This is a genomic window from Antrihabitans cavernicola (assembly GCF_008297975.1).
GTDB lineage: Bacteria > Actinomycetota > Actinomycetes > Mycobacteriales > Mycobacteriaceae > Antrihabitans > Antrihabitans cavernicola.
The window spans coordinates 457,558-514,753 of record NZ_VLNY01000003.1; the positions used below are offsets into that span (position 1 = coordinate 457,558).

The window sequence follows — 57,196 nt, forward strand, 5'->3', positions numbered from 1 at the left end:
GGTGACGCCCGGATGTATCAGCCAGGCGACGACGTTCGCCAGATGGACTGGTCGGTCACCGCTCGCACCACCCATCCGCACGTGCGGCAGACCGTCGCCGACCGCGAGCTGGAAACCTGGGTGGTCGCCGACCTGTCGTCGAGCCTGGATTTCGGCACCACGGGGTGTGAGAAGCGTGATCTGGTAGTTGCCGCCACGGCGGCGATCGCCCATCTGACCAGCGGCGGCGGCAACCGGATCGGTGCTGTCGTCGCGACCGGCGCGGACACGGTGCGCATCCCGGCCCGTAGCGGTCGCACGCATGCCCAAACGATGCTTCGCGAGATCGCGACCACGCCGCGAGCACCCGACGGCGTACGCGGTGATCTGAAGGGTGGCATCGAGTCGTTGCGGCGGCCGCAGCGCAAGCGCGGTCTCGCGGTCATCATCAGCGACTTCCTCGGCCCGATCGATTGGCAGCGTTCGTTGCGTGCGATCTCCGCGCGCCACGACCTACTTGCCGTCGAGGTGCTCGATCCGCGCGATCTGGAATTGCCGGATGTGGGAGACGTTGTTCTGCACGACCCCGAGACCGGACGTACCCGCGAGTTCTCCGTGAGCCCGGAGCTTCGGGCCGATTTCGCGGCCGCGGCGCAGCAGCATCGTGATCAGGTGGAACAAACTCTGCGCGGATGCGGTGCACCGGTGCTTACGTTGCGCACCGACCGCGACTGGATCACCGACGTCGTCCGTTTCGTGTCCACCCGGCGCCACAGCTTCGGCGCCCCGGTGAAGGTGCCCCGCCAGTGACTGTTCTTGTCGACTCGATGCTCCGCTCCGCTGATATGCGCGGGGAGGGCCCCATCTCATGAGTCTTTCGCAATTTTCCGCACCGATTTGGCTGATCTTCCTGGTCGTCGTTGCGGCGCTCCTCGTCGCGTATCTGATCGCCCAGCGGTCCAAGCACAAGCACATGATGCGGTTCGCGAACATGGAACTGCTGGAGCGGGTCGCCCCCGCGCGGCCCGGTCGATGGCGTCACGCGCCAATCGCGTTGCTGCTGGTCGGCCTACTGCTGTTCACCGTCGCTCTTGCCGGCCCCACCAAGGACAAGCGGATACCGCGCAACCGCGCGACCGTCATGCTGGTCATCGACGTCTCGCTGTCGATGGAATCCACCGACGTGAAACCGAGCCGACTGGTGGCCGCACAGACAGCCGCAAAGTCGTTCGTCCAGGGGCTGACGCCGGGGATCAATCTCGGCTTGGTCGCCTTCGCGGGTACCGCATCGGTGTTGGTGTCACCGACCGCGAATCGTGACGAAACCAAGGCCGCGATCGATCAGCTCAAGCTCAGCGAACGGACCGCCACCGGCGAGGGCATCTTCACGGCGCTGCAGTCCATCGAAACGCTCGGTGCTGTGCTCGGCGGCGCGGACGAACCGCCGCCGGCGCGAATCGTGATGATGTCCGACGGCAAACAGACCGTGCCGGAAAGTCCCGATGATCCACGCGGCGGCTACACGGCAGCGCGCGAGGCTAAGGCCAAAGGCGTTCCCGTGTCGACGATTTCGTTCGGCACCAAGTACGGAACCGTCGACATCCCGAACGAGGGCGGCGGCACCGATCGTGTCGACGTTCCGGTGGACGACCCGTCGTTGCGGGAGATCGCCAATCTGTCGGGCGGTAGTTTCTTCACCGCGACGAGCCTCGAGGAACTCAACAAGGTCTTCGACACCCTCGAAGAGCAGATCGGCTACGAGACGACCCGCGGCGACGCAAGTCGGCCGTGGCTGATTCTCGGCGTCCTGGTGACCGCGGCCGGTCTGGTGACCGCACTGGTACTGCGCCAGCGCCTGCCCTGAAATCGAACGACGAGCTGGACCCCTTCCCGTTGTCGGATAGCTAACAGTTAGGTTTGAGAGCATGTCGAACCCCAACACAGCCGAGAAGCCGTCACGTTCCGTGCTGGTCACAGGCGGTAACCGAGGCATCGGCCTCGCTGTCGCGAAGCGACTGAAAGCAGACGGCCACAAGGTAGCCGTCACCCATCGCGGCTCCGGTGTTCCGGACGGACTCTTCGGAGTGCAGTGCGATGTCACCGATACCGATTCCGTGGATCGTGCGTTCAAAGAGGTCGAGGAGCACCAGGGTTCGGTCGAGGTAGTGGTGGCCAACGCGGGCATCACCGACGACACCCTCCTGATGCGGATGACCGAGGAGCAGTTCACCAAGGTCATCGACGCCAACCTCACCGGCGCCTTCCGGGTTGCCAAGCGCGCCAACCGCAACATGCTGCGCGCCCGCTGGGGACGACTGATCTTCCTCGGCTCGGTCGTCGGGCTCGCGGGTGGCCCAGGGCAGATCAACTACGCGTCGTCCAAGGCAGGCGTGATCGGCCTGGCCCGCTCGGTGACCCGCGAATTGGGCTCGCGTTCGATCACCGCCAACGTGGTGGCACCCGGATTCATCGAGACCGACATGACGGCCGAACTGCCCGACGATCTGCGAGCGAAGGCCAAGGAATTCATCCCGCTGCAGCGGCTCGGCAAGCCCGAGGACGTCGCCGCGGTCGTCAGCTTCCTCGCGTCCGAGGATTCCGCATACGTCTCCGGTGCGATCATCCCGGTCGACGGCGGCATGGGCATGGGCCACTAGCACTTTCGTCTATTCGATTCCATCGTTGTTCGACACTGGAGAAGAGTCACTTATGAGCGGACTGCTCGAAGGAAAGACCGTCCTCATCACCGGCATCATCACCGATGCCTCCATCGCATTCCACGCCGCGGCCATGGCTCAGAACGAGGGCGCGCGGGTGATCATCACCGGCTTCGATCGGTTGCGACTGATCGACCGTATCGCCCAGCGGCTGCCCAAGGAGGTTCCGCCTGCCATCGAGCTCGACGCCACCAACGAGGAGCACCTGAGCACGCTCGCTGATCGCCTTCGTGAGATCGCACCGGAAGGTATCGACGGCGTCCTGCACTCCATCGCCTTCGCGCCGCGGACCCTGATGGGGCCCGGTTCGCTGCCGTTCCTCGACGGCCCCGGCCCCGACGCGGCGAAGGCATTCGAGATCTCGGCGTGGAGCTACGCGTCGCTTGCCCGCGCCGTGCTGCCGGTGATGAACGAGGGCGGCTCGATCGTCGGTATGGATTTCGATCCGCGTACCGCGATGCCGTTCTACAACTGGATGGGTGTCGCCAAGGCGGCTCTCGAGTCGGTCAACCGCTACGTGGCGCGCGAGGTGGGCGAGGCCAAGAAGGTTCGTTCCAACCTCATTGCGGCAGGACCGATCAAGACGCTTGCAGCCAAGGCCATCGCGGGCACCGCGACCGGTGATGCGGCAAAGATGAACCAGCTCAACACCTATTGGGACGGCGCGAGCCCGATAGGCTGGGACACCGACGACCCGACGGTGGTCGCGAAATCGATCGTGTGTCTGCTCTCGGATTGGTTGCCCGCCACCACGGGTTCGATCATCTACGTAGACGGTGGGGCGAGCCACAACACGTGGTTCCCGGAGGACATGGCCTGACGTGCGACCTGATGCGCTCCTGCTGCTGTCCTTCGGCGGACCGGAGCAACCCAGTGACGTGATGCCGTTCCTGGAGAACGTCACTCGGGGCCGGGGAGTGCCTCGCGATCGGCTGGAAGCGGTTGCGGAGCACTACATGCATTTCGGTGGCGTATCGCCGATCAACGCGCTCAATCGGGACATCATCGCTGCGATCGAGAGCGAGCTGGCGCGTACTGGTATCGACCTGCCCGTGTACTTCGGCAACCGCAACTGGCACCCGATGGTCGAGGACACGGTTGCGACGATGCGCGACGACGGTATTCGTTCGGCGCTGGTTTTCCCGACGTCGGCCTGGGGCGGCTATTCGGGCTGCAGGCAGTATCACGAAGACATCGTTCGCGCTCGAAACGCTGTCGGATCGGACGCGCCGACGCTGGTGAAACTTCGACAGTACTACGACCATCCGCTCCTGATCGCATCGTTCGCCGACGCGATCGGCGCCGCGGTTGCGCAGCTGCCCGCCGATCGACGCGAGACCGCTCGGTTGGTCTTCACGGCGCACTCGATTCCGGTGGCTGCGGACGCGTCGGCAGGCCCGCCGTCCGACGGCGGTAACCTCTACAGCCGCCAGGTTGCCGAGGCGGCTCGATTGTGCGCTGCCGCAGCTGGTTTCGCCGATCACGACCTCGTCTGGCAGTCGCGCTCCGGTCCGCCGCAGGTGCCCTGGCTGGAGCCCGACATCTGCGATCACCTGGAGGCGCTGTCGGCCGACGGCGTGGACGCAGTGGTGATCTGCCCGGTGGGATTTGTCTCCGATCACCTCGAGGTGGTCTGGGATCTCGACACCGAGGCGCAGGAGAAGGCAGCAGAGCTGGGAATGTCGATCGCCCGCGCCGCAACCCCCGGTACCGACTCGCGATTCGCCCAACTCGCCCTCGAACTGATCGGCGAGCAGACCGCGGGATCGCCGCCGCAGCGGCTGGGGGTGGAACCGGCGTATGGTTCGACGCCCGATGGCGCGCCGTGCAACCCGGGCTGTTGTGCAATGGCTACGCGCACCGCACGCCAGAAATAGGGGTCGATCTCCGGGTGTTCCCGGATGTGGACCGGACCTCGATCTCGATACGTTGGCGCGATGCGACTGTTGCGAATCATGCCGATTCTGGTTGTTCTGCTTGGTGTTTCGGTGGCGGGCTGCGCGGACGAATCGTCGCCGCCCGCGACCGACGTCCAGCGGGACCTCGACACCCTCGTCGGTGCGGCCCGGGCAGGCGGGGCTGCTCTCGTCGTCAAGGGCGCAGGGCCCGAGCTTCGCGTGACCAGCGGAGTGGCCGACAAGTCCACCGGCGCGCCGATGCGTTCGGATCAGCAGGTGCGGATCGGGAGCGTGACCAAGTCGTTCACCGCTGCGCTGGTGCTGTCGTTGGTTCGCGACGGGCGGGTCGACCTCGATGCTCCGGCGGAACGCTATGTGCCCGAACTCGTTTCGGCCGGCAGCGAACCGGCGCCGACTGTGCGGCAGGTGCTCCAACACACCAGTGGATTGCCGGAATGCACCACCAGCCGCGCCATCATGCAATCCGGATCCGGTGGTACGGAACAGTTCACGCCGGAGCGGATTCTTCAGATCGCGATGCAATCACCGCGGCAGTTTCGACCGGGCGAACAGATGAAGTACACCAACACCAACTACATCGTGGCTGGGCTCATCGCGTCGCGGGTGTCCGGTGTGCCGGTGTCGCGGTTGCTGCAGCAGCGCATCGCGGAACCGCTGGGATTGCGCAACACGTATCTACCGGAGCCCGGCGAGCGAATGATCCGCGGTCCGCATCCGACCGGCTACTGGATCGGGCCGGACGGTGTCGACACAGCGTTGTCGGACACCGAAACGTCGGCGATGGGAGCGGCCGGAGGCATCGTCTCGACGCCGGACGACCTCATCGCCTTCTTCGATGCTCTTCGCGACGGCACCGTGCTGGACGCGGCAACCTCGGCGCAGTTGCACAGCGCAGTCCCGATGGGAGGCCGTCCTGGACTGACCTACGGTCTGGGGCTGATGCACGCCACGTTCGGGTGTGGCGTGCAGTTCTGGGGCCATGCGGGCGACGTCCCCGGATATACGGCATTGGCGGGTTCGACGTCCGATGGGCGAGGGGTGGCGTTGACGATCACCGGAGCCGTGGATCACGACTCGGACATGTTGAGCGTGGTCGACCGCGCGGTGTGCGCGCAGAAAGCCAGTTGACGATCAGGTCGACGCGTATGCGGCAAGGCGTGCCGACCGTACAGCTGACCACAAGGGTCGCAGCAAGTCTTCGGAAGCCGCAGCGCCGCTTGCCGATACCGATGCGGTGGCAGGCTCGCGTTCCGCGACGGTGAGAATCGCTGCCACCCGGTCGGCACTGTCGAGAACCCGCTGCGCCCGTGCGCTCAATTCGGGTGGATAGCGGTGGCGGGCGAGGTCGGCGAGTTCGCTCTCGATCGACCGGCGCGCGTCGCCGCCGCCTCCGACCGACACCCGCTGCAGTACGCCCAGTGTTTCGGCGGCGTCACGAACGGCCTCGCGCATCGCGTACTCGGCTTCGCCGAGACCCTGCCGTTCGCCGGTGTCGGGGGAGAGTTCGACGCCGTGGACCGTCCACAGCATCGCCGCGCCGGTCAGATGCGGAACAAGGCCGCTGCCGTTGTGTCCGGGTGTACCGATGATCACACCTTCGCCTGCCTCGATCGCAGCGCCCGCGAAGTCGGTGCCGATGGGTAGTCCGCGGACGTCGCCGGGCGCGGGGAGTACCAAACGGATCGTGCTGTCCGGCGGAGTGGCAGCATCTCGGATCGCCTTGAGCAGCGTTGTGGCTCCGGCACTTTCGGGCTCGGGCCAGGAAAGACCGGTGCGTCCGGCGATGGCGGGGTCGGCGGCGCGGACGACGTGGATCGGCGCCCATTCGTGCAGGGCGTCGATGACGTCGTCGGGCGAGCTGTCACCGGTGAGCCAGGACCTGACCCACACGGCGAGAGTGGCACTGGGCGAACACATAATCGTCGAGCATATGTCGGCGTGGCGAGACGCGCGCACCGGTCCGTCTCGCCTAGCGTGATCGCCCGTGTACGAGCGAGACATTCTTTCCGGCCATCCCCGCACCCGTCGCACGCCCGCGCCTACCGTTTCCGCGGACCGCGACCTGGTTGTCGAGGACGCGGCGACCGGATTCTGCGGCGCCGTGGTGGGTTTCGAGAGGACCTACGACGGTGATTTCGTTCGACTCGAAGACGGGCAACGCCGAACTCGGCTGTTCGCGATGCGGGAGGCGTCCTTCCTGATCGACGGTAAGGCGGTGACGCTGACGCGTCCGGCCGCGAAACCGGCAACGGCCGCTGCGACTCGTTCCGCATCCGGATCCACCAAGGTCCAGGGCGTGCGAGCGCGTGTTGCGCTACCGAGCCGTATCTGGGTCGAAGGTGTGCACGATGCCGCGCTCGTGGAGCGGGTGTGGGGTCACGACCTGCGGGTCGAGGGCGTCGTCGTCGAGCACCTCGAAGGACTCGACAACTTGGGCGAGCGGCTCGTCGAGTTTCGGCCCGGCCCCGGCAGGCGGGTGGGAGTCCTTGTCGACCACTTGGTGACCGGCTCCAAGGAAACGCAGCTCACTACGGGTCTCGGCGAACACGTGCTGGTGACGGGGCATCCCTACATCGACGTGTGGGAGGCGGTTCGCCCGAAAGCCGTCGGCATCGACGCCTGGCCGAAGGTCCCGCGCGGCGAGGACTGGAAGACCGGCATCTGCACCCGGCTGGGCTGGGGGACACCGCAAGAGGGTTGGCGTCGCGTCTACTCGGCCGTCGACTCCTACAAGGATCTCGAGGCACCGCTGATCGGTGCCGTCGAGCGACTGGTGGACTTCGTTACCGAAGCCTGATCTGCACAGTCGACGAGCGCCACCACCTCGGCATCGCATCTCGCTAGAGTGGTGTTGTGGCCGCATTGATTTGGTTGGTAGCCGGGGTGCTGCTGGCCGCTGCCGAGGCCCTGACCGGGGATCTTTTTCTGCTCATGCTGGCAGGCGGCGCGCTCGGCACCGCCGGTATCGCCTCGCTGACAGATTTCCCGATCTGGCTGGACGCCATCGTGTTCGGTGTTCTGTCGATCGCGTTGCTGGTCGGCGTCCGGCCCATGCTGCTGCGACGATTCGCGGCACCGCCACCGACGGCCACCAATGTCGCTGCGCTGACCGGCAAGCACGCGCTGGTCCTCGAGGAAGTCGGCGAGCATGCGGGACAGGTGAAGTTGGACGGCGACGTGTGGACTGCGCGTCCGTTGGACGCCACCGAGAGTTATCCGGCCGGGACTACCGTGACGGTGATGAAGATCGACGGCGCCACCGCCGTTGTGTGGAAAGGGCTCTGAATGGCAGCACTCATCGTTTTGGCGGTCATCGTCGTGCTCGTGGCGATCGTGGTGTTCAAATCCGTTGCGCTGATACCGCAGGCAGAGGCCGCGGTCATCGAGCGACTCGGCAGGTACTCCAAGACCGTCTCCGGCCAGTTGACGTTCCTGATCCCGTTCGTCGACCGGATTCGAGCGAAGGTCGATCTTCGCGAGCGCGTGGTGTCCTTTCCGCCGCAGCCGGTCATCACCCAAGACAACCTGACGTTGCACATCGACACGGTCGTCTATTTTCAGGTGACCAGTCCGCAAGCCGCGGTGTACGAGATCAGCAACTACATCGCCGCTGTCGAGCAGTTGACGGTGACGACGCTGCGTAACGTGGTCGGCGGCATGACGCTGGAAGAGACTCTCACATCACGTGATTCGATCAACGGTCAGCTGCGCGGCGTGCTCGACGAAGCCACCGGTCGCTGGGGTCTGCGGGTTGCCCGCGTCGAATTGAAGAGCATCGATCCGCCTCCGTCGATTCAGGAATCGATGGAGAAGCAGATGAAGGCGGACCGCGAGAAGCGCGCCATGATCCTCAATTCCGAAGGTATTCGGGAATCGTCGATCAAGACCGCCGAGGGTGCCAAGCAAAGCCAGATTCTTGCGGCAGAGGGTTCCAAACAGGCCGCCATTCTGTCCGCCGAGGGTGAGCGGCAGTCGCGGATTCTGCGTGCACAGGGCCAGCGCGCTGCCAAGTATCTCGAGGCGCAGGGCCAGGCGAAAGCCATCGAAAAGGTTTTCGCCGCAATCAAAGCCGGCAAACCGACTCCGGAACTCCTTGCCTACCAATACCTTCAGACGTTGCCGCAGATGGCGCAGGGCGATGCCAACAAGGTGTGGCTGGTGCCGAGCGACTTCGGCGACGCGCTCAAGGGATTCGCGTCGACGCTCGGCAACAAGGGCGACGACGGCGTCTTCCGGTTCGAGCCGAGCAAGAGCGACGAGAACCTGCCGAAGCCCGAGGACGACACCGACGAGGTCGCGGACTGGTTCGACATGAAGACCGATCCGGCGATCGAACAGGCCGTTCGAGCGGCCGAGGCCGTCGCGCGAACCCCGGTCGAATCCGCCTACGACGAACTGCCGCGCCATGAGCGTCGCCCGTTGTCCGGTCAGTGGAGTGATCCGGGGCAGCTCGCTGCGCCTCGTCCTCCGGAGCCGCCGTCAGGTGAATAAGCCGGTCAGGTAAACAGGCCCCGGCCGATTCCGCCGACGGCAATCGCCCACAGCACGCTCGCAAAGGTGCCGATGATGAATTGCTCCGACGCGTGGGGTTCGCGGAGTTCGGGGTAACGCGCGAGGCCTTTCACCGCCAGCACGATCGCCATGCCCTCAGGCCACCCTGCAACGATGGCGCCTGCCACCGCGGCCCGCTCGAGGATGCCGATGATGCGGCCGCCCTGCAGCGGCCCGGTGGCTGCGACCTGTTCGCCCGCGTCCGATTGCCGTCGGGCGATGCGAAACGCTGCGGGGGCAAGCGGAATGCCGCCGAACGCGGCCGCGGCGATGGTGAGTACGGCGGTGGCGCCCAGTTCGAAGCCGGTCACCTTGTGGCTCGCTGCGGCGGTGATGGCGGCAACGCCGACCGCGATGATCGCGACGATCGGTGCAATCCACTGCGGGACCCGGCGCAGACTCAGGGGGAGTGGTGCCAGTGCCGCGATCCCCAGGAAGATCAGGGCTGTGATGCTCATCGGTTGTCCGCCTCGTTCAGGAGTCGTTCGGCAAGAGACCGTGCAGGTCCCTCGGCTTGCCATCCGGCCGTCGACAGCCGCTGTGACACGGCTTGCTTGCTGATGCCGAGCGTATCGGCGGCCTCCGACTGACTCAGTCCGCGACGCATCTGATCGACGGCGGCGTGCCCCTCGGCCGATCTTCGGCCGACCAGCATGGCGAGGAGCGTGAGGATTGCCTCTGCGTCTGCTGCCGCCTGCGTGTTCGTCCCTGCGACGGCAAGCCCGGCTGGCGCGTTCTTGGCGCGCGTCACAGCATCGCGGGCTTCTTCGAACGCTGGTCCGCGGCCCGCGCGGGTCTGGCGGGGCAGCGGCTGCTCGACGGCACCGATTCCGATTCCGATGCTCCAGTGTCCGCTCACGACCAGCCGTAATGCGATGTCGACGACAACACGCGGATCGTCGGCGACGGCCTGGACTTCGTCGCCTGCTGTGCGTTCGAACGGCCGGACCAGCGGCTCATCGGCGAGGTCGGCGAGCAGTTGCGCCACGCGGTCCACGTCTCGGCGACTGCGACGCTGGTCGATCGTCATTACGAGCATCGGTCAAGGATAAATCCTGGACTTACCAATATCAAGCCATATGACTTGACTTTAAATAATCAAGCTTCAGAACTTGTTGGTTTCGATTCGGCATCAGGTGCGTCCACCGAGAGTCGAGCGTCGACGATCAACCCGGCGACGCCGATCGCGATGCAGACTCCGGACAGCACCAGCAAGGCCGGATCGGTTCGCCCGGTCAGGGCGTCGCCGAGTACCACGATGCCGATCGTGCCGGGTATCACGCCGACGATAGTTGCCAACAGATACGGCGCCATCCGGATCGACGACACACCGCAGCAATAGTTGACCAACGAGAAGGGGACAGGGGCGATCAACCGCAACGAGCCGACAGCAAGCCACCCGCGTCGTGCGAGCCGCGTATCGATCGCCCGCACTGCGGGATGCGTGAGTCGCGATGCGAAAGCGTCTCTGCCGATAGCTCGCACGAGCAGCAACGCAAGCACCGCGCTGACGGCCGTGGCGGAGACCGCAACGATGATTCCGGTCACAGCGCCGAACAGCACGCCCGCGCTCAATGTGAACACCGTGCGCGGAAATGGAGCAACGGTGATCAGTGCGTGAGCGACGAAGAACAGTAACGGAAAGGTGGGGCCCACCGAGTCTGCCCAGCTGCGAATCTGATCCACGGAGGGATGCGGAACCAGCGCAGCCGCGACGAACAGTGCAATGCACGCGACGACGACTGCAATAAGTCTGGGGTCCCGAAGTCGCTTGCGCACAGCCGCTCAGGTTACTCGCCGGTACAGCTGGGCAGCATCTGGCCAGCCCAAACGCCCGGCTAGCATCAGGAGAACAGTGGCCGACGGAATTAGCGCTGCGTCCGAGCGAAAGTGAGACACCACCAGTGTCCGATGGTTCGAATCCCGAGGTTGCGAGCATGCCGAACGGCTACGCCGATTGGCAGCGAAGTGTGGCCGGCGTGCTCGCCAAGGCACGCAAGGTCGACGTCAGCGAACTGCCTGCCGATCCCGAGAAGTTACTCGCCGTTCGCACCTACGACGGCGCTACCGTCTCGCCGCTCTACACGGCAGGCAACGAACTCCCTGAACCCGGTCTGCCCGGTACCTTCCCTTATGTTCGTGGACGCGACGCCCATCGCGACGTCAACAGTGGCTGGTCGGTCGGCGGTCGATTCACCGATCCCGATCCGGCAACCACCAATCGGGCCATTCTCGACGGCCTCGTCAACGGTGTCAGCGCAATCTGGCTCGGCGTCGGTACGAATGGCGTTCCGGTCGGCGCGATCGGTGCCGCGCTTGCCGAAGTCCTGCTCGATCTCGCGCCGCTGACCCTCGACGCGGGTTCGGATGCAATCGATGCCGCGCACGCGGTGTTCGCACTGCTCGACGAGCGTGCGCAAGCCGGCGACGGCGTCACCGACCGAGCGAAGATCACCGTCTCGTTGGGCGCGGCCCCCCTCACCAGCGCGTTCTCGAATGCCCCGGACATCACGCTGCCCGACGCCGTTGCGCTGGCAATAGACGCTGCCGGACGTACGGAGACGGTGCGAGCAATCACCGTCGACGGCACCGCCTTTCACAACGCAGGCGCCAGCGATGCCCAGGAAGTCGGAGCGGCTGTTGCTGCCGGACTGGAGTATGTGCGGACACTGACCGAATCGGGATCGACTGCGTCCACCGCATTCCGCCAGCTCGAATTCCGTTACGCGGCAACGGACGACCAGTTCCAGAGCATCGCGAAGTTCCGGGCGGCCCGCCGCGTATGGGCGCGCATCGCCCAGGTGTGTGGTGCCTCGAACGTCGGCGGCGCACCCCAGCACGCGGTGACATCGGCGGCGATGATGACGCAGCGCGACCCCTGGGTGAACATGCTGCGCACCACGCTCGCCGCGTTCGGCGCAGGCGTCGGCGGTGCCGATGCGGTCACCGTGTTGCCGTTCGACGCCGCTGTACCGCTGGGTGGTCTGGACATCTCGAAGACGTTCGCCGCCCGCGTCGCGCGCAATACGCAGCTCCTGCTCCTCGAGGAATCGCATCTCGGCCGCGTGCTCGATCCGGGTGCCGGATCTTGGTACGTCGAGAGCCTCACCGACGACATCGCGGGCAAGGCGTGGGAGTTCTTCCAGGAGATCGAGTCCGCCGGCGGCTACACGTCGGCCGTGGAGTCCGGCGTCGTCGGCGATCGCATCGCGACCACCCGCGCAGCCCGCGAATCCGATATCGCGCATCGCAAGACGTCAGTCACCGGCATCAACGAGTTCCCGAATCTCGCAGAGAACCCGCTGCCGTCCGATGCACCGGAACGACTGGCCGGTGTGGCCCGCTACAGCGCCGCGTTCGAGGCGCTTCGCGATCGCTCCGACAAGTTCCTGGCGGACAACGGCTCTCGGCCCACGGTGCTGCTTGCCGCTCTCGGACCTGTCGCAGAACACAACGGCCGCACCACCTTTGCCGCGAATCTGCTGGCATCCGGTGGCGTCGAGGCGATCAATCCGGGCACCGTCGACGCGGAGACCATCGCCAAAGCAGTCAGCGATTCCGGCACAGCGATCGCAGTTCTCTGTGGCACGGACAAGCGCTACGGCACCGACGGTCCACAGGCTGTGCGGGCGTTGCGCGCGGCGGGCGTGACCACTGTCTTGCTGGCCGGACCGGAAAAGGCCTTCGCCGATGCAGTGAACAGTGAGGATCGCCCGGACGACTACCTGACCGCTCGAATCGATGCAGTGTCGGCCATGTCCGATCTGCTGGACTCCCTGGGGGCGAAATGACCACTCGCGAAATCAAACACACGATCGGCAGCTTCGCCGAGGTGCCGCTGGTCGATCCGTCGTCGCGGACACCGGAGCCCCCGACGGCCGAGCAGGTGCAGGCACATATCGAGGCGGGTGCGGCAGCGAACAACTACACCGCAGAACAGGTCGTGTGGTCGACACCGGAGGGCATCGACGTGAAGCCGGTGTACATCCGTGCCGATCGCGAGGCGTGCAAGGACGCCGGTTATCCGATCGATAGTTTCCCGGGCGCGGTTCCGTACCTGCGCGGGCCGTACCCGACGATGTACGTCAATCAGCCGTGGACGATTCGCCAGTACGCGGGATTCTCCACGGCCGCCGATTCCAACGCGTTCTACCGCCGCAATCTGGCCGGCGGCCAGAAGGGTCTGTCGGTCGCCTTCGACCTCGCCACCCACCGCGGCTACGACTCCGATCACCCGCGCGTGCAGGGTGACGTCGGAATGGCCGGTGTGGCAATCGATTCCATCCTGGACATGCGCCAGCTCTTCGACCACATCCCGCTCGGCAACGTCAGTGTCTCGATGACGATGAACGGCGCGGTGCTGCCGATTCTCGCCCTCTACGTGGTTGCCGCCGAGGAGCAGGGCGTCACACCCGATCAGCTCGCAGGGACCATTCAGAACGACATTCTCAAAGAGTTCATGGTCCGCAACACCTACATCTATCCGCCGAAGCCGTCGATGCGGATCATCTCCGACATCTTCGCCTACACCAGCGCGAAGATGCCGAAGTTCAACTCGATCTCCATCTCCGGTTATCACATCCAAGAGGCCGGTGCGACAGCCGATCTGGAGCTCGCGTACACCCTGGCCGACGGTGTCGAATACATTCGCGCCGGTCTGGACGCCGGGATGGACATCGACACCTTCGCGCCACGACTGTCGTTCTTCTGGGCCATCGGGATGAACTTCTTCATGGAGGTTGCCAAGCTGCGAGCAGGGCGCCTGTTGTGGAGCGAGCTGGTCGCGAAGTTCGAGCCCAAGAACACCAAATCGCTGTCCCTGCGCACACATTCGCAGACGTCGGGCTGGTCGTTGACGGCACAGGACGTGTTCAACAATGTCGCCCGCACCTGCGTCGAGGCCATGGCCGCAACCCAGGGGCACACGCAGTCGCTGCACACCAACGCGCTCGACGAGGCGCTGGCGTTGCCCACCGACTTCTCCGCTCGGATCGCCCGCAACACCCAGCTGCTGCTGCAGCAGGAATCGGGGACGACGCGTCCGATCGATCCGTGGGGTGGTTCCTACTACGTCGAGTGGCTCACCCATCAGCTCGCCGACCGGGCTCGCGCGCACATCGCCGAGGTCGAAGAGGCAGGCGGCATGGCGCAGGCTATCGACGAGGGCATTCCGAAGCTGCGCATCGAAGAGGCGGCCGCGCGCACGCAGGCGCGCATCGACTCCGGTCGCCAGCCCTTGGTCGGCGTCAACAAGTACGTGCCCGACGAGCTGGACAGCATCGAGGTGCTCAAGGTCGAGAACTCGAAGGTACGCAAGGAACAGCTCGAGAAGCTGAAGACGCTTCGCGCGGAACGCGATTCGGTGGCATGCGAGGCCGCGCTCGCGGAACTGACCAGGGCGGCAGCGTCTACCGAGGGCGGGAACGGGGCGAGCGGAGCGACGGGGGATGGATTGCGGAACAACCTCCTTGCCCTTGCCATCGACGCTGCTCGCGCCATGGCGACGGTCGGCGAGATCTCCGACGCGCTCGAGAAGGTCTACGGTCGCCACCAAGCCGAGATCCGTACCATCAGCGGGGTGTACCGGGACGAGGTCGGAAAGTCACAGAACGTCACCAGCGCAATGGAGTTGGTGGAGCGGTTCGCCGAGCATGACGGTCGCCGTCCCCGCATCGTCGTGGTCAAGATGGGCCAGGACGGTCACGATCGCGGGCAGAAGGTGATCTCGACTGCCTTCGCCGACATCGGCTTCGACGTGGACGTCGGCCCGCTGTTCCAGACGCCGGACGAGGTGGCCCAGCAGGCAGTGGACAACGACGTGCACGTGGTCGGAGTGTCGTCGTTGGCGGCCGGCCACCTGACGCTGGTCCCGGAACTTCGCCAGGCACTTGCCGATGCGGGACGTCCGGACATCATGGTGATCGTGGGCGGCGTGATCCCGCCCGGTGATTTCGATGCGCTCTACGAGGCGGGTGCGGCGGCGATCTACCCGCCGGGGACCGTGATCGCGGATGCGGCGGTCGGCTTGTTGGAAAAGTTGGCGGCGCAGTTGGGATACGACCTCGGGAATGGCTAAACCGGCTCTGGACATCGATGCTCTGGCCGTAGCCGTCCGCGACAACCAGCGCGCGGGGTTGGCCCGGGCGATCACTCTGGTCGAATCGAGCCGAACCGATCACCGTGAATTGGCGCAGCAGTTGCTGCTGAAGGTCATGCCCGAGCCGGTGCGCGCGGGGGAGCCGCCGCGGTCGCATCGTGTCGGCATCACCGGTGTGCCCGGCGTCGGGAAGTCGACCTTCATCGAGGCCCTCGGCATGCGCCTGATCGGGCAAGGTCATCGGGTTGCGGTGCTGGCCGTCGATCCGTCGTCGACCCGGACTGGCGGTTCGATTCTCGGCGACAAGACACGAATGCCGCGACTTGCCGTCGAGCGTGACGCATACATCAGGCCGTCACCGACCTCGGGAACGCTCGGCGGTGTCGCCAAGGCCACTCGTGAGACGATGCTGCTGCTCGAGGCCGCAGGCTACGACGTGATCCTCGTCGAGACCGTTGGCGTCGGCCAGTCCGAGGTGACGGTCGCCAACATGGTCGACTGCTTCTGCTTCCTGACGCTCGCTCGTACCGGAGATCAGTTGCAGGGCATCAAGAAAGGTGTGCTCGAGCTGGCCGACGTGGTAGCCGTGAACAAGGCCGACGGCAAGTACGAGCGCGAAGCGCGCACCGCAGCAAGAGAATTGGCGGGTGCGCTGCGCCTGATCTATCCGCACGACGCAATCTGGAAGCCGTCGGTTCTGACGATGAGCGCGTTGGAAGGCTCGGGATTGGACGAGTTCTGGGACACGGTGCTGCGACATCAGCAGGTGCTGTCCGATGCGGGCGAGTTCGACGAGAAGCGCGCCACTCAGCAGGTCGACTGGACGTGGACGATGGTGCACGAGCAACTGCTGCGCAGGCTATCGGAGAACTCGAAGGTGAAGGCCGTTCGAGGCCGAATCGAGCAAGAGGTGCGAGATGGCACCCTTACAGCGGCGCTGGCCGCCAAGCAGATCCTCGAAACGTTCGATACGACAGCGGAACTGGACTGATCAGTGTCCGATCGAGAACATGCGTGCGGCGTTTCCGTAGACGACCGCGCGTAGCCAGTCGTCACCGAGATCGAGTCTGGTGAGCGCTGCCAGCGCCTCCGCGTAGGTGAACGGAATGTTCGGAAAGTCGCTGCCCCACAGGATGCGATCGCCAAGCGCCTGCAGCCGCGGCAACTCGTGGACCGGGAACGGATCGGTCTCTTCGCTGAAGTCGGTGAAGGCCAACGTCGTGTCCAAATGCACACCCGGATACTCCTCGACCAGATCGAGGAAACTCGAGTAGTCCGGCATGCCCATGTGGGCGACGATCAGGTTCAGCCGAGGATGGCGCTCCAGCACGTCGCGCATCGCCTCGGGGCCGGTGAAAGCGCCGGGCGCAGGCGCGGACCCGCAATGGATGACCGTGGGTATCGCACTGTCCTCCAACAACTTCCACACCGGGTGCAGCAGGGGATCGTTGGGGTGGTAGTCGCCGACCTGGACATGCGATTTGAACACCTTGGTGCCGCGTTCGATCGCGTACTCGACGTAGCTTGCCGCGTGCGGTTCGGGGAAAAACGTTCCGGTGTGCAGGCAGTCGGGTGTGCGCTCGGCGAAGTCGGCCGTCCACTCGTTGAGCCACGCGGCCATGTCCGCCTTGTGCGGGTAGACCAGTGAGGTGAAAGCGCGAACTCCGAAGCCGCGCAAGGTATCGAGTCGCGTCTGCTCGTCGGCGCGATATTCGATCGGCCACTCTCGTCCGGTCAACGGACCTGCGGAGTCGAAGTATTCCCACACCTTGTGCATGACGCGGTCGGGCATGAAATGGGTGTGCACATCGATCAGGCCGGGCAATCCGAGCTTGGTCCAGAACTCGGTGACCCAGGCATCTTCGTCGATCACGAGGCGTCCTCCGAGTTCGGTGGGTACAGCTCGCCTGCAAAGGATCCGACGCGCTCGATCAGCAGATCGAAGAACGCGGCCGGATCGGTCTGCGATGCGATGTCGACGTTCGGCTCGCGACCCCACATGCCGGCGAGGTCGGCGACTGTCATGCCGCGGGTCAGCGTGCCGGTCAGTTCGACGTCCACGGTTGCGGGCTTCGTGCGAACAAGCGACGGGTCGAGTGCTACGGCCGCCGCAAACGGATCGTGCATGTGCGACAGGAATCCCTGATCGTGATCGCGGTGGAACTCCATGTAGAAGCGCACTGCATCGGAGAGTTGGCGGATCAGCGGATTGCTCGCACGCGAGCGAACGGTCGCGTCCTCGTCGACCGAGATCGTCTCGGCCGGAACGCTTCCGGCGCGCCGAGCCAGGCGTTCGAGATGCTCCGACTTCATTTCGATGGTTTCGGTGATGTCGAGCGAGCAGACGATCGGCCTTCGATCCGCCGGTGCCGCCGAGAACGCGTCGAACACGATCTTCGCTGCCTCGGGGTCCACCGAGATGTTCCACTCCGTGGTCGGCTTGGTGTTACCCGCGTAGTTGAACGCGCCACCCATGATCACCAGGCGCTTCAGCAACTGGGGGAGCGCTGGCTCCTTGCGCAACGCGAGCGCCAGGTTGGTGAGCGGGCCGGTGACCAGCCCGACGGCGTCGCCGGGATGCTTGCGGGCCAGGTCGACCCACATGTCGCTGGCCGATCGCGTCGACAGTGGACGCGCGGATGGCGGAAGCTCGGCGTACCCGATGCCGTGCGGACCATGCGTGTCTTCCGTGGTGACGAGCGGAATCACCAAGGGGAGCGTGGATCCGACGGCTACTTCGATGTCGGGCGCTCGGCAGAGGTCGAGCCAGCCGAGGTTGTTCGCGGCGACCCGATCGACGCCTACGTTTCCAGCCGTGGACGCGATGCCGAGGATCTCGGCGTCCGGGCTGGCGAGCAGGAAGACGAGTGCCAACGAATCGTCGATACCCGTGTCGACGTCGACGATCACACGCTGCGGCATGTCTGTGATCCTGCCTGTTGCTTTCTTCGACGGCCCTGCGGGGTCGCCGATCAGAACCAGGTGAGTGTCACCGCACCGGTAGCGGGGTACCAGAGCAGCGCGCTCAGTCGAGCGATCGCCCCGTCGGTGTGCTCGGCTATCCCGCCGGCATTCGCTATCTCCTGCAACGCAATCTGGCCGAGGTAGGCGGATCCCAGTGTGCTCATGTCCAGTGTCAGGTCGGCAGCACCGTCGGTCGCGGCGACCCGACCGGTGCCGGAGGCATCGACGTGGAGGGCGAACGTGCCGCCGGCGAGGCCGCTGGGATCGAGCACGTCGAGCACAACGGTTCCTGCGGTCGCGTATCGGCGTGCCTCCAACGCGGCGACGACGTCCAGGATGCGTATCCAGCCGAAGTCGGCGCGCTCGGACTGGCGGGCACCGCGCCGATCGGACAGCAGCCACGGCAGTGGCTCGGAAACCGGACGATCACCAGCGGTCAGCGTTGACGTCAGGTCGATCGATGCCAAGAACGCCCAGAGCCGAGCGTAGGCGGCGGGCGTGGTCGCTGCCAGATCGTGGACCGTCAGTTCGGAGGTATCGACCCGTTGTGTGCTGCTCTCCTTGACGTTGTATCGCGCGTACCCGACGGCCGTTTTCGTTTCGTCGCGAACGACGATCGTGTAGCGCGGGCCCTTTCGGTCGTCCGACAGGTCTGCGAGACCGAGCGTCCCGTCCCACCACACGCCATCTCGGGCGATGGCACCGGGCGCCCCACGGTATGCGGCGTCGTACACATCGGGCGCGATCGTGCGGAGCTCCCGATCGTCGCCGAGTTCGACGGTGAGCGAGGCGGATTCGTCGGACAACTGAAACAGTGCTGGGTCGGCGTCGACGGTCCACCGCGCATGCTCGACGGCTGCACCGAAACCGAATCGGCCGTAGATCGGTGCTGCGGCCGCGATCAAATAGGCCACGGCTGTGCCGGACTCCTTGGCGCGCAAAAGGTCAGGCCGAATCATGGCGGTGAGCAGTCCCATCCTGCGATGGGTGGGTGACACGGTGACGGTGCTGATCAGATCCGCTGTCAGGGTCGCGCCGGGGACAGCGAGCTGGTCGTCCCAGCAACGGTACGTCGCGACGATCTTGCCGTCGGACCATGCCGCTGTCAGCCGCTGACTCTCGTAGAGCGCGTTGCGCCACACCGCGTCCGGAGGCGAATCTGGAATCGGGTCCGCATGGAACTGGCGCGATGCCACCAATCGGAACTCGGTGTAGTCCTCGGCGGGCACCGGTGCGACGTCGAGCGGTCTGGTTTCGGCCATCGATCGAAGGTAACCGGATCAGTGGGCCATGCGCGAGGAAATATGCGTCGACGACGATCCGCGGCTTCGCAGCACGCCGTAGCCGATCCACGAAATCACCACGGAGACAGCGACAAGGAGACGAATGAGCCCCAACGCGCTCTCCGGATAGATCACCCCCGTTATGTAGTGCGCGATGAAACCGCTGGGCGGCAAACCCTGATCACCGGCGCGATGCCGCGCCCAGTTCTCCAAAAAAGTAAGGGGGCAGTCGATCCCGAACAGAATGGTGCTGAAGCCCCAGGTGAAAGCGGCGACATGCAGATAGATGGTTCGTGGCCAGCGCCACGCAATGAAGCCGCCGACCACCACGTATGCAACGAACGCAAAATGCACAACAGCCGTCGTGTCCGCGAGTATTCGATACAGCATGGTCGCCTCCTACCAGGCCCAGGTGTGCACGGGTTCGCCCTCGTGCATGTGCGTCACGTAGTCGCCGAGCATTCCGGCCAGTGCGCGCTCGCGAGTGTCACCGGCACGCTCGCGCGCGACGACCGCTTCGCGCTGCCAGCCTGATCCGGATCGTTGATTCACGCACCGTCCCTCGATCACGCCGAGGTAGCGATCGCGAACCTCCGCGCTCACTCCGAACGCTTCCAATCCCGCGTCCGCCATCGGTAACAGCCTGCGCAGCACCAGTTCCTGCGGACTGACCCAGCCGACCTCCGGCCAGTACAGGCGACTGTCGAATCCGCTGCGCGCACCGGAGTGCAGGTTCTCTTCGGCTGCGTCGAACGACATCTGCGACCACAGCGGGCGGTCGGCGTCGACGAAGGAGCGCAAGGTTCCGTAGTAGAACGCGGCGTCCGCGAGGGTGTCGATGATGGACGGACCCGCTGCGAGGACTCGATTTTCGAGTCGTAGGTGATAGCGGTCGTTGGCGATGTCGTAGATCGGGCGATTCCAGCGGTACACGGTTCCGTTGTGCAGCTTCAATTCCGACAGCGACGGAGCCTCGCCGTTGGCCAGCATCGCCATCGGATCTTCGTCGGTGCACACTGGCAGCAGGGCCGGGAAGTAGCGCGAGTTCTCTTCGAACAGGTCGAATATCGAGGTGATCCAGCGTTCTCCGAACCACACTCGCGGACGCACACCCTGGTTCTTGAGTTCTTGCGGGCGAGTGTCGGTGGCTTGCTCGAACATGGGGATACGGGTCTCGTGCCACAGCGCGCGGCCCGCGAGAAACGGCGAATTCGCAGAGAGGGCCACCTGCACGCCGGCCAACGCCTGCGCGGCATTCCAATGTGCGGCAAAGGTTTCCGGTGCCACCTGCAGATGCAGCTGAACCGAGGTGCATGCGGCTTCCGGAAGAATCGTGTCGCAAATGGTCGACAGTTCCTCGGTGTCGGCGCTGCCCGGCAACGGTACTCCCGACATCTGCAGCTCGATGTCTTCGCCGCGGGCGGCGAAGATCTGCTGATTGAGCAGGTCGTAGCGGGGGTTCGCCGAGATCCACCGATGCTCGAAATGTTCCTCGCGCAGGGTCGGAAGCATGCCGATCATCGCGAGCCGGGCGCCCACCGATCTGGCGCGGGCGTCGGCGGAATCCAGCGACGTACGCAGGTCGCGTTCGAGTTGACGGATGTGGTCGTCGCGCAACGGGCGCGGGGCGACGTTGATCTCGATGTTGAACTGACTGAGTTCGGTTTGAAAGGTGTGTTCGGGGTGCTGCGCAGGCTCCGCACCGGCCGGATCCGCGATCGCTTCGAGCACCTCGGCGTTGGCCATCGCCGGTTGCATGTCGTCATCGACGATGTTGAGCTCGATTTCCATGCCGATCCGCGGCTCGGAGACCTCGAACTGGCCATCGGCGAGCATCGCGGCAAGTGCGTCGAGACAGTCGTGCACCTTGGCGCGGAAATTCTGCCTGTCTTTCCGCGTGAACTTGCGATGCTCCACATCGTCGCCCATGACGAAAGGCTACGTCCGGAGCGGCGCGATCGCCCAGTAGTTCGGACTACCAGGGCGAGGGTGCGTAGTCCTTGAGGAAACAGCCGTGCAGATCGATACCCTGCTCGCCCTGAACGATCGGGTCGTACACGCGCGCTGCACCGTCGACCAGGTCGAGCGGAGCGTGAAATCCCTCGTCGGCCAAGCGCATCTTGGTGGGGTGCGGACGTTCGTCGGTGATCCAGCCGGTGTCGACGGCGGTCATCAGAATGCCGTCGGCTTCCAGCATTTCCTTGGCACTGGTGCGGGTCAGCATATTCAACGCGGCCTTGGCCATATTGGTATGCGGATGCCCTGGACCCTTGTACGCCCTGCCGAACTGGCCCTCCATGGCGGAGACGTTGACGATGTACTTCCGATGGGCGTGCGCTGCCGCCATCGCCGGACGCAGCCGCGACACCAGAATGAACGGCGCCACGGAATTGCAGAGCTGCACCTCGAGCAGTTCCACCGGATCGACTTCGCCGACCGTCTGCACCCAACTGTTGCTGTGCGCCAGATCGGGAACCAACCCGCCGGCGTCGATCGCGATGCCCTGTGAAATCCGTTGCGGGGTAGCCGAACCGGCCACGAGTGCCAGTTCGCTGACCGACTGCGCGAGCGTGGTCGGCAGCGAACTCGTCAGTGTCGACGGGTGCGCCTGCATGGTCTTGCCGAACGTGAGCACCTCGGGCAGGGTGCCCACGGGGAGTGGACCACTCTCGGCGTCGACGAGCGCACTGTACGAGCCGGCCGAGCGTCGCACGGTCTGTGCGGCGTTGTTGATCAGAATGTCCAACGGTCCTTGTTGCGCAACGGAATCCGCAAGCGCGACCACCTGCGCCGGATCTCGCAGGTCGATGCCGACCACCTGTAGCCGGTGGATCCAGTCGGCGCTGTCCTCCATCGCCTTGAAGCGTCGGATGGCGTCGTTGGGGAATCGGGTGGTGATGGTGAGGTGCGCCCCGTCGCGCAGCAGACGAAGGGCGATGTACATGCCGATCTTGGCGCGGCCGCCGGTGAGCAGTGCCCGTTTGCCGCTGAGATCTGTCCGCGCGTCGCGCTTGGAGCGACTCAAGGCTGCGCAGTCCGGGCAGAGCTGGTGATAGAACGCGTCGACATGGGTATACCGGGTCTTGCAGATATAGCAGGGGCGAGGCCGTATCAATGTGCCCGCGGATGCGCCGACGGCGTTCGACGTGAGCGCGATCCCCGCCGTTTCGTCGTCGATTCGGTCGGGTGATCCGGTCGCGGTAGCTTCGACCACCGCGCGGTCGGCGGCGCTGACCTGATCGCGAGCCTGAATGCGGCGCCGCTTCTTCAACTTTTTGAACAGGTGACCCACTTCGCGCTGCACGGTCATCGAATCGGGATGGTCGGCATCGAGGTCACCGGCAAGGCCGAGGACGCGCAAGCAGGTCGCGAGATCGTCCGGAGAGATGGACGACGGGGGCGGACTGGCGGTGGTCTCGGACATGGGCGTGCGGTTCATTCCTCGGTATTTTGGATGAATTCTCGGTCGACACATTCTCTCATCTGCGCGATGGTCCCGATTTCACCGCGACCGGGGCGCATGTTCGGCCGTAATCTTGGGTAATACATGCTGGTAGGAACGCCGCCCTGAGATCGGAGACAACATGACCGATGTACGACGCACGTTCACGGTGAATCAGTCACGCGAGAAAGTGGTCGCTTTTTTGCAGGACTTTTCCAATGCGGAGGCATGGGATCCCGGCACTGTCAATTGCGCCCGTGTGGGCGCGGGCCCGCTGCGGGTCGGGGCGCGGTGGCACAACGTCTCGAAGTTTCGGGGTCGCACCACCGAACTGGACTACGAACTGGTCAGATCCGAGCCGGGACGGCTGACGTTCGTGGGGGAGAACAAGACGGTGACTTCCACCGACGATCTGACGTTTGCCGAGGTGGCCGAGGGCACCGCGATCGGTTACCACGCACATTTCGAGTGGCACGGACTCGTGAAGCTGGCCGCGCCGTTCGTGAAGGGGGCGATCGAAGAACTCGGCGATCCGACCGTCGCACAGATGAAGTCGGTGCTCGAGAGTCTGCCCTGACTCAACCGCGGGTGTCGGGCGCCCGTTGTTGACACTCTGCCAATAAGCTGTCACGCTTTCGACAAGCAGTCGAGAGTGGAGGCAGTCAGTGGCCGTACGTGCAGCGTGGAGCGATGACGAGGTCGAGGCAGTTCGCGACCTCGCGAAGAATTTCTTCGAGAAGGACGTGGTGCCGCACGCGGAACGCTTCGTCGAGCAGGGTCACCCCGATCGCAAGTTGTACAACCGCGCAGGTGAGCTCGGCTTGCTCTGCACGGCGGTACCGGAGGAGTTCGGTGGTGGCGGCGGCACGTTCGCGCACGAGGCCGCCATCATCGAAGAGCAGATGTATGCAGGCGAGGGTGCCTTGGGCATGGCCGTCCACAGCTCGATCATCGCGCCCTACATCCAGCATTTCGGGTCCGACGAGCTGAAGAAGCGCATCCTGCCGAAGGCCGCCAGCGGTGAGATCGTGCTGTCGATCGGTATGACCGAGCCCAGCACCGGCTCCGATCTGCAGAACATCAAGACCCGAGCCGTGCGTGAAGGCGACGAGTACGTCATCACCGGCTCCAAGATATTCATCACCAACGGCTGGCTCTGCGACGCGATCATCATCGCGTGCAAGACCGACCCCACCAAGGGCGCTGCAGGCGTCTCGTTGATTCTGGCCGAGGTCGACGACGACACGCCCGGCTTCAAGCGTGGACGCATCCTGTCGAAGATCGGTGGCAAGGGTCAGGACACGGCCGAGCTGTTCTTCGATGGACTTCGCGTTCCGGTCGGCAACCTGATCGGTGAGGTCGAGGGCCAGGGCTTCTACCAATTGATGCAGATGCTTGCCCAGGAGCGCTTGGTCACCGCCGTGATGGCTGTTCCGATGATGGAGCGGGCCGTCGCCTTGACGGTCGAGTACACCAAGGGTCGCGACGCATTCGGCAAGCCGCTGTTCGCGTTGCAGAACACCAAGTTCGAGCTTGCCGAATGCGCGACGCTGGCAAAGGTCGGCCGTACGTTCCTCGACGACTGCATCACCAAACACCTTGCGGGCGAACTGGACGGCGCGACAGCGTCGATGGCGAAGTACTGGCTGACCGATCAGCTGAGCGTCGTCGCCGACCGGTGCCTGCAGCTCTTCGGTGGCTACGGCTACATGACCGAGTATCCGATCTCGGAGATCTACGCGTGGGCTCGCGTACTGCGCATTCTGGCTGGTAGTAACGAGATCATGAAAGACCTTGTCGCGCGGTCGCTGTGAGTGTTGCCGAGCAAAGCCCACGCCGCCGCCTCGAACCCGACGAGCGACGCGAGCAGATTCTTGCCTGCGCAATGCGGATGTTCGGCGAACGCCCGTACGCAGCGGTGTCGACGACCGACCTGGCGAAGGAGGCCGGAGTCGCGCGCGGGTTGATCAACCACTACTTCGGAACCAAGCGCGACCTGTACCTCGCTGTCGTGGAAAAGGTCGCGATGGTTCCGGATGTCGAGAGGTCCGAAACCCCATCCGGGTCCACGGCGGAACGCGCGGCGATCGCCGTCGACTGGCTGCTCGGCGTCGTAGATCAACTCGGCCGGACGTGGGTTGCTGTGATGGGTGCGGAGGGTATCGGTGACGATCCTGAGGTGGCGCGGATCCTCGACGACGCCGATGACGCGGCTGCGGAACGCGTGCTCGACATCGTGGGTGTCACGGGTGGCGATCATCGCGCCGAGCTTCGTGCCATGGTCCGCGCGTACGGCGGCATGGCAAAATCCGCTGGGCGGGAATGGGTTACGCGTGAGGCCTTGACACGTGAGCAGGTACGGATGTTGCTCACCGACTCGCTGGTCACCCTCGTCGAAGAAACGTTCCCGCGCGTGGTCGGCCGCTGAGCGTTACTCGCCCTTCCATTCGGGCGTGCGCTTCTCGGCAAATGCCCGCGGCCCTTCGCGTGCGTCCTTGCTCGCGAAGACGGGACCGCCTTCGCTCATGTTCATCGACCAGATGTCGTCGTGCCATTCCGATCCGAATTCGGCGCTGCGGTACATGATTCGCTTGCTCGCCCGCACCGACAGCGGCGCGTTCGCCGCGATGGTCTGGGCCAACTCCATCGCGACCTGGACCACCTGATCGGGTGGGACGACGCGGTTGACCATGCCCCAGCGGGCAGCGGTCGCGGCGTCGATCGGCTCACCGGTCAGTGCGACCTCGAGCGCCAACTTCAGCGGAATCTGACTCGGCAGCCGAATCAGCCCACCCGCCAACGCGATCAATCCGCGTTTGACCTCCGGGAGTCCGAACTTCGCCTCCTCGCTCACGACGATCAGGTCGCAGGCCAGGGCTATCTCGGTGCCACCGCCCAAAGCGAATCCGTTGACCGCGGCGATCAACGGCTTGTCGATGAAGTGGCGCACCAGTCCGGCGAATCCCCATTCGGGATGGTCGGGGTCGAAGATGGCTTCACCCTTGGCAATTGCCTTCAAGTCGGCTCCGGCCGAGAACGCGCGGCCGGCACCGGTGATGACCCCGACGCGTAAATCGTTGTCGTTGTTCAGTTCTTCGACTGCTCCACCGAGCGCGACAGTGAGCGCCGAGTTGACCGCGTTCATCGAATCCGGGCGGTTGAGCGTGATGAGCGCGACGTTGCCGACTCGCTCGACTGTCACTACGGGTTCGGTCACGGTGTCAATCCTTTACGGTGTCGGTCTTCTTGGCTCTGCTCGGTGCCACGCGTGGTGGTTCGTTCGGCATCTTCGGGTACACCGGCGGCCACGGTGCGTCCATCAGCCCGTCGGCCATGTCCTTTGCCGACATCTCCAGCAGGGTCGTGATGGATTGCGGCTCGTCGTTGACATCGGCCCACGGATTGCCCTGTGCGGCAACCCGATCGGCCACGGTGTCGATCGTCAATGTGTCGGGATCGATGGTCGGGAGCTCGTCCCACGTGATCGGCGTCGACACCTGGGCGCCGACGCGTGGCCGGATGCACCACGCTCCGAACACTGTTTTGTGCGGCGCATTCTGATTGAAGTCGACGAACACCCGCTTACCGCGCTCTTCCTTCCACCACTTGGCGGTGATCAGGTCGGGGTGGCGGCGTTCGAGTTCGCGCGCGAAAGCGACCGCCGCGGCGCGCACCTCGAAGCCGTCCCATTTCGACTCCAGGGTCACGTAGATGTGCAGGCCGCGAGAGCCGGATGTCTTGATGTGCGATGCCATGCCGAGTTCGTCGAAGAACTCCTTGGTGGCGACGGCGCCCTCACGTAGCTGATCGAAACCGATGCCGGGGGAGGGGTCGAGGTCGATACGGAGCTCGTCGGTGAACTCCTGGGTGGCAGCATGGTACGGCCAGACGTGAAAACCTATGCAGCCCAGATTCACTGCCCATGCGATGTGCGCAAGATCGGCGGCGACCAGCGCGTCGCTGGTGGTGCCGTTGGGTGTCGAGACGACGGTGGTCTGTAGCCAGTCGGGGGCGGACTTGGGGACGCGCTTCTGGAAGAAGGACTTGCCTGCGGCGCCTTCCGGATAACGTTCGAGCAGCAGCGGCCGCCCGCCCAACGCGGTGAGCAGCGGGCCGGAGATGGACTCGTAGAAGCGAACCACGTCGAGCTTGGTGTGTCCGGTCTTGGCGAAGTACACCTTGTCGGGGTTGGTGATGGTGACCTCGGTGCCGTCGAGATCGAGGGTGACGCCGTCACTCATGACTTCTCCTGCTCGTCGAAGATGGTGGCGAGCTCGGCGGGTGCAACCTCGTCGAGCTGTGCGTAGGTACACGATTCTGGCTGTCGATCCGGTCTGAAGCGAACCAGCCTGCCGCCGTGGCGAAATCGGCCCGATTGCACATGTTCGTAGCGCACCTCGGCGACCAGCTCGGTGCGCAGTGCCTGCCACGACAGATCCTTGCCGCCACTCCAGCGGCTGAGTCCGCCGGGCATCTTGCCGTCCGAATCGGCGTGTGCCTCAGCCCATTCTCGCCAGGGATGGTTGTCGAGAGCGTGCTCGCGCAGCGGAGCCAACTCGGTGACGAGTTCTCGTCGCCGGGCTGCGGTGAAACTGCTGGCCACGCCGACATGATTGAGGCGACGCTGATCGTCGAACAAACCGAGCAGCAGCGAGCCGACGCCCTCGCCGTCCTTGTGCCAGCGAAATCCTGCCACCACGCAGTCGGCTGTGCGTTCGTGTTTGATCTTCACCATGACGCGCTTGTCCTGCTGATACGGCTGGTCGCCCGCCTTGGCCATCACGCCGTCGAAGCCCGCGCCCTCGAATCGGTCGAACCAGTCTTCGGCGACGTCAGGATCGTCGGTCACCGGCGTCAGATGGACGCGACCGAACTTCGCGTCGATCGACGATTCCAACCGGCGCCTCCGTTCCACGAACGGTTCGACCGTCAGGTCCTCGTCGCCCAGCGCCAACAGGTCGAACGCGACGAAGCTGGCGGGCGTCTCCTTCGCGAGCTTGTTCACCCGCGATGCCGCCGGATGAAGGCGTTGTTGAAGGGTGTCGAAATCGAGGCCGGTGCCCGTCACCATGACGATCTCACCGTCGACCACGCAGCGCTGCGGCAACGCATCGCGCAACAGTTCCACCAGCTCGGGAAAATATCGCGTCAACGGCCTGTCGTTGCGAGAGCCCAACTCGAGCTCGTCCCCGTCACGAAACACTATGCAACGAAACCCGTCCCACTTGGGTTCGAACAGCAATCCGGGGGTGCGCGGCACGCTCGGTGCAGATTTTGCGAGCATCGGCTTCACCGGCGGCATCACGGGCAGATCCACCACTCGAGCCTAGAGGCAAACTGGCTCGAACATCGGGAGGTTGCCGCAGCCGGTAAAGTACCGAGAGTTACAGATACTGCGAAGGGATCAGCGTGCTGGATTCGGCAACACTCAACACCGTCACCCGCAACGCCTGGAGTCTGTCCTTCGGCAGCGGCGTGGACGAGGCGGAGCGCACGCCCGCAACGGTCCTGCACGACGAACCGCATCGGCAGCTGCGCAGGTACGGGCCCGTCGCCGACCGACCGGTGCTGCTGGTACCGCCTCTCGCAGCGCCGGCGAGTTGCTACGACCACCGGCCTGGACAGAGCCTGGTCGCTCACCTGATCGCGAACGGTCGCACGCCGTACGTGGTCGATTACGGAACGATGAGTTACGCGGATCGCGCGTTGGGGTTCGAACATTGGATCGACGACATCGTGCCCGACGCGATTCTGCGAGTGTCCGAGCAGCACGACGGGTCGCCGGTCGACGTGATCGGGTGGAGCTTGGGCGGCACGCTGTCACTGCTCACCTGTGCTGCGCATCCGGAACTGCCGATCCGCGCCATCGCCGCCGTCGGTACGCCCATCGACTACCGCAGAATCCCGGCTATCGCGCCGCTGCGAGCAATCGGAAAGATCACCGGTGATCGACCACTCACTGCCGCTACGCGGATTCTCGGCGGCCTACCGGCGCCGCTGGTGCAACTGACGTATCGAGCGTCGGCGTTGCAGCGTGAGCTGACCAAGCCGTGGTTCATCGCGAGGAACCTGCACGACACCGAAACTCTCGCTCGAATGGATGCGATCGACCAGTTCATGGCGGAAATGCCCGGCTATCCCGGACGCTTCTTCGATCAGGTGTGTCGACAGCTCATTCTGCGAAATGCGTTGAACACAGGCCGTGTTCGGTTCGGCAGTCACACGATCGAGTTGGCGGACATCTCGGCGCCGGTGCTCGCCGTCGGCGGCACGACCGATGTGATCGCTCCGATCGCTGCCGTCGAGCGAATCACATCGGTCGCCACGGGCACCACTGTTCGCTTCGAGTCCGCACCGGGTAGTCACTTCGGCCTGCTCGCTGGACCTGAGGCGCGAGAGACGACCTGGGCGCATATCGAAGAGTTCTTTCAGTCGGCGACCAGGTAGAACTCGGAGCGTCGGGCGCCGAAGCCGGTGCGTCGACTGTTCTCGCGTTGGCGGCGAATCACGTAGCGCCCAGGCGCAATTCCGGTGCCGCCATGTTCGGGGTGGATGAGGTACGCCGTGACCTCCGTGTCGAGAATGCCGAGCGCCAGGCCCTCGGCGTCTCGCACCCACGGACACCATTCGCAGTTTCCTTCGTCCGCAACGAGGACGTGCGGGTTGCCGCCCGCCGCGCTGCGGAGCAGTTCGAGCCCCGCCGTGGGAATCTTCTGCTGCCACTGTGCCGGGTAAGTCTGAACAGAATCCGCGACCAAGGCACGTGGTATCACGATCAGATCGCCTTGCGCCTGCATGCCGTCGATGATCGGGATCGTCACTTCTTTGTCGAGATGGTCGAGCACGTCGAGGCCGCTGCGAGCGGTCAGGTCAGCAAGAGTAAGCGTTGAATTCATAGCAATCACCTTGGTGGGGAGTCAGGTTCGGCGAACGAGTCGGGAATAGTCGGTGCCGGCAAGGCCGTAAGTCCAGCCGGCGGCGTCGAGTGCGGTGGAGATCGATCTGGGTACATGCAGTCCGTACCGACGCCTGCGTCCGTCACGTTCGACGGATCCGTTGACGGTCAGCAGGATTCGACTGGTGTCCCACGAGTCGGGCAGGTCGTAGAGCGCAAGCTCCGATCCCTGATTTCCCGGATCGTCGGCGCGGTCCACGAGCGCCAGTTCGGCCATGTCGATATAGGCGTCCCATCCGATGCGTTCGATGGCGCAGCGGCGAATCTCGATGTTGCGTTCACGTGCGATGCGATCTGCTGTCGGGTCGAGCACCACCCAGTCCGGGACGATCGTGCCATGTTGGACGAAAACCGTTCCGCCGTCTTGAAATTCCAGCGCCGGAAGGTCGGGATGATGTAGTCGGCGTTCGCTGTGCACGCCGTTCGGTGTGGGCTCGGTGTGCAGAACGGTCGGCCGTTCGGCCATCACGCACACGTGCTCGAGCGCCCACCACCACCCAGTCGCACCGACCAGCGCGGACTGAATGTCGAGGAGCGCGTTGTCGTTCGAACCGAAGGTCGCGAGCCCGTGCCGACGGTAGGCGTCGTAATAGCCGACGCGATGCGCCTCCTGCTGCCCGTACCAGGTGACGCCGCGGACGGCCTGGGGGAGCAGCGTGCGGATTGCCGTTGCGACGCCGTCGACGAGCGAGATTCGCAGCGAATCCGCGACGGAGCAGCGGATGATCTGATCGACCGCGATCCCGGCCCGAACGGCGTCGTCCGGCAGCGTTGCGCGCAGCGATGCATGCGACCACCGTCGGCGGATCGGATCCTCGTGGCGTCGAGATATATTGTGATCCATACGCTTTCGTGAATTCGAGAGCACGTTTGCCATCCGACCAGCTGGCCGTTGCATCGTGTCCAACGTGTACGAGGTCGGCAATCCGGCGGCAATGGCCGCCTCGACGCCGGCCTGCGGCGACGCAGTCCATATAAATTCGGGCGGTGGGGCCCCGATCAGGTGATACAGCTCCCGGACAGCCGATTCGGCAGTCGACCGATCGGCAGGTTCGCAGCACAGACCGCGTTGCAACCAGTCTTCACGCTCGAGGCAGGCAGCGACAACGCGCTCTGGATCGGGGGAATTCTCGGAATTGAACCTGGCGCGGCGGCGAGCCGCTGACGATGTGGACACCGCGCTCACCTGATGGAGGCGGGGTTCGCCTTTCCTGTAGTCATGAATCGACTGTGACACGAAAGAGCCGGAACTTCAAGGGCTCTGGAACTTTGACTGCCGGAACTTCAGCTGAATCCCTCTCCCTTTCAACATATATCGCATATGGGGCCTTGCGGCAAGACCCCTGTGATGCTGCATACTCGCTGGCCGAAGCTATGACCAGCGAATTTGGGGGACTTGATGATCGATGTGATCGTTGCAGGCGGCGGACCGACCGGGATCATGCTTGCGTGCGAGCTGCGGTTGCACGGCGTCAGTGTTGTAGTTCTGGAGAAGGAGGCCGGGCCGACCGAAATCGTGCGCCCGCTAGGTATGCACGCCCGCACCATCGAAGTATTGGACCAGCGGGGCCTGGCGGGCAGGTTTCTCGAAGCGGGCAAGACCTATCCACTCGGCGGCTTCTTCGCCGCGATCACCAAGCCGTCGCCGACGAAGCTGGACACCACTCACCCGTACGTTCTGGGTCTTCCGCAGCCGATCACCCTCCGACTACTCACCGAGCACGCAATCGATGTCGGTGTCGACATCCGGCGTGCCTGCGACGTTGTCGGGTTCGAGCAGAACGACGACGGCGTTTCGGTCGGACTCGCCGACGGCAGCACTCTGGATTCGCGCTATCTCGTCGGGTGCGATGGCGGCCGCAGCACGGTACGCAAACTGCTCGGCGTCGAATTTCCCGGTGAGTCCGCTACGCAGGAGACGTTGCTGGGAGAGTTGGAGCTGTCCGCGGCACCGGAGACCATCAGCGCTGTCAACGCCGAAGTCCGTGAGACACAACTGCGTTTCGGTGCCGGGCCGCTGGCGAGCGGTCGATACCGGGTGGTGGTGCCCGCCGACGGAGTGGTCGAGGATCGCACCGCTCCGCCCAGTCTCGACGAGTTCAAGAAGCAGCTGATCGCCACTGCCGGAACCGATTTCGGTGCGCACTCGCCGCGCTGGTTGTCACGCTTCAGTGATGCGACGCGCCTTGCGGATCACTACCGAGTCGGTCGGGTGCTGCTGGCGGGCGATGCCGCGCACGTCCATCCGCCGCTGGGCGGGCAAGGCCTCAACCTCGGTGTGCAGGATGCGTTCAACCTCGGCTGGAAGCTCGCGGCCGAAATCAACGGGTGGGCGCCGTCCGGTCTGTTGGACACCTACGAGGCAGAGCGGCATCCGGTAGCCGCCGATGTTCTGGACAGCACGCGAGCGCAGACGGTGCTGATGTCGCTCGAGCCGGGTGGGCAGGCCGTGCGGCGGTTGATGGCCGAGTTGATGGACTTCGAGGAGGTGAACCGCTATCTGATCGAGAAGATCATCGCGATAGGAATCCGCTACGACTTCGGCGAGGGCCACCAGTTGCTCGGTCGACGGTTGCGCGACCTCGCGTTGTCGCGGGGATCCGTTTATCAGTTGATGCACGGCGGCCGAGGTCTGCTGCTCGACCAGACCGGAAAGTTGTCGGCGGCCGGCTGGACCGATCGCGTCGACCACGTCGTCGACACCAGCGAGGAACTCGACGTCGCGGCGGTATTGCTGCGACCAGACGGCCATGTCGTGTGGGTTGGTGACGATCAACACGATCTGAATGAAAAGCTGACCCAGTGGTTCGGTCAGCCTTCATGATGGGTGGGTGTCCGAGGGGGGACTTGAACCCCCACGCCCGTTAATAGGGCACTAGCACCTCAAGCTAGCGCGTCTGCCATTCCGCCACTCGGACATTGTCGCTCGGCTTCGCCTCGCTTCGCGACTCGCGCACATGTTCCTGCGCGGAGGAAAGAGTATCCGATCCTGAACGTGGGCCAAAATCCGGGCGCGGCCGACTGCCCGAGCAGCCGTCGAATGGTAGGAAAGTGGCATGTCGTCCTCAGCGGATCGGTCCGGCTCCACCAACGACGGGCGAGCGGTGTCCGAGGTAGTCGACCTGGTCAGCGCACTGATTCGGTTCGACACCTCCAACACCGGCGAACTCGAGACCACCAAGGGCGAGAAAGAATGCGCCGAGTGGGTCGCGGAGCAGCTCCACGAGGTGGGTTACGAGACGGAGTACGTCGAATCCGGCGCTCCCGGCCGCGGCAACGTCTTCGCGCGACTACCGGGAAGCGATTCCTCGCGCGGCGCACTCCTGGTTCACGGTCATCTCGACGTGGTGCCTGCCGAACCCGCCGACTGGAGTGTGCACCCGTTCTCCGGCACCGTCCAGGACGGTTACGTCTGGGGCCGCGGCGCGGTCGACATGAAGGACATGGTCGGGATGGCGCTGGCGCTGGCTCGCCAGTTCAAGGCCGATGGAACCGTGCCGCCACGGGATCTGGTGTTCGCATTTCTGGCGGACGAAGAGAACGGCGGCAAGTACGGATCGCATTGGCTGGTCGACAATCGGCCGGACCTGTTCGACGGGGTCACCGAGGCGGTCGGTGAGGTCGGCGGATTCTCGCTGACGGTCGCGCGGCCCGACGGCGAGGAACGCCGCCTGTATCTGGTGGAGACGGCCGAGAAAAGCCTCGGGTGGATGCGGCTGACGGCGAAGGCGAACGCGGGCCACGGATCGTTCCTGCACGAGAACAACGCCGTGACTATCTTGGCCGACGCTGTCGCTCGGCTCGGCTCACATACCTTCCCGTTGGTGCTCTCGGACTCGGTGCGCGAGTTCCTTGCTGCGGTGGGGGACGAGTCCGGTCTCGACTTCGGCCCCGATTCGCCGGACCTCGACGGCACGCTCGCGAAACTCGGCAGCATTTCCCGAATCGTGGGAGCAACGCTGCGCGACACCGCCAATCCGACGATGCTGAAAGCGGGTTACAAGGCGAACGTGATTCCGCAGACCGCGGAAGCGGTGGTGGATTGCCGCGTCGTTCCCGGTCGGCAAGCCGCGTTCGAGAAGGAGGTCGACGACTTGATCGGCCCCAACGTGACACGCGAATGGATCACCAAGCTCGACAGCTACGAGACCACGTTCGACGGCCACCTCGTGGACGCCATGAACGACGCGATTTTGGCGTACGACAGCAACGGTCGCACGGTTCCGTACATGCTGTCCGGTGGAACCGACGCAAAGGCGTTCGCGCGCATCGGGATTCGCTGCTTCGGCTTTGCTCCGCTGCAGTTGCCGCCGGAGTTGGATTTCGCCGCGCTGTTTCACGGCGTCGACGAGCGGGTACCGGTGGACTCGCTGCTGTTCGGTACCCGCGTCCTCGAGCACTTCCTGTTGCACAGCTGATCAGAAAGGGACCCACATGTCGCACGATCCGTACGAGGCCTTGCCCGATCTCCCCTCGTTCGAGCTGACCTCCGCCGACGTCACGGACGGCCAGCCGCTGAAGAACGAGCAAGTGAGCGGGATCATGGGGGCAGGCGGGCGCGATACTTCGCCACAACTGTCCTGGTCGGGATTCCCCGACGAAACCAAGAGCTTCGCGGTCACCGTCTACGACCCGGATGCGCCGACGGCGTCGGGCTTCTGGCACTGGGCGGTTGCGAATCTGCCGGTGACCACCACCTCACTCGCGCCAGGTGCGGGCGACGACGGCGGCACCGGTCTTCCGCACGGCGCGGTCACGCTGCGCGGTGACGCAGGCGCAGCACGCTACATCGGCGCAGCCCCGCCGAGCGGCCACGGCACGCACCACTACTACGTGGTCGTGCATGCGGTGGACGTCGAGCGACTCGATGTCGACGAAAACGCCACACCGGCCTTCCTCGGCTTCAACCTGTTCTCCCACGCAATCGCGCGAGCGACCATAGTCGGGACGTACGAGGAGGAGTAGTGCGCTCCGCGCAGGTGAGCGGTTAGTTGGTCTAGGGACCAACTAACCGCTCACCTGTGGGCTACCGCAGATCGACGACCTCGTTGCCGGGCACAGCGGCATAGAGGTCGATGATCTCGTCGGCATACATCGCCGAGATCGGCTTACGGCGCAGCTTCATGGTCGGAGTCAGTTCCTCGCCGCCCGGCTCCCAATAGTGGCTGGAGATGACGAAGCGCTTGATCTGCTCCACCTGCGAGAGCTTCTTGTTGCCGGCTCGGATCGCTTCCGCGACTTCTTTCCGCAGTTCTTCGCGTGCCGTGAGCGTGGCAAGGTCGGCGCCCGGGATGCCCAGCGCTTTCGCACGGACGGCAGCGGCATCGGGATCGAGCGCGATGAGCGCCGTGATGTACGGACGCGCCTCGCCGATCGCCACGGCCTGACTGATCAACGACGACGACGCCTTCATCGCGTTCTCGATGTTGGTGGGGGACATGTTCTTTCCCGCCTCGCTGATGATCAGTTCCTTCTTGCGGTCGACGATCGACACGTTTCCCTCGGCATCGACGGTCGCGATGTCCCCGGTCACCAACCACCCGTCCGCATCGATGGTCTCGGCGGTCTTCTCCGGCTGCTTGCGGTAGCCCCGCATCACCACCGCACCGCGGACCAACAGTTCGCCGTCCTCTGCCAACTTGAGCTCGACACCGTTGACGGCCTTGCCGACGGTGCCGATCTTCAGGTCGTCGTGGGTCGTCGTGGTGGACACGCCGGTGGTCTCGGACAAGCCCCACACCTCGAGCACGGCGATGCCGAGGCCGAGGAAATATTGCAGCACCTCGGCCGGAATGGCGGCCGCGCCCGAGCCCGCGAACTTGATCTGTTCCAACCCGAGCGCGTGCCGAAGCTTGGATAGCACAAGCGCGTCGGCGATCGTGTGCTGGATGGTCAGCGGCAGCCCACGTCCCTCGCCGGCGAGGTCCTTCTGCGCCGCGGCAAGCCCGACGCCGATGGCCCAGTTGGCGAGGTTGCGCTTGATCGGGCTCGGCTCTTCGGCCAGCTTTGCCTCGATGCCCGCCTTGATCTTCTGCCACACGCGAGGAACGCCGAAGAACACGGTCGGGCGCGTATCGGGTAGTGCCGCAGCGATTTCGCGCGGATCGGCGACCGAGGTGATCTGAATTCCGCGCACCATGTTCATGGCATGGGCGGACACGCGATCGGCGATGTGCGCCGCGGGCAGATAGGACGCGACCCGGTCGTCGAAACCGACGTCCAGGACATGCTCCACGCCGACCAGTTGGGCGATCATGTTGCGATGGGTGATCTCGACGCCCTTCGGCGGGCCGGTGGTTCCGGAGGTGTAGATCAGGGTGGCGACATCGGTCGGCGCAACCGCCCGCCATGCTGCGTCGAAGTCGAAATCGGCTGCGGGCGAAGCTTCTACATCCTCGAGCGTCGCGGCGTCGTTCGCCGGACCGTCGACGACGATGATGTGCTCGAGCGACGCACCCGACTGGCGGACCTTGTCCAGGAACGCCTTCTCGGTGACGACAACGCGATTTTCGGCGTTACCGAACAGGTACTCGATCTGCTCGGGGGAGCTGGTGTTGTAGATCGAGAACGGGATTGCGCCCAGGTGCAGTGCCGCGGTGTCGACCAGATGGAATTCGGGACGGTTCGTGAGCATGATCCCGACGGTGTCGCCGTGACCGATGCCGAGACCGGCGAGACCGGCCGCGATCGCTTTCACCCGCTCGCCGTATTCGCGCCAGGTCACCTCCTGGATGCTGCCGGGAGTCCGAAGTGCCACGGCGCTCGGACGGACCGAGGCGGTCAGTTGGAAGGCTTCGGGCAGCGTGCGTACTGCTGTCCCGGTCGAGTGCGGAAAGGTGACGTCGTCTTGTTGTGTCATATCCGAGTCCATGGGTAGCCGGGGGACGTGCCCGCCCGGGGAGGTAGCCGATGAACCGAGGACGTGGATCAAGCCTCGGCACCGGCAAGGTACCACCGACCGGTGCGTGAAATGTCCGTTTTCGCCGGACTATCGCGAGCCGGCGCCCACCGCTTCGGAGATGTTCGAATAGCCACCGCTGCGCAGTCGCTGGGCGAGTCCGCGATGGATGCGTCGGGTCCAGAACGGGCCGCCGTAGATCAATCCGGTGTATCCCTGCAGCAGCGAAGCGCCGGCGAGAATGCGCTCCCATGCCTGGTCGACGGTTTCGATACCGCCGACCGACACCAGCGTGATCTGCCCACCGACCCTCGCGTGGAGTCGATGCAGTACTTCCAGCGAGCGGTCGGCGACGGGCCGTCCGGACAGCCCGCCCGCGCCGATCTCCTGCACCAGGTCGCCACCGGTGCGCAGACCGTCCCGGGCGATGGTGGTGTTGGTTGCGACGATGCCGGCCAGACCCAGCTCGACCGCGAGGTCGGCGACCGCATCCACGTCGTCGTCCGACAGATCGGGCGCGATCTTGACAAGTACCGGCACGGTGACGGCACCCAGGACTGCCTGCAGTAGCGGTCGCAACGACTCGACGGCCTGCAGATCACGCAAGCCAGGTGTGTTCGGTGAACTGACGTTCACTACGACGAAGTCGGCGAGCGGGCCCAGCAGTCGGGCGCTGATCGTGTAGTCGGCCGCAGCATCTGCCGCCGCAACCACCTTGGTCTTACCGATGTTGGCGCCGATTGGAACACCGCCCCGGCGGCGTCGTAGATGGTTCGCCGCGTTGCCCGCACCGTGGTTGTTGAAACCCATCCGGTTGATCAGGGCGTGATCCTCGGGCAGGCGGAACAGGCGGGGCGTCGGGTTGCCGGGCTGCGCCTGCGCGGTGACCGTGCCGACCTCCGCGAATCCGAAGCCCAACGGCCCCCACGCGTCCACGCCCGCGGCGTCCTTGTCGAACCCTGCCGCGAGGCCCAGCGGTGCGGGAAAGTCGACGCCGAAGACAGTATTTCGCAGGATCGGATCGTCGATCGTGAACACCCGTGTCAGCAACGCGCGCAACGGCGCCAGACGGCCACCGAGGCGCATTGCGCCGAAGACCAGGTGATGAATTCGTTCCGGCGGAACCAGGAACATCAGCCGTAGTAGTAGTCCGTACACGCGATCAGATTCCGGGATCCGGCACAGGAACGGCGGACTTGCGGCGTTTGAGCAGCACGCGCCTGCTGCCGTCGTTGTAGAGGCGCACCCGGGACAGCTCCCAACCGCCGAACTCGGCTTGAATGGCCAGCCGCATCGACGCGCCGATTCGGGTGACGTCCGGCGGCAGTCGCAACGGGAAGTATTCGTAGTCGTCGCTGCGGCTCGCCTCCCAGCTGGCGGGCAGCGCGGCTCGTCGACTCGACATCATCGACCTCCCTGAGACGGTTGTGCGGGTGCTTCAGCTCCCACGATTGCTCCGACGGTAGCGATGCGCTGCACACCGTCGCCCGTCGCCGAGCCGACGAACACGTCGCCGGTTGCGCTGTCGACCGCCACCGAGTCGGGCTGGCGAACCGTGGGAAAGCGGCGAACTTCCTTGGGAATCCCCTCCGCGAGGTCGTATCCGACAACCTCGTTGCTCCCCGTCAGCGTGACCCAGGCGATCTCGGCACGATCGTCGTAAGTCACCGCATATGGCCCGGGACCGACAGGGCCCTGCTGGCGAAGTACCAGCGGATCGGCGGTGAAAACCATGAGCGCGTTGCCTGGGGTATCGGTGACCAAGATTCGGCCGAAATGGTCCGTGGTCATGTCGCTCGCGCCCTGCCCTGCGCGCAGGGACAACCCGAGGGACGAATCGGCGACGTTCAGCTCGGTCAGCGAGGTCTGGCGGCGATCGAGTGCGGTGATCGAATTCCCGGTGACCGCGAGGCCGTCGACCGACGCCAGACCGGAGATCGTCGACGATGTCCCGTCCGTTCCCAGGATCTCGATAGTTCCGTTCGCAAGCCCGGCGGCAAGTCGGTTGTCGGACAGCACCTGCGCGGATCGTGCCGGACTCGATGTCTTGACTACGTCGACCTTTCCGGAGCGCAGATCGACCCGAGCGACGCCACGATCGAACGGAACGAGCACTTCCCCCGGCTTGCCCAACGAAACTGTGACGCCACTGCCGCCGAGCGGAACCTCGCGGGTAGGAGCGTCCGTGCCGCGCCGGTCGATCAAGACGAGCTTGGTGCCACGATCGGCCAGTGCGGCGAGAATCCGCGAATCGGCGTCGAAAGCCATCGCGTCGACGGGAGCGCCGACCTGTTGCACCGTGCCTGCGGGAGCGACGGTGACGGCGGGCGATTGCACGGCTGTCGCTGCCGCGATGGTCTGCAACGAACTGCCGTCGGAGCTCGACGAGCAGCCCGTGACCAGCAGCGATGCGACTCCTGCGGCGATCATGACCTGCTGGAGGGCACGCAGCCGCATCCTTGCCTCCTCGATCGGTCCGCCGGGTTTGCGGTCCATATATCTGATCACGTTCGACACAACGCAGCCGATTAGGGGCTACCGTGGTCCGGATCGAAGACTTCAAATCGGGGTTGAGATCAACGAGGAGTTCTTTGTGGAGAGCAACCAGCACGCCGAATTCACCGTCGAATACGTGGCGGTGGGACCGTTCGCCCACGGTTTCGGCAGGAGTGCGTCGGGACGGCCGTACGCGTTTCGAGTGATCCGTCGGACGCTGAACGTCGAGGTGTACCGCGACGACCTCGACAACACCGTGCCCTCACAGGACGATGTGGTTGCGCGAGCAGAAGGGTCCATCACGGACATCGATCTGACCGACGAGCGCAGCATCATCGGGTTGGTTCGCGACATGGTGACCTCCGCACAACCGGTGGACTCCCCGGCAGGTGACGGCACGACCGTTCGTGCCTTCCTCAGCAGGATCAGCTCGGTGATCGACGCGATCTGAATGACGCGACGTATGCGCCGCCTCGAGGCGGCGCTGATCTGCCTAGCGACGGTGAGCGCGTTTGCCGCGTGCGGGTCGGACGACGCCGGTACCGCCGCCCCGACATCGACCACCAGCGTCGCTGATGTCACAGGCACCGGACCACCGATTCCGACCGCCGCCGAGCTCGACGCGCACATCAAGGCTGCGTTGAACCGCGACCTTCCCGACGATCAACGAGTCGACCTGATCGAGGACGGCGATGCGTTCCGGTCCAGCATCCCCGACCTCTACAAGGCGCTCAACGACAACCCGAACGCCAAATACATGGTCGTCGATCCCGTTTTCGACAATCACGACGGCACCCTGACCGCGACGTTCAAGCTGGACAAGGACGGCAGCGGAACCGCAATCCGCACGGCCACAGTGCATTTCGTCGCAGTCGACGGCAAGTGGAAGATTTCGCGAACGGACCTGTGCGGCATTCTGCGTACCGCCGACTATCACACCCCCGCCTGCGGCTGAACCGTGTTCGCGGCAGGCCGGTGGGTATACCGACACCGTTACGCCGTTGTCGTCGGATTCGTTGTCCTGGTTGCCTTTCTAGGGCTGTACGGCCGGGACCTGGGTGGTCGGCTCAGCCAAGAGGGGTGGTTCGACGACAGCAGCGAGTCGGTGGCGGGCTCGGTCCTCGCCGACTCGACCTTCGGGCGTGACACCGATGGTGACGTCATCGCGCTCTACACCGCACCCGGCGGCAGCACAGTCGACGACCCCGGCGTTCGCGAGCGAGCCCTCGCCCGGTTCGATCGACTCCGCTCCGAATATCCGCAGCAGATACTGAAGATCGACAGCTACTGGGACAGCCCGCTGACCAACGGGTTCGCCGACAAGTCGAAACGACACGCGTTCGCCAGCATCGGATTGCGCGACCAGGGCACCAAGGCGTTGCAGAACTTCGACGCGATCGAATCCCAGTTCGGCGTCGATGGTCTGACCGTGCAGCTCGCCGGGCTCCAACCCGTGGTCAACGAGCTCAACGACGGTATGCAGAAAGACATTCGCCGCGCCGAGGTGATCGCGCTCCCACTGGTGGCGATCCTGTTGTACTTCGTGTTCGGCGGGGTGATCGCGGCGTTGCTACCGGTATTCGTCGGCGGACTCACCATCGCGGGCTCACAGGGCATCGTGCGGTTCGTCACCCAGTTCCTGCAGGTGAACGCCTTCGCCAGTGCTGTGATCACCCTGATCAGCCTCGGCTTGGCTGTCGACTACGGGCTGTTCACCGTGACGCGATTCCGTGAAGAACTTGCCGAGGGCAGCTCGGTGGCCGACGCCGTGCAACGCACGGTCGCGAGCGCCGGGCGCACCATCGTGTTCTCGGCGTCGATCATCGTCGTCAGCCTCGGCGCGCTGCTGATCTATCCGTACGGGGTGCTGAAATCGGTGCCGTTCGGAGCGATCAGCTCGGTGGCATTGGCTGCGCTCCTCTCGGTCACGGTGTTGCCTGCCTTGCTTGGCATCCTCGGGTCGAGGGTGGACATGTTCGGCTATCGCAGGCTCGCGAAGTCCAAGACGAACGCCGAGATCGATGCGGGCTGGTGGGCTCGCGTTGCGGATTTCGCCATGCGTCGACCTCTCGCTCTGGCCGTCCCGCTGACTCTGGTGTTACTGGCATTGATCGTTCCGTTCCGCAGCATCGAGTTCGGTGGAGTGGGTGCGCAATACCTGGCTCCCGACAACGCCGCACGTGTCGCCCAACAGGACTACGACCGTCTCTTTCCCCAATTCCGCACCGAGCCAGTGCGATTGGTGATCGTCGGGGCGCGGGGTGCTCAGCTCGGTGACATCAGGGCCGAGGCGAACAAGGCCCCGGGACTGACCGGGCGATTCGAGCCTGCCGAGGAAACGAAGAACGACATCAACGTCCTGGAAGCGGGCTTGGTGGACAAGGACGACGCCGACCCCACCATCTATCGGCTGCGGTCGATACCCCTGCCCGATGGCGTGAGGATGTACGTGGCGGGCGTGCCGACGTTGGAACGTGACAGCATTCACGGCTTGATCGATCGATTGCCGCTCTTGGCGACCATTCTGGTCGCCTTGTCGGTGTTGCTGATGCTCATGGCGTTCGGCTCACTGGTGCTGGCGATCAAAGCCGTCGTCGTCAGTGCTCTCAGCCTTGGTGCCACGCTGGGTGTGCTGACGTGGATATTCGTCGACGGGCATGGATCGGGCCTGCTCGGGTTCACACCGGGCCCACTGATGTTCGCGGTGTTGGTGCTCATCGTCACCGTGGTGTTCGGATTGTCGACGGACTACGAGATCTTCTTGATGTCGCGCATGGTCGAGGCCCGGCGAGACGGTGCGTCCACCCGAGAGGCCATCCGATTCGGCATCGCGCACACGGGCGGCGTGATCACCGCGGCCGCGTCGATTCTCATCGTCGTGACGGGCGCGTTCGGATTCTCCAACCTGGTGTTGATGAAGTACATCGCATTCGGGATGATCGCTGCCTTGATTCTCGACGCAACGATCATCCGAATGTTGTTGGTACCAGCGATCATGACGCTGCTGGGGGACAGGTGCTGGTGGGCGCCGCGGCTACCGATCAGAGGTAAGGGTCCACCCACGCACTGATGATTCGCGCTGCGCGTGCGGCTTGGTTCTTGCCGGTGAGTAGGTGGTCGGCGCCTTCGAGTGAGACGAAGCTGCGGGGATGCCTTGCGGTACGGAAGATTTCGCTCGCATTGGTGATTCCCACGGTGTTGTCGGTGGGTGAATGCATGACGAGTAGCGCACGGCGGAGGTCTTTGATCCGCTCTTGCAGGTCGGCCGCGCGGACGTCGAAGATGAAGTCTCGCTTGAGCGTGAGCGCCTTACCCCCGGCGATGAACGGGGCTTCGCCGTCGGCCTCGATCCGCTGGATGAGCGCGTCGTAATTGTGTTCGACGTGGGCCGGTTGGAACGGCGCCCCGATACTGGCAACCGCTTCGACTGTCGAGCAGTCGTGTGCCGCTGCGATGACGGCAGCACCGCCGAAGGAATGCCCGACGAGCAAGCGCACGTCCCGGCCCGAGTCGAGCATGTAGTTCACCGCACAGACGGTGTCTCGGACCTTGTGCGAGAACGAACCGTCGCCCCAATCTCCCTCGGATTGGCCGAGACCCAAATTGTCGAACCGGAGCATGCCGATGCCCTCGGCGGCGAGCTGCTTGCAGATTCGGCTGGCGGCAGGGCAGTCCTTGCCCAATGTGAATCCGTGGGCGAAGACGCCCCAACCACGCACCTCGCCCGGCGGCAGGTCGATGATCCCGGCCAACATCGGCCCGGAGCAACTGGCAAACTTTATTCGTTCCGCCACGCGTCATCCCTTCGGTTCAGGCAATGATAGGCGTCAGTACCCTCGACGATCACCGCATCGGAATGACCAGTTGCGCACCGGTTTCCGGATGCGCCAACACCTCGATCGGATGACCGTAGACCCGGCTCAGCAGTGCTGCCGTGAAGATCTCGCCCGGCGGGCCGATCGCAGCGAGCCTGCCACCGTCCAACACCGCGACACGATGTGCGTACGCGGCTGCCAGCCCGAGGTCGTGCAGCACCACCACGACGGCGGCACCCGCCTCCGCACGAGCTCGGGCCAACCGCATCACGGTTTCCTGATGCCCCAGATCCAGTGCGGCAGTTGGTTCGTCGAGCAAGATCGTCTGGGTGTCCTGTGCAAGCACGCGGGCGAGCGCGACCCGGGCGCGTTCACCGCCGGACAACGCAAGGAAGGGACGATCTGCGAAATCGAGCACATCGCACACTGCCATCGCGTCGTGCACGGCCTGCTCGTCGTCGGCGCGACGAGCTGTTCGCGCCCACGGGGATCTACCGAAAGTCACCACCTGGTGCGCGGTGAACGCAAATCCGATCGTGTGACTCTGCGGTAGCACCGCCCGGCGTTGCGCCATCTGCACCGGAGTCCAACGGTGCAGCGGTCGGTCGTCGAGTTCAACCGAGCCACCGACAACCGGATGCTCACCGGCAAGGGCAGCGATCAACGATGATTTGCCGGCGCCGTTCGGGCCTACCAACGCCACGACTTCGCCTGTCGTGACAGCGAAGTCGACGTCAGCGAGCACACGACGACCGCGGCGCTCGACGCTCACCTTCGTTGCTCGCAGGGTGACGCTGCCGTTCGGTGTGGGTGTCGGCACCTCGAGCTGGTCGGCGAACGCCGCCTTCATCCTGGCGAGGGCGCTCGTCATGCCCAGCCACCTTGGCGGGCGCGGGTGCGGCGCAACAGCCAGAAGAAGAACGGTCCGCCGACCAACGAGGTCAGCATGCCGAGCGGAAGGTCGGCGTTGCGCACCAGCGTGCGTGCACCGACGTCGGCGGCAAGGAGAATTATCGCCCCACCGAGCGTGCTCGCGGGGATGAGCAATCGATGGCCAGGACCGATCGCCATCCGCATCAGATGTGGGACAACCAGTCCGACGAACACGACGATGCCGGTGAAAGCGACTCCGGCCGTTGCCAATACGGCGACCACGACGATCACCACTTGACGCAGGCGTTCGACGTTCACGCCGAGATGCCGGGCTGCGCTCTCGCCCAATGAGAGCAAATCGAGTCGTGGAGCCAGGAAGATCGCCGCTGCGATCCCGATGGCGGCAAGGGGCGCGACCACGCGCACGGCTTCCCACGTCGCGCCGTTCAAACTGCCCAGCTGCCAGAAGATCACCTGATCCCGCGCGGCGGGTTCCGCGATGAACGTCAGGAACGCGATCAGCCCGCCGGCGAATGCGTTGATCGCCACGCCGGTCAGTACCAGTGTCACCACCTCGGTGCGACCGTCGTGCCGGGCGAGTAGATACACGAGCGCCGTCGTCACCAATCCGGCAGCAAACGCCGCGGCAGCGACCGACCAGCCCGCCGCGAACGATCCGCCGAACACGATCACCGTGCTCGCACCTACCGCGGCGCCTGCCGAGACGCCGATGACGCCGGGTTCGGCGAGCGGGTTGGCGAACACACCTTGCAGGAGGGCGCCTGCACATCCGAGCGAGCCGCCCACGATCATCGCGAGCAGGACGCGCGGAAAGCGCACCTCCCACAACGTGATCTCGCCGCTGGGATGCGACGGCATCGGGCCGATGTCCAAGCCGATCCGATGTGCGACGCTGCCGAGTACCTCTGCCGCGGTGGTGGGAACCTGACCGATGCACGCCGAGACCACAGCGAGGACCAGCAGCGTGATCACCAGCGCGCCGATGACGATCGTCGGCCGACGGGCACGCATCAGGTGTGCTGCGGGTAGAGCGCTCCGGCCAGTGCGCTCAACACTTCGCCAGTGTTCGGGCCGAAGCTCAGCAGCTCGCTGTCCTGCATATCGACGACACGCTTGTTCTTTCCCGCCGGTGTCTGGGCTACGCCCGGGATCTTCTGCAGTCCGTCGGGTCCGCCGATGGATGCGAGTCCGTCCGTCATCATCAAGAACACGTCCGGCGCGGCGGCGATCAGCGCCTCGCTGGTGATGGGCACGAACTGCTGGGTGAGACCGGATTCGGTACCGGCGTCCTTGGCGCCGAGGGCCTCGATCAGTGCATCGGCACCGGATCCAGGGCCCGCGATCATGGTGATCGCCGGACCTCGCATGTAAAGGAATGCGATGCGGAGCGGATCGGCATTCTTCGGAACGTGCGTCCCCGCCGCGGCGATCTCGCCTTCGGTTCGGTCGGCGAGGGCCTTGCCCTGTTGCGGAACGCCGAGAGCCTGGGCGACTGCATCGATCTGTGGGACAACGCTTTCGAGTGTGCGAGCGGGATCGAAGTACACAACGGCGATGCCGGCGGCTCGAAGCTGGTCCTGTACTTTCTTCGGTCCGATGCTGGTGTCGGTCAGAATCACTGTCGGATTCAAATTCAGGATCGCCTCGGTGGTCATCGCGCTGCCGCCGGGTGTGACGTCGGGGATGTTCTTCGCGGCAGGGAACGCTGCCGCCGTGCTGCGCCCCACCAGTCGATCGCCGAGTCCGAGCCCGAACACGGTCTGCGCAAGCGTTCCGTATCGATCGGCGGCGACTATCCGACTGGTATCGGTGACGGTGACATCGACACCGTCGAAACCACGGACGGTGACCGGCAACGTCGATGTCGCCTTCGCCACGACGGGTCGCGGGTCCGCATTGGCGACGGTCGCCGTGGTGACCCCGGTGCCGTCCTTGGCTGCGGTCGTGGTCTCGGTCGAGCAGCCCAGTAGAACCAGCGCGAGTACGAGCCCGCCGAACAGAAATCGGACCCGGATTCGATTGCTCATGAGGTAAGGCTAATCAGCTATGCGCTGACATCGTCGAGTGCCGCCGCAATAGCCTTGGGCAGCTCGAGCTCTTCGGCCGCAAGGACACCGGTGAGTTGGGCGAGATCGCGAGCCCCGGCCAGCGCACACGACACGCCGGGCCGATCGCGCACCCACGCCAACGCAACCGCCAGCGGCGACATGCCGAGTCCGTCTGCCGCGGTGACGACCGCTTGGACCACGCGGGCGCCACGATCGGTCAGGTGGTCTTCGATCTCGCCGGAACGCAGTTCGTCCGCGCCGCGCGAGTCGTTCGGTACTCCGTTGCGGTATTTGCCGGTGAGAACACCGCCAGCCAGCGGTGACGCCGCGAAGAAGCCGACGCCGTGATGATCGGCGGCGGGGATCAGCTCGAACTCGGCGCCACGGTCGAGTAGCGAATAGTTGTGTTGGGTCGCGATGAGCCCGTGACCGACAGCGCCCGCGATGGTCGCCAGCTGCCAGCCGGCGTGGCCACTCGCAGCGACGTAGCGGGCCTTACCGCTGGTGATGGCGAAATCGAGGGCTGCCGCGACCTCGTGCACGGGCGTAGTGGGATCCCAGATCCCGACCCGCCAGATATCGAGGTGGTCGGTGCCGAGCTCGGCCAACGATTCGTCGAGTTGGCGAAGCAAGCTGCGACGCGAGCAGTCCACCCGGTCCGGTCCGCCGGCAGTCGGAAAGATGCCCGCGCTGCCGCTGAGTACCAGGAGGTCACGCGGAACCACGTCACCGAGCAGCTCGGCGAGGATGCGCTGCGCAACACCACCGCCGTATGCGGGGGACGTATCGACAAGGGTGCCGCCCGCGTCGACGAACGCGGAGAGCTGCGCAGCGGCATCGTCCCCCTCGGTTTCGCGGCCCCACGTCAGCGTTCCGAGGCCGATTCGCGATACCCGAAGTCCGCTTCGGCCGACCGTTCGCTGCTTCATCACCGCGCAAGCGTAGCGGGCATACTGCGCAATACCGGATCGACGACTCGCCCCAGGTAGGGTCCCCACCGTGAAACGCACAGCTACCTCGCAGAATTGGGAATCCGGTCTATTCGTCGCTCGCGAGGTACTCGCGTGATCGGCGAGTCGATGACGTGGGTACAGGCGATCGTGCTCGGGGTGGTCCAGGGCCTCACCGAATTCCTGCCCGTCTCGTCGTCCGGGCATCTTCGTATCGTGTCGGGGGTATTTTTCGGCGACGACGCGGGTGCGTCCTTCACTGCGGTCACTCAGCTGGGCACCGAAGCCGCCGTTCTCGTCTACTTCGCGCGTGACATCTTCCGGATCGTCGCCGCGTGGTTTCGTGGCCTTGCCGATTCCGCCCGGCGCGACCTCGACTACAAGATGGGCTGGTACGTGATCATTGCGACCATCCCGATCGGCATTCTGGGCTTCCTGTTCAAAGATCAGATCCGCACGGGCGCCCGCAACCTCTGGCTGATCGCGACGATGCTGATCGTGTTCGCGGTGGTGATCGCCGCGGCCGAGCATTTCGGTCGCAAGCAGCGGCCGATCGAGCAACTCACCACCCGTGACGGTCTGCTGATGGGTGCCGCGCAATGCCTGTCGCTGATCCCCGGGGTATCGCGCTCGGGCGCCACGTCGAGTGCCGGCCTCTTCGCCGGACTCACCCGTGAAGCGGCCGTGCGGTTCTCGTTCCTACTCGCGATCCCGGCGGTCACGGCGTCCGGATTGTTCAGCCTGCCAGACGCATTCGAGCCTGCGGGCGAGGGACTCAACGCCAGCGGATCGCAGTTGTTGGTCGCTACCGTCGTCGCGTTTGTCATCGGCTTCGCGTCCATCGCGTGGTTGCTGAAGTTCGTCGCCAACCACTCGCTGTACTGGTTCGTCGGCTACCGAATCGTGCTCGGCTTCGTGGTGCTCGGCTTGCTCGCGGGTGGAGTCGTCTCGGCCACCTGAGGTGGGTCACGCGTAACCTGCCCTCATGACCGTGATCTTGCTCCGTCATGGAGTGTCGACTTCCAACACGGCCCACACCTTGGCTGGGCGGTCGCCCGGGATCGAACTCGACGATCGAGGTCGGCAACAAGCGCAAACCCTGGCAGATCGTCTCGCCGGCGTACCGATCGATGCGATCGTTCGGTCGCCGCTGTTGCGCTGTGAGCAGACAGTCGCACCGCTCGCCGACGACCGGGGCCTGGTTCCGATCGTCGAAGATCGCCTTGCCGAGGTGGACTACGGCGACTGGACGGGCCGCAAACTGGCGGAACTGCTGAAAGAGCCGCTCTGGAAAGTTGTGCAACGCCACGCATCGGGTGCGGTGTTTCCGGGCGGTGAAGGTCTCGCGGACGTGCAACACCGCGCCGTCACAGCCATCCGGCACCACGATGCGCGTCTCGCGGCCGAGTACGGCCGGGATGCCCTGTGGATCGCCTGTACCCACGGCGATGTGATCAAGTCGGTGCTCGCGGACGCGTTCGGTATTCACCTCGACGGATTCCAGCGGATCGTTGCCGAGCCGGCGTCGATCAGCGTGGTTCGCTACACCGCGACATCGCCGTACGTGTGGCGGGTCAACGACACCGGTTCCGACCTGTCCGGGCTTGCCCCCAAGCCGCCTGCGAAGGACGACGCCGTCGATTCCGAGCCGGTTCCTGGCGGCGAGGTCTCGGGGGTCGGGGATAATGAAGAGGTACAACCGAGCGAACAACGGTAGTAAGTAGTCAACGGCGAAGAGGAGGTGCACATGCCGCGCGCTATCCACATCTTCCGCACCCCCGACCGCTTCATCGCCGGTACCGTCGGCGAGCCGGGGGACCGGTCGTTCTATCTCCAGGCAGTACACGATGCCCGCATCGTCAGTGTCGCGCTGGAGAAGCAGCAGGTGCAGGTGCTGGCCGATCGAGTCGGGCTGTTGCTCGAAGAGGTACAACGCAGATTCGGTACCGACATGCCGCCCGAGGACACCGAAGTCGGTGACACCAGTCCACTGGTGATGCCGGTCGACGCCGAGTTCCGGGTAGGGACTATGGGACTGGGCTGGGACGCCGACGCCGAATCCGTAGTCGTGGAATTGCTCGCGGTGAGCGAGGTGGAGTTCGACGAGTCGGTCGTGCTCGACGACGCCGACGAGGGACCCGATGCCGTTCGCGTGTTCCTCACGCCGATTCAGGCGCGGCAGTTCGCGAAACGCTCGGAACGCGTCATTTCGGCGGGCCGCCCGCCCTGCCCGCTGTGCGGCGAGCCCCTGTCGCCAGAGGGGCATATCTGCGTGCGGACCAACGGCTACCGACGCGGGCAGATCTTCGGCACGCCGTCGGATCTCGGCGACGAGTTGTGACCGAGCCCGACGCCGATCGGATCGGCCTGCTCACCCGAGGCGAGCTGACGGTGGTCGGTCGTATCGTCAGCGCCAGCAACGTCACCCTGGTGTGCGAAGCCGTCGAGGGTGATCGTTCGATTCGCTGCGTGTACAAGCCGATTCGCGGTGAACGGCCGCTCTGGGACTTCCCCGACGGAACGCTGGCGTCGCGCGAGGTTGCGTCGTATCTGATCTCCGACGCGCTCGGTTGGGGCGTGATACCCGAAACCATCGAGCGCGATGGGCCTTTCGGCCCGGGAATGGTGCAGCGCTGGATCGAGACCGTCGACAATCACACCGACGAGGGCGACAGGTTGGATCTCATCGACCTCTGCCCGCCCGACGCAGTTCCTGACGGGTTCTGCGAAATCCTGCGTGCGTACGATCCGGAGGGCGAGGAAGTCGCGCTGATTCACGCCGACGATCCCCGCCTGCAGCGGATGGCGGTGCTCGACGTCCTGCTCAACAACGCCGACCGCAAGGGTGGCCACGCACTGGAGGGTCTGGACGGCCAGGTCTACGGCGTCGATCACGGAATCTGCCTGCATCAGGACCACAAGTTGCGGACCGTGCTCTGGGGCTGGGCAGGCGATGCGATCGCGGATGGGTTGATGGTCGACATCGCCGATTTCGCTACGCGGATGCCGGATATCGCGGATCTTCTCGGCTCGCACCTCACCGAGTGCGAGATCGAAGCGTTGGGCAAACGGGCCGATGCGTTGGTAGCGATGCCCGTGATGCCGCATCCCTCGTCGTCGCGACCGATTCCGTGGCCCGCGTTTTGAGGGTTCGACGCTCCACTACCCTTTGAGTCATGCAGTCGTGGTCCGAAGTCGACGTCCCTTCCGTCCCCGGCGACGGTCCACCGTTGCGCCTCTACGACACCGCCGATCGGCAAGTTCGTCCCGTCGCGCCAGGTGGGACGGCAACCATGTACGTCTGCGGGATCACTCCGTACGACGCGACTCATCTCGGTCATGCGGCAACGTATCTGACGTTCGACCTGGTCAACCGGATGTGGCGCGACGCGGGCCTCGAGGTCCACTACGTGCAGAACGTCACCGACGTCGACGACCCGCTGTTCGAGCGCGCCGCTCGCGACAACGAGGACTGGATGGTTCTCGGCATGCGTGAAACTGCGCTGTTCCGCGAGGACATGGAAGCGCTGCGCGTGATCCCGCCCCGCGACTACATCGGCGCCGTGGAGTCGGTGAACGAGGTGGTGGAGTTCGTCGAGAAGCTCGTGGCGTCCGGTGCCGCCTACGTGGTCGACGACGCCGAGTACCCGGACGTGTACTTCCGGGCGGATGCCACCGAGCAGTTCGGCTACGAATCCGGCTACGATCGCGCGACGATGGAGACGTTCTTCGCCGAACGCGGTGGTGACCCGGATCGGCCGGGCAAGCGTGATCCACTCGACGCCCTGGTATGGCGGACTGTCCGGCCGGGCGAGCCGTCATGGCCGTCGCCCTTCGGTGCGGGCAGGCCCGGCTGGCACATCGAGTGTGCGGCCATTGCTTTGAACCGAATCGGCACGGGTTTCGACGTGCAGGGCGGCGGCAGCGATCTGATGTTTCCGCACCACGAGTTCTCTGCGGCCCACGCCGAATCGGTCGCTCCCGGAAGACGATTCGCCCGTCACTACGTGCACACCGGCATGGTCGGACTCGACGGCGAGAAGATGTCGAAGAGCAAGGGCAATCTGGTCTTCGTCTCCAAACTTCGCTGCCAGCAGGTTGATCCGGCAGCCATCAGGCTCGGGCTGCTTGCCGATCACTACCGGACCGATCGCGAATGGACGGACGCGGTACTCGATACGGCGCACGAGCGTTTGGCGCGCTGGCGCGCGGCTGCGGCGCTCACTGCGGGCCCGTCGGCCGAGGACACCGTCGCGCGACTTCGTCAGCATCTGGCCGACGATCTGGACACCCCCAAGGCGATCGACGCAGTCGACGGTTGGGCTGTGCGGGCACTCGAGCACGGTGGCAGCGACACTACGGCGCCCGGCTTGTTCGCCGACGCCGTCGATGCGCTGCTCGGGATTTCGCTGCATTAGCAGCCCGTCAGGCGTATTCGAGCCCACCCTCGATCGGCACGTCTACGCGTCGCCGCAACGGTGAGCCCAGAGCGGCGGCCAGGTCGGTGCCGTCGTGTTCGGCGAGCAATTCGCCGTCCTCCCACACCAGCAGCGTTGCGCTGACGGTGTTTTCGGCTGCAGAATGTGCAAGGTCGTAATGCGCGCATCCGGGGACATCGGCGTAGGTGATCCACAGGTCGTAGCCGGTCATGAACAGGTCGAGGTCGAATTGCACACTCAGACCGAGCAATTCGCTACGTCCGTTGTCGTCGACGCCTGCGAAGGCTTCGTCGAGCGCCAGCAGGCGTGGTGAGTGCGGATCGGCGGAAGACAACATCACATGCGCCGCCGCGAACAGCGGCAGGTGCAGCGACACGGACTGCTCGCCGCCGGAAAGTGCACTGTGCCGCGCGACCGTCAGTCGCTCCTCGGTTCCGTCGCCGGCGATGAGCGTGAACGAGAACACCCGCCAGCGGCGATAGTCCAGCGTCGACGACAGGATCTCGGGATAGGACCGTTCCGGGTGTGCCGCGCGAGCAGACCTGATCTCCGCCGCGAAATGTGCTCGGATGGTTGCCAGTTCATCCGGCCCCAGCGCCGACACATCGCGATCGAGAAGCTTGGAGACTGCCCGCGCGTTGTCGTCCAACGCATCGGCGAGTACCCAGTGGACACCGATGGTGTTGCCCGACGACATCCGGCGTTGCTTCATCTCCGAGCCCATCCGAGCAATGAGTTCGCGCGCGTCGACTGTACGCTCGTGAATCTGCTGGGCAAGTCCGGTCAGCAGGGCGTCTTCGAGGATGCGTCGTTCGGAATCTGTCAGCAGCAGTTCTTGCTCCCGGCGAGCGATCTCGATCCGATGTGCGAAATCGGCGATCGACGAATCGCCCTGCTCGTCCTCCACGCGTACGACGGTGAGACCGTCGGCTGCATCCCAATGCAGCCGGAATTCCTGACCCGATGCAGCCAGCTGAGCATCGAACTCCTGCAGTGCGGACGTCACCGCACTCCGCGTAGATTTGCGGGCCGCATCACTGACGCGCACCGACTCGGTTGCGCTCACCAGGCCGCGGTACAGCCCGTCCACCTCGGGCGGCAGCACGCTGATGTCGGCATCGGGTGACTCGGCCGATTCGATGCGGTACAGGAGCTGCTCGACGCTCGACCACGCGGCATCGCTTGTCGGCCAACCGAATTCCTGCGGGGCGTCGAGCAGGGCGAGAACATCGGGCTGTGCGTACGGCGCCAGAGTCGCGACGTCGGCGAGTGTTTCGGTGAGGCTGCTGCGAAGACCCTCGATCGCGGTTTGGTGTGCACCGTCAGCCTGGCCGATCTGCTCGCCCGCATCACGGTCAGCCTTGCGCGCTGCCCGTTGCTCCGCCTTGGCGGTCTCGATGCGTTCGCGTGCCCGAGCCAAGTCCGCGTCGATCTGCTCGGCGTCCGAGCCGATAGCGTCACGCAGCGTGTTCAGCTTGTTTACCTGTTGCTGGTAGCCCTGATCGGCAATCGCTGCTTCTTCGGCGAATTCCTCTGCGAGACCGCGTGCTTCGTCGAGGCGATCGTCAGCCTCGCCCTGCCGTTCGGTCTCTCGCAGATGCTGGCTACGCTGCCGCAGCAGCGCGTTGCCCACGTTCTCGAAATGTCGGACCGCGGCGGCGAGTGCATCGAGTTCGCGGCCGGTGCGAGAAACTCGGTGTTCGGCTGCGACTGCGCGCAACTTCTTTTCGGCGGAGGACAGTTCGCCTACCGAAATGTCGAGCTCACGCTGGGTGGCCGTCACTGCATCGACACGGGTGCGCAGTGCACCGGCCGCTTCGGAGACGCTGCGCAGCGCGGCGACGACGGGGCTGTTACGCGGTAGGGCCTTGGCCGCAGCGGCAATACGGGTCAACTGAGCCGACGCCTCGGTTTCGCGATCGCGCGACGCGGAGTGCTCGTCGGTGGCCGCGCGCACGGCAGCGTCGAGTTCGGCGACGCGCAACGCCCGACGTCGGGCCCGTGCGGTAGAGCCGATGAACTCGGGTTCCGCTTTGGTGTGTCGACCCTGTTGGATGCCTTGGACGTAACGACCGTCGATGCCGACCCGCACCGGACCGTCGGTGTCGTCGATGGCGATGGAGGCAAGCAGATCAGCCACCACTTCTGAGGGCACTCCGGCGTCGTGCTCCACCTCTAGCAGGTCGGCGAGAGTTCGGCCCGACGGACGCTGTGCTGCGGGAAGGGCGACGAGCAGGTGCTCGGAGCTTGCGTCGGCTTTTCCAGTTCCCTTGGAAGTCGGTGCAGCGCAGACCCATCCGTCGAGCAGGTCGGCGGCATGCAGAGCGGCCTCGATACCTGCGGCGTCCGCGGCGCTCACAGAATCGGCGAATCGCACCACACGCCACAACGGTGCGCCTGTGTGCTGCGGAGTCGACGGGCGATGTGACGAGGCGGGCGGTGCGTCGTCTTTCTCGTCGGCAATCTGCTTGCGGGTTTTGGCCAACTCGGCCAGCTGCGCGGTCGCAGCAGCGACCGCTGCACGGGCCTGCTCCCGCGTGTGCCGTAGCTCGTCGACGATCGGCTCGGTCTGCGCCGCAAGAACTTCGGACAGTGATGGCGAGTCGGAGCCGACTTGTTTCGCGGCCTCGTCGAGCGCGTCGAACAGATCGGACCGTTTCGGCCCGTACAGATTTCGGTGCGTATCCCACCACGTGCGCAGCTGCGCCGCCGAGGCGCTGAGTGCGGCGCCGACGGCACCCTCGGCGTGTGCGACATCCGCTGTCGCGGCATCGTGGAGTTCACGGGCTCTGGTCGCCGAGCGGTCCGCACGCGCACGCTCGGCGGTCGCGCGATCCACAACGGCCAGGGCGCCGCGTACGGCGCGCACACTGGTGTCGCGTTCTTCGGCATGGCCACGAATCGCGGTGGTCAACTGGTCGGCGCGGGCGTGTGCAGGCAGGGGAGTCCACGGAATGCCGGCTTCTTCTGCGGCATCGGTCAATTCGCGTTCGCTGCGGGCGAGGGCGGCAGCCGATTCGCGTAGAGCGGTGCGTACCCGCGCGGCGTCGTCGGTGCGCTGGCTCAAGGTCGCCTGAGCCTTCACCGACTTCTCGGCCTGCGCCTGCGTCGATACCTCGAGCTTGCGGACGGCATCGGCCAAGTCGTCGAGTTGTTGCTTGCCTTCGTAGGCGCTGGACCGTTGCAAAGTTTCGCGGTCGGCAGTCGCGTCGTCGAGCGCACGATCCGCAGCTGTCAGGCGTTCGTCCGCCGCGGTCCGCTCGGCACGTCGGCGCTCGCGAAGCGCCTTGGCGGCGAACAGTGCGGTTGTCGCATGCTCGACGCTGGTGAGTCTGGCCGCAACCTTGTCGACGTCGGTCTTTGCGGCGACAGCAAGGTATTTGGCGTACACGCCGACGAACGCCTTTGCGGCACTGTCGGCTTGAACCAGGCCCTCGAGTGCGCGGCCTACTTCCTCCATGTCACTGAAGGATCGAGCCGCGTCGAGCACCATCTGCTCGTCGAGCGGTCGCAGCCCGTCGGTGAGCGCCTGTGACAGTCCCTTCGGGTCGAGGTTCTTCGCGAGCTGCGGCCTGCGTAGCGTGAGGATCAGGTTGATCAGCTGGTCGTAGCGCTCGGTTCCGAGACCGAAGAGCCGACCGTCGATGGCCGCTCGGTAGTCGACCGGGCGATCCACGATGGCGTCCGACCCGAGTTCCTCGGCGAGCTGCTTTCGGGTGAGCGGTCGATCGTCGGTTCCGAGCAGCGAGAAATCGAGCCCGACCCGCCCGTCGGCAACGAAATACCAGCGCGTCACTTTGTCGTTGGATCTGCTGGCGCGCATACCGATTCCGACGGTCACCGCCTCCGGGTCCGCGCGATCGCCGCGGGTGAACTCCATCCAGACGTAAGAGTGCGCGGATTCCTGCTTGCGGTACAGGAGATTCGACTTCATGGTGCGTTCTTCGCCTGCAAACGGGTTGAGGCGACGCGGCTCGATCCGTCCGTCGAGAACGAAGGGAAAGAGAACCTCGAGGGCCTTCGTCTTACCGGAACCGTTGGGGCCACGCAGCACAAGTCGGCCGTCGGCAAAGGAGAATTCTTGGTCGCGGTAGTCCCAGAGGTTGACGATGCCTGCCCGGGTCGGGCGAAACCTGGTGCTGCGTTGTGACTTCATAGGACCTCGCTGTCTGATCGGGCGCAGCTGTCGGCGAACAGGCTCGGATCGGGTGGTCGGGATCGGACGTTGACCACGACACCTCGATAGCGAGCAAGGGCGGGCAGCGCGAGAAGTCCGCCGTCGGCACCCTGCACAAGTCGTAGGCGTTGCAGCATCTCCACCGCCGCGTCACGCAGTCCGTCGCGATCTGCCTGCCACTGTGCGGCAAAGGTTTTGCCGTAGCGATCGACCAACCCGGCAACGGTGTCGGTGAGCCACCGATCGGTCATGAACGGGTGCTCGGTTGCCGCACCGATAGCGATGTCGGCACCCGGTTCGTCGGCCAACGCGTCGAACACACCGGACTCGGGAATGGCACCGTCGAGTGCAGCGACGAGACGGTCACTGCCGTCGCCTGTATCGGCGGCCCGACGCTCGATCGGATCGTCCAGGTCGAGCACTCGGTCCGCAATCTCGCCCGCGAGCAGCAGCGCCACCTGGGCGACTGTGCCGGTGCTCGGGAACCGCACGTCCGAGAGTCGGCCGGAGGAATCGATGAGTGCGACGCCTTCGGCGCGCCGCTCGACGGTCAGCCCGGTCAACAGTTCCACGTCGCCGATCGTTTTGTCGGCAGCCAACGTTCGGGCGTCGTCGGGTTCGAAGTCGTCGTAGTAGACGACCGGTCGCTCGATCAATGCGCGTCGAATCCGTCGTGTGTTCTCACCGGCGCTCTGCGACGGCTCGGCGAGCAAGCCGCGAACGCTGCGCAGATGTTGCAGCGCATGCTGCGGCCGGAAGATGGCCGTGACCACCGAACGATCGATATCGTAGAGCGCTTCGCCCGCTTCGGGGTCGCTCACCCAACCACCGGCGTCGCCGTCTGCCAGCGCGATTGCACCACGCGTCGCAAGCCATCCGACCGCATCGACGAACGCGTCACGATCGGCTGCTCGTTCGGTGGCGAGCTCGAGCCCCGGTACCTGCGCGGTCTCCGCTGCGACGTGATCGGCCAACTCCGACAACGTGATCTGATCACCCGCCCGGCCCAGTGCCGCCAACGCCAAGGCGAGATAGGCATAGCGTCGACGATCGAAGACGCGGTCTGTCGCGGTGCGCGCGGGTTGCGTCGCATCGAGCCGATCGAAGACCGGAAACAACCTGGCAGTGGTTTCGGTGACCTCGAGCCGGTAGCCGAACAGTTCCTGCATGTCGTCGCGCAGCTCGGTTGCCCAGCGGCGCAAGAGCGGCAACGCAATACGATCCGGGAAGGTCGTCGTGACAAGGTGATTCGACAGAATCACGCGTGCCGCTCGCTGATAGTTGTCGAGCGTCAGCGGCGCGATCTCCTTTGCCCTCACCGAACCGTCAGCTTCCGGTTGTTCAGGTGCAGCAGGCCGCGAGAGGTCCGGACCACTGTCGAACCTTCGCACTCGGTGACCGTGAGTTTCACACCACTTTCGGTACCGGTGGTGCTGCCGACCCGACCGCTGACCGGTACCCACGCAGTGGATGCCGCATCGAGCAGTCGCAGGAGCACCGCAGTTTCGGCATCGTCGAGAATTCGCTCGTGTACATCGGACTCGGCCAGCGACTTCGCTGCCGCCGCGCGCA

Annotated in this window: 54 protein-coding genes and 1 tRNA gene (2 of these 55 running past the window's edge); 27 read left to right on the forward strand and 28 right to left on the reverse strand. The window is 65.0% G+C overall.

Annotated features, from left to right (window positions below; translation table 11 throughout):
* The 6 genes from FOY51_RS09370 to FOY51_RS09395 form a co-directional block, all read left to right on the forward strand.
* A protein-coding gene (locus FOY51_RS09370; protein WP_149429932.1) for a DUF58 domain-containing protein crosses the window boundary here: on the forward strand, nt 1-789 show its 3' portion. It extends 159 nt beyond the left edge of the window; the window shows 789 of its 948 coding nt (coding positions 160-948); its start codon lies off the left edge, out of view; its stop codon occupies nt 787-789.
* Nucleotides 790-847: 58 nt separating this feature from the next.
* On the forward strand, nt 848-1,843 hold the full coding sequence (locus FOY51_RS09375; protein WP_149429933.1) for a VWA domain-containing protein: 996 nt from the start codon (nt 848-850) through the stop codon (nt 1,841-1,843).
* A gap of 61 nt (nt 1,844-1,904) precedes the next feature.
* Complete coding sequence (fabG1, locus tag FOY51_RS09380) at nt 1,905-2,636, forward strand: 3-oxoacyl-ACP reductase FabG1 (RefSeq protein WP_149429934.1); 732 nt, start codon at nt 1,905-1,907, stop codon at nt 2,634-2,636.
* Nucleotides 2,637-2,688: 52 nt separating this feature from the next.
* Nucleotides 2,689-3,516 (forward strand): NADH-dependent enoyl-ACP reductase InhA, encoded by an 828-nt coding sequence (inhA, locus tag FOY51_RS09385; protein WP_149429935.1) that lies wholly within the window; start codon nt 2,689-2,691, stop codon nt 3,514-3,516.
* A 1-nt stretch (nt 3,517) separates the two neighbouring features.
* Nucleotides 3,518-4,573 carry a ferrochelatase gene (locus FOY51_RS09390; protein ID WP_149429936.1) on the forward strand — a complete coding sequence of 352 codons (1,056 nt, stop codon included), beginning with the start codon at nt 3,518-3,520 and terminating at the stop codon, nt 4,571-4,573.
* Between the two features lie 60 nt (nt 4,574-4,633).
* Nucleotides 4,634-5,743 carry a serine hydrolase domain-containing protein gene (locus tag FOY51_RS09395; RefSeq protein WP_187776251.1) on the forward strand — a complete coding sequence of 370 codons (1,110 nt, stop codon included), beginning with the start codon at nt 4,634-4,636 and terminating at the stop codon, nt 5,741-5,743.
* A gap of 3 nt (nt 5,744-5,746) precedes the next feature.
* Here the strand turns inward: FOY51_RS09395 and FOY51_RS09400 are convergent, their stop codons facing one another.
* Complete coding sequence (locus FOY51_RS09400) at nt 5,747-6,532, reverse strand: Rv1486c family protein (protein WP_149429938.1); 786 nt, start codon at nt 6,530-6,532, stop codon at nt 5,747-5,749.
* Nucleotides 6,533-6,599: 67 nt separating this feature from the next.
* On the opposite strand from FOY51_RS09400, the gene FOY51_RS09405 reads away from it, so the two are divergent.
* From FOY51_RS09405 to FOY51_RS09415, 3 genes are read left to right on the forward strand one after another with little or no spacing between them, the layout of a single operon-like run.
* Nucleotides 6,600-7,412, forward strand: coding sequence for a DUF3097 domain-containing protein (locus FOY51_RS09405; protein WP_149429939.1), 813 nt, complete (start codon nt 6,600-6,602; stop codon nt 7,410-7,412).
* Nucleotides 7,413-7,468: 56 nt separating this feature from the next.
* Nucleotides 7,469-7,900 carry an NfeD family protein gene (locus tag FOY51_RS09410; protein WP_149429940.1) on the forward strand — a complete coding sequence of 144 codons (432 nt, stop codon included), beginning with the start codon at nt 7,469-7,471 and terminating at the stop codon, nt 7,898-7,900.
* Nucleotides 7,901-9,106 carry an SPFH domain-containing protein gene (locus FOY51_RS09415; RefSeq protein ID WP_149429941.1) on the forward strand — a complete coding sequence of 402 codons (1,206 nt, stop codon included), beginning with the start codon at nt 7,901-7,903 and terminating at the stop codon, nt 9,104-9,106.
* Nucleotides 9,107-9,111: 5 nt separating this feature from the next.
* On the opposite strand, the gene FOY51_RS09420 is transcribed toward FOY51_RS09415, so the two are convergent.
* From FOY51_RS09420 to FOY51_RS09430, 3 genes are read right to left on the reverse strand one after another with little or no spacing between them, the layout of a single operon-like run.
* On the reverse strand, nt 9,112-9,624 hold the full coding sequence (locus FOY51_RS09420; protein WP_149429942.1) for a hypothetical protein: 513 nt from the start codon (nt 9,622-9,624) through the stop codon (nt 9,112-9,114).
* On the reverse strand, nt 9,621-10,205 hold the full coding sequence (locus tag FOY51_RS09425; protein ID WP_149429943.1) for a hypothetical protein: 585 nt from the start codon (nt 10,203-10,205) through the stop codon (nt 9,621-9,623). Before FOY51_RS09425 ends, FOY51_RS09420 begins: the two co-directional genes overlap by 4 nt.
* A 59-nt stretch (nt 10,206-10,264) precedes the next feature.
* Nucleotides 10,265-10,945, reverse strand: a complete 681-nt coding sequence (locus FOY51_RS09430; RefSeq protein WP_149429944.1) for a TVP38/TMEM64 family protein — start codon at nt 10,943-10,945, stop codon at nt 10,265-10,267.
* A gap of 158 nt (nt 10,946-11,103) precedes the next feature.
* Between FOY51_RS09430 and mutA the strand changes: the two genes are divergently transcribed.
* Genes mutA through meaB form a run of 3 tightly spaced genes read left to right on the forward strand, consistent with a single transcriptional unit; the run spans nt 11,104 to nt 16,254 of the window.
* Entirely contained in the window at nt 11,104-12,957 is a 1,854-nt protein-coding gene (mutA, locus tag FOY51_RS09435; RefSeq protein WP_149429945.1) for a methylmalonyl-CoA mutase small subunit, read from the forward strand.
* The gene (gene scpA / locus FOY51_RS09440) at nt 12,954-15,242 is read left to right on the forward strand and encodes a methylmalonyl-CoA mutase (protein ID WP_149429946.1); all 2,289 of its coding nucleotides are present in this window, start codon (nt 12,954-12,956) and stop codon (nt 15,240-15,242) included. The genes mutA and scpA overlap by 4 nt, the downstream gene beginning before the upstream one ends.
* Nucleotides 15,235-16,254, forward strand: a complete 1,020-nt coding sequence (meaB, locus tag FOY51_RS09445; RefSeq protein ID WP_149429947.1) for a methylmalonyl Co-A mutase-associated GTPase MeaB — start codon at nt 15,235-15,237, stop codon at nt 16,252-16,254. Before scpA ends, meaB begins: the two co-directional genes overlap by 8 nt.
* Here meaB and FOY51_RS09450 read toward each other — a convergent pair whose 3' ends face one another.
* Genes FOY51_RS09450 through FOY51_RS09475 form a run of 6 tightly spaced genes read right to left on the reverse strand, consistent with a single transcriptional unit; the run spans nt 16,255 to nt 22,934 of the window.
* Complete coding sequence (locus FOY51_RS09450; protein WP_149430053.1) at nt 16,255-17,133, reverse strand: amidohydrolase family protein; 879 nt, start codon at nt 17,131-17,133, stop codon at nt 16,255-16,257.
* Complete coding sequence (locus tag FOY51_RS09455) at nt 17,133-18,185, reverse strand: nucleoside hydrolase (protein WP_149429948.1); 1,053 nt, start codon at nt 18,183-18,185, stop codon at nt 17,133-17,135. Before FOY51_RS09455 ends, FOY51_RS09450 begins: the two co-directional genes overlap by 1 nt.
* Nucleotides 18,186-18,235: 50 nt before the next feature.
* On the reverse strand, nt 18,236-19,489 hold the full coding sequence (locus tag FOY51_RS09460) for a GNAT family N-acetyltransferase (protein ID WP_149429949.1): 1,254 nt from the start codon (nt 19,487-19,489) through the stop codon (nt 18,236-18,238).
* 18 nt (nt 19,490-19,507) lie between these two features.
* The gene (locus FOY51_RS09465; RefSeq protein WP_149429950.1) at nt 19,508-19,900 is read right to left on the reverse strand and encodes a DUF2784 domain-containing protein; all 393 of its coding nucleotides are present in this window, start codon (nt 19,898-19,900) and stop codon (nt 19,508-19,510) included.
* A gap of 9 nt (nt 19,901-19,909) precedes the next feature.
* Nucleotides 19,910-21,439 carry a glutamate-cysteine ligase family protein gene (locus tag FOY51_RS09470; RefSeq protein WP_149429951.1) on the reverse strand — a complete coding sequence of 510 codons (1,530 nt, stop codon included), beginning with the start codon at nt 21,437-21,439 and terminating at the stop codon, nt 19,910-19,912.
* A 46-nt stretch (nt 21,440-21,485) separates the two neighbouring features.
* The gene (locus FOY51_RS09475) at nt 21,486-22,934 is read right to left on the reverse strand and encodes an SDR family NAD(P)-dependent oxidoreductase (RefSeq protein ID WP_149430054.1); all 1,449 of its coding nucleotides are present in this window, start codon (nt 22,932-22,934) and stop codon (nt 21,486-21,488) included.
* Between the two features lie 160 nt (nt 22,935-23,094).
* On the opposite strand from FOY51_RS09475, the gene FOY51_RS09480 reads away from it, so the two are divergent.
* The 3 genes from FOY51_RS09480 to FOY51_RS09490 all read left to right on the forward strand — a co-directional run bounded on the left by FOY51_RS09480 (nt 23,095) and on the right by FOY51_RS09490 (nt 25,380).
* Nucleotides 23,095-23,529 (forward strand): SRPBCC family protein, encoded by a 435-nt coding sequence (locus FOY51_RS09480; protein ID WP_149429952.1) that lies wholly within the window; start codon nt 23,095-23,097, stop codon nt 23,527-23,529.
* 88 nt (nt 23,530-23,617) lie between these two features.
* Entirely contained in the window at nt 23,618-24,766 is a 1,149-nt protein-coding gene (locus FOY51_RS09485; RefSeq protein ID WP_149429953.1) for an acyl-CoA dehydrogenase family protein, read from the forward strand.
* On the forward strand, nt 24,763-25,380 hold the full coding sequence (locus tag FOY51_RS09490; RefSeq protein WP_235916211.1) for a TetR/AcrR family transcriptional regulator: 618 nt from the start codon (nt 24,763-24,765) through the stop codon (nt 25,378-25,380). The genes FOY51_RS09485 and FOY51_RS09490 overlap by 4 nt, the downstream gene beginning before the upstream one ends.
* A gap of 3 nt (nt 25,381-25,383) precedes the next feature.
* Here the strand turns inward: FOY51_RS09490 and FOY51_RS09495 are convergent, their stop codons facing one another.
* Genes FOY51_RS09495 through FOY51_RS09505 form a run of 3 tightly spaced genes read right to left on the reverse strand, consistent with a single transcriptional unit; the run spans nt 25,384 to nt 28,269 of the window.
* A complete protein-coding gene (locus FOY51_RS09495) occupies nt 25,384-26,178 on the reverse strand; it encodes a crotonase/enoyl-CoA hydratase family protein (protein ID WP_214633086.1) in 795 nt (264 codons plus the stop codon).
* Nucleotides 26,174-27,193, reverse strand: a complete 1,020-nt coding sequence (gene ligD, locus FOY51_RS09500; RefSeq protein ID WP_149429955.1) for a non-homologous end-joining DNA ligase — start codon at nt 27,191-27,193, stop codon at nt 26,174-26,176. The genes FOY51_RS09495 and ligD overlap by 5 nt, the downstream gene beginning before the upstream one ends.
* On the reverse strand, nt 27,190-28,269 hold the full coding sequence (locus FOY51_RS09505) for an ATP-dependent DNA ligase (protein ID WP_149429956.1): 1,080 nt from the start codon (nt 28,267-28,269) through the stop codon (nt 27,190-27,192). Before FOY51_RS09505 ends, ligD begins: the two co-directional genes overlap by 4 nt.
* A 92-nt stretch (nt 28,270-28,361) precedes the next feature.
* On the opposite strand from FOY51_RS09505, the gene FOY51_RS09510 reads away from it, so the two are divergent.
* Nucleotides 28,362-29,399, forward strand: coding sequence for an alpha/beta fold hydrolase (locus FOY51_RS09510; RefSeq protein WP_149429957.1), 1,038 nt, complete (start codon nt 28,362-28,364; stop codon nt 29,397-29,399).
* On the opposite strand, the gene FOY51_RS09515 is transcribed toward FOY51_RS09510, so the two are convergent.
* Both FOY51_RS09515 and FOY51_RS27535 read right to left on the reverse strand, forming a co-directional pair.
* A complete protein-coding gene (locus FOY51_RS09515) occupies nt 29,381-29,848 on the reverse strand; it encodes a DUF8820 family protein (RefSeq protein ID WP_149429958.1) in 468 nt (155 codons plus the stop codon). The two genes, FOY51_RS09510 and FOY51_RS09515, sit on opposite strands and share 19 nt — an antisense overlap.
* Nucleotides 29,849-29,869: 21 nt before the next feature.
* On the reverse strand, nt 29,870-31,093 hold the full coding sequence (locus tag FOY51_RS27535) for a DUF6745 domain-containing protein (protein WP_442862200.1): 1,224 nt from the start codon (nt 31,091-31,093) through the stop codon (nt 29,870-29,872).
* A 213-nt stretch (nt 31,094-31,306) separates the two neighbouring features.
* On the opposite strand from FOY51_RS27535, the gene rox reads away from it, so the two are divergent.
* Complete coding sequence (rox, locus tag FOY51_RS09525; protein ID WP_149429959.1) at nt 31,307-32,731, forward strand: rifampin monooxygenase; 1,425 nt, start codon at nt 31,307-31,309, stop codon at nt 32,729-32,731.
* A gap of 8 nt (nt 32,732-32,739) precedes the next feature.
* Here rox and FOY51_RS09530 read toward each other — a convergent pair.
* A tRNA-Leu gene (locus FOY51_RS09530) sits at nt 32,740-32,825 on the reverse strand.
* Between the two features lie 138 nt (nt 32,826-32,963).
* On the opposite strand from FOY51_RS09530, the gene FOY51_RS09535 reads away from it, so the two are divergent.
* Complete coding sequence (locus tag FOY51_RS09535) at nt 32,964-34,325, forward strand: M20/M25/M40 family metallo-hydrolase (RefSeq protein ID WP_149429960.1); 1,362 nt, start codon at nt 32,964-32,966, stop codon at nt 34,323-34,325.
* Between the two features lie 16 nt (nt 34,326-34,341).
* The gene (locus tag FOY51_RS09540; protein WP_149429961.1) at nt 34,342-34,872 is read left to right on the forward strand and encodes a YbhB/YbcL family Raf kinase inhibitor-like protein; all 531 of its coding nucleotides are present in this window, start codon (nt 34,342-34,344) and stop codon (nt 34,870-34,872) included.
* A gap of 61 nt (nt 34,873-34,933) precedes the next feature.
* On the opposite strand, the gene FOY51_RS09545 is transcribed toward FOY51_RS09540, so the two are convergent.
* From FOY51_RS09545 to FOY51_RS09560, 4 genes are all read right to left on the reverse strand, one after another.
* A complete protein-coding gene (locus tag FOY51_RS09545) occupies nt 34,934-36,766 on the reverse strand; it encodes an AMP-dependent synthetase/ligase (protein WP_149429962.1) in 1,833 nt (610 codons plus the stop codon).
* Nucleotides 36,767-36,895: 129 nt separating this feature from the next.
* Nucleotides 36,896-37,963 carry a quinone-dependent dihydroorotate dehydrogenase gene (locus tag FOY51_RS09550; RefSeq protein WP_149429963.1) on the reverse strand — a complete coding sequence of 356 codons (1,068 nt, stop codon included), beginning with the start codon at nt 37,961-37,963 and terminating at the stop codon, nt 36,896-36,898.
* Nucleotides 37,964-37,967: 4 nt separating this feature from the next.
* Nucleotides 37,968-38,213, reverse strand: coding sequence for a DUF5703 family protein (locus tag FOY51_RS09555; protein WP_149429964.1), 246 nt, complete (start codon nt 38,211-38,213; stop codon nt 37,968-37,970).
* The gene (locus tag FOY51_RS09560; RefSeq protein ID WP_149429965.1) at nt 38,210-39,262 is read right to left on the reverse strand and encodes an NHL repeat-containing protein; all 1,053 of its coding nucleotides are present in this window, start codon (nt 39,260-39,262) and stop codon (nt 38,210-38,212) included. Before FOY51_RS09560 ends, FOY51_RS09555 begins: the two co-directional genes overlap by 4 nt.
* 136 nt (nt 39,263-39,398) lie before the next feature.
* Between FOY51_RS09560 and FOY51_RS09565 the strand changes: the two genes are divergently transcribed.
* The 3 genes from FOY51_RS09565 to FOY51_RS09575 are packed head-to-tail and all read left to right on the forward strand — an operon-like array spanning nt 39,399 to nt 42,371.
* Nucleotides 39,399-39,752, forward strand: coding sequence for a hypothetical protein (locus FOY51_RS09565; RefSeq protein WP_149429966.1), 354 nt, complete (start codon nt 39,399-39,401; stop codon nt 39,750-39,752).
* Nucleotides 39,753-40,256 (forward strand): WKL family lipoprotein, encoded by a 504-nt coding sequence (locus tag FOY51_RS09570; RefSeq protein ID WP_149429967.1) that lies wholly within the window; start codon nt 39,753-39,755, stop codon nt 40,254-40,256.
* Nucleotides 40,257-40,259: 3 nt separating this feature from the next.
* The gene (locus FOY51_RS09575; RefSeq protein ID WP_149429968.1) at nt 40,260-42,371 is read left to right on the forward strand and encodes an MMPL family transporter; all 2,112 of its coding nucleotides are present in this window, start codon (nt 40,260-40,262) and stop codon (nt 42,369-42,371) included.
* Here the strand turns inward: FOY51_RS09575 and FOY51_RS09580 are convergent.
* From FOY51_RS09580 to FOY51_RS09600, 5 genes are read right to left on the reverse strand one after another with little or no spacing between them, the layout of a single operon-like run.
* The gene (locus FOY51_RS09580) at nt 42,343-43,095 is read right to left on the reverse strand and encodes an alpha/beta hydrolase family protein (RefSeq protein WP_149429969.1); all 753 of its coding nucleotides are present in this window, start codon (nt 43,093-43,095) and stop codon (nt 42,343-42,345) included. The genes FOY51_RS09575 and FOY51_RS09580 overlap by 29 nt on opposite strands.
* Nucleotides 43,096-43,144: 49 nt before the next feature.
* Complete coding sequence (locus tag FOY51_RS09585; protein ID WP_149429970.1) at nt 43,145-43,987, reverse strand: heme ABC transporter ATP-binding protein; 843 nt, start codon at nt 43,985-43,987, stop codon at nt 43,145-43,147.
* Nucleotides 43,984-45,021, reverse strand: a complete 1,038-nt coding sequence (locus FOY51_RS09590; protein ID WP_149429971.1) for a FecCD family ABC transporter permease — start codon at nt 45,019-45,021, stop codon at nt 43,984-43,986. Before FOY51_RS09590 ends, FOY51_RS09585 begins: the two co-directional genes overlap by 4 nt.
* Nucleotides 45,021-46,037: a heme/hemin ABC transporter substrate-binding protein gene (locus FOY51_RS09595; RefSeq protein ID WP_149429972.1), complete on the reverse strand. Its 1,017-nt coding sequence runs from the start codon at nt 46,035-46,037 to the stop codon at nt 45,021-45,023. Before FOY51_RS09595 ends, FOY51_RS09590 begins: the two co-directional genes overlap by 1 nt.
* Before the next feature lie 17 nt (nt 46,038-46,054).
* Nucleotides 46,055-46,987 carry an aldo/keto reductase gene (locus FOY51_RS09600; protein ID WP_149430057.1) on the reverse strand — a complete coding sequence of 311 codons (933 nt, stop codon included), beginning with the start codon at nt 46,985-46,987 and terminating at the stop codon, nt 46,055-46,057.
* Between the two features lie 138 nt (nt 46,988-47,125).
* Between FOY51_RS09600 and FOY51_RS09605 the strand changes: the two genes are divergently transcribed.
* The 5 genes from FOY51_RS09605 to mshC are packed head-to-tail and all read left to right on the forward strand — an operon-like array spanning nt 47,126 to nt 51,426.
* Nucleotides 47,126-47,968 (forward strand): undecaprenyl-diphosphate phosphatase, encoded by an 843-nt coding sequence (locus tag FOY51_RS09605; RefSeq protein ID WP_187776264.1) that lies wholly within the window; start codon nt 47,126-47,128, stop codon nt 47,966-47,968.
* Between the two features lie 25 nt (nt 47,969-47,993).
* On the forward strand, nt 47,994-48,725 hold the full coding sequence (locus FOY51_RS09610; protein ID WP_149429973.1) for a histidine phosphatase family protein: 732 nt from the start codon (nt 47,994-47,996) through the stop codon (nt 48,723-48,725).
* A 30-nt stretch (nt 48,726-48,755) separates the two neighbouring features.
* Nucleotides 48,756-49,349 (forward strand): DUF3090 domain-containing protein, encoded by a 594-nt coding sequence (locus tag FOY51_RS09615; protein WP_149429974.1) that lies wholly within the window; start codon nt 48,756-48,758, stop codon nt 49,347-49,349.
* On the forward strand, nt 49,346-50,155 hold the full coding sequence (locus FOY51_RS09620) for an SCO1664 family protein (protein WP_235916213.1): 810 nt from the start codon (nt 49,346-49,348) through the stop codon (nt 50,153-50,155). The genes FOY51_RS09615 and FOY51_RS09620 overlap by 4 nt, the downstream gene beginning before the upstream one ends.
* Nucleotides 50,156-50,184: 29 nt before the next feature.
* Nucleotides 50,185-51,426 (forward strand): cysteine--1-D-myo-inosityl 2-amino-2-deoxy-alpha-D-glucopyranoside ligase, encoded by a 1,242-nt coding sequence (mshC, locus tag FOY51_RS09625; protein WP_149429975.1) that lies wholly within the window; start codon nt 50,185-50,187, stop codon nt 51,424-51,426.
* 7 nt (nt 51,427-51,433) lie between these two features.
* On the opposite strand, the gene FOY51_RS09630 is transcribed toward mshC, so the two are convergent.
* The 3 genes in view from FOY51_RS09630 to FOY51_RS09640 are tightly spaced (each overlapping or abutting the next) and all read right to left on the reverse strand, a layout consistent with a single transcriptional unit that may run on beyond the window.
* Nucleotides 51,434-55,603 carry a TIGR02680 family protein gene (locus tag FOY51_RS09630; protein WP_149429976.1) on the reverse strand — a complete coding sequence of 1,390 codons (4,170 nt, stop codon included), beginning with the start codon at nt 55,601-55,603 and terminating at the stop codon, nt 51,434-51,436.
* Complete coding sequence (locus FOY51_RS09635; RefSeq protein ID WP_149429977.1) at nt 55,600-56,943, reverse strand: TIGR02678 family protein; 1,344 nt, start codon at nt 56,941-56,943, stop codon at nt 55,600-55,602. Before FOY51_RS09635 ends, FOY51_RS09630 begins: the two co-directional genes overlap by 4 nt.
* Nucleotides 56,940-57,196: the 3' portion of a TIGR02677 family protein gene (locus FOY51_RS09640; RefSeq protein ID WP_235916214.1), read on the reverse strand. It continues 1,228 nt past the right edge of the window; only the last 257 of its 1,485 coding nucleotides appear in the window; the start codon falls outside the window, past its right edge — the gene reads right to left on this strand; the stop codon is at nt 56,940-56,942. Before FOY51_RS09640 ends, FOY51_RS09635 begins: the two co-directional genes overlap by 4 nt.

Coding starts and splice junctions, on each gene's coding strand:
- FOY51_RS09375 (WP_149429933.1), top strand. CDS start 848: ATGAGTCTTTCGCAATTTTCCGCACCGATTTGGCTGATCTTCCTGGTC.
- fabG1 (WP_149429934.1), top strand. CDS start 1,905: ATGTCGAACCCCAACACAGCCGAGAAGCCGTCACGTTCCGTGCTGGTC.
- inhA (WP_149429935.1), top strand. CDS start 2,689: ATGAGCGGACTGCTCGAAGGAAAGACCGTCCTCATCACCGGCATCATC.
- FOY51_RS09395 (WP_187776251.1), top strand. CDS start 4,634: ATGCGACTGTTGCGAATCATGCCGATTCTGGTTGTTCTGCTTGGTGTT.
- FOY51_RS09400 (WP_149429938.1), bottom strand. CDS start 6,532: ATGTGTTCGCCCAGTGCCACTCTCGCCGTGTGGGTCAGGTCCTGGCTC.
- FOY51_RS09415 (WP_149429941.1), top strand. CDS start 7,901: ATGGCAGCACTCATCGTTTTGGCGGTCATCGTCGTGCTCGTGGCGATC.
- FOY51_RS09420 (WP_149429942.1), bottom strand. CDS start 9,624: ATGAGCATCACAGCCCTGATCTTCCTGGGGATCGCGGCACTGGCACCA.
- FOY51_RS09425 (WP_149429943.1), bottom strand. CDS start 10,205: ATGCTCGTAATGACGATCGACCAGCGTCGCAGTCGCCGAGACGTGGAC.
- mutA (WP_149429945.1), top strand. CDS start 11,104: ATGCCGAACGGCTACGCCGATTGGCAGCGAAGTGTGGCCGGCGTGCTC.
- scpA (WP_149429946.1), top strand. CDS start 12,954: ATGACCACTCGCGAAATCAAACACACGATCGGCAGCTTCGCCGAGGTG.
- meaB (WP_149429947.1), top strand. CDS start 15,235: ATGGCTAAACCGGCTCTGGACATCGATGCTCTGGCCGTAGCCGTCCGC.
- FOY51_RS09455 (WP_149429948.1), bottom strand. CDS start 18,185: ATGCCGCAGCGTGTGATCGTCGACGTCGACACGGGTATCGACGATTCG.
- FOY51_RS09460 (WP_149429949.1), bottom strand. CDS start 19,489: ATGGCCGAAACCAGACCGCTCGACGTCGCACCGGTGCCCGCCGAGGAC.
- FOY51_RS09465 (WP_149429950.1), bottom strand. CDS start 19,900: ATGCTGTATCGAATACTCGCGGACACGACGGCTGTTGTGCATTTTGCG.
- FOY51_RS09470 (WP_149429951.1), bottom strand. CDS start 21,439: ATGGGCGACGATGTGGAGCATCGCAAGTTCACGCGGAAAGACAGGCAG.
- FOY51_RS09475 (WP_149430054.1), bottom strand. CDS start 22,934: ATGTCCGAGACCACCGCCAGTCCGCCCCCGTCGTCCATCTCTCCGGAC.
- FOY51_RS09480 (WP_149429952.1), top strand. CDS start 23,095: ATGACCGATGTACGACGCACGTTCACGGTGAATCAGTCACGCGAGAAA.
- ligD (WP_149429955.1), bottom strand. CDS start 27,193: ATGAGTGACGGCGTCACCCTCGATCTCGACGGCACCGAGGTCACCATC.
- FOY51_RS09515 (WP_149429958.1), bottom strand. CDS start 29,848: ATGAATTCAACGCTTACTCTTGCTGACCTGACCGCTCGCAGCGGCCTC.
- rox (WP_149429959.1), top strand. CDS start 31,307: ATGATCGATGTGATCGTTGCAGGCGGCGGACCGACCGGGATCATGCTT.
- FOY51_RS09535 (WP_149429960.1), top strand. CDS start 32,964: ATGTCGTCCTCAGCGGATCGGTCCGGCTCCACCAACGACGGGCGAGCG.
- FOY51_RS09540 (WP_149429961.1), top strand. CDS start 34,342: ATGTCGCACGATCCGTACGAGGCCTTGCCCGATCTCCCCTCGTTCGAG.
- FOY51_RS09545 (WP_149429962.1), bottom strand. CDS start 36,766: ATGACACAACAAGACGACGTCACCTTTCCGCACTCGACCGGGACAGCA.
- FOY51_RS09555 (WP_149429964.1), bottom strand. CDS start 38,213: ATGATGTCGAGTCGACGAGCCGCGCTGCCCGCCAGCTGGGAGGCGAGC.
- FOY51_RS09560 (WP_149429965.1), bottom strand. CDS start 39,262: ATGCGGCTGCGTGCCCTCCAGCAGGTCATGATCGCCGCAGGAGTCGCA.
- FOY51_RS09570 (WP_149429967.1), top strand. CDS start 39,753: ATGACGCGACGTATGCGCCGCCTCGAGGCGGCGCTGATCTGCCTAGCG.
- FOY51_RS09585 (WP_149429970.1), bottom strand. CDS start 43,987: ATGACGAGCGCCCTCGCCAGGATGAAGGCGGCGTTCGCCGACCAGCTC.
- FOY51_RS09590 (WP_149429971.1), bottom strand. CDS start 45,021: ATGCGTGCCCGTCGGCCGACGATCGTCATCGGCGCGCTGGTGATCACG.
- FOY51_RS09595 (WP_149429972.1), bottom strand. CDS start 46,037: ATGAGCAATCGAATCCGGGTCCGATTTCTGTTCGGCGGGCTCGTACTC.
- FOY51_RS09600 (WP_149430057.1), bottom strand. CDS start 46,987: ATGAAGCAGCGAACGGTCGGCCGAAGCGGACTTCGGGTATCGCGAATC.
- FOY51_RS09610 (WP_149429973.1), top strand. CDS start 47,994: ATGACCGTGATCTTGCTCCGTCATGGAGTGTCGACTTCCAACACGGCC.
- FOY51_RS09615 (WP_149429974.1), top strand. CDS start 48,756: ATGCCGCGCGCTATCCACATCTTCCGCACCCCCGACCGCTTCATCGCC.
- mshC (WP_149429975.1), top strand. CDS start 50,185: ATGCAGTCGTGGTCCGAAGTCGACGTCCCTTCCGTCCCCGGCGACGGT.
- FOY51_RS09630 (WP_149429976.1), bottom strand. CDS start 55,603: ATGAAGTCACAACGCAGCACCAGGTTTCGCCCGACCCGGGCAGGCATC.